The following is a 57,671-nucleotide window of genomic DNA, read 5'->3' on the forward strand; positions in this document are numbered from 1 at the left end:
CCGCCGCTGCTGGTGGCCACGGGGGTGTCATTGACGGCAATAACATTGACGGTGGATGAGGTTGACAATGGCGTGGTGTCGACGCCGCTGTTAGCCGTTCCGCCGCTATCTTGAATACTTATAAGGGTGACGATGCGGTTGGCTGCAGTGGGCGCTTCGCTGTCATTGCGATAGCTCAGGCCGTCCACCAGTGTTTGCGCCGCCGCACTGCTGATGCCTGCGACCTTGCTAATGCTCACCGTTGCGGTACTGGCGGTAACCGATACCGTAACGGACATGCCATTGGCGGCTGTAGTCTCAGAGTTACCGTTGGTTAGCGCAATATCGGTGCCGTCTATTCGTAGTATTTCGCCGGCGCCCTCGGTCACGTTGGTGATGGTCAACGAGAGTTGCGTGATTGTTTGCCCTGACTCTATGGTGCTAATAGTTGTGCCTGAGAATAGCGTTACCGCTGAACCGTTTTCTGTGTAACTTGGCGAGGATCCTGTCGCTGTAAGTGTAGGTGCATCGTTAACCGTATCGACTAACACGCCTGTGGTGGAGCCAACGCTATTTAATGTCAGGTTTGCATTATTGGCTGCGGCATCTTGCAGGGTTCCGCCATTGAGGACGATGGCAGAACCGACAGTTACCCCATCGCTATCCACATCGCCGCCTGACACGGTGTAACTGAACACCAGATTTGTGCTTCCGCTGCCGCTCACATAGGCCGCCGCAACTGTTCCCCCGGTATCCAGCGTTAGGTTGATATAAGGCGTCCCACCACCGGTGTTCACCGTCACGGCTTCATCGAAATTAACCGTAAAGTCGAGGTTTTGGCCTTGGGTATAGGTTCCATTGGAAGGAACCGAGACCGAGCTTACCGAGGGCGGAGTGGTATCGGCCGCTGTGAAGGTGAAGTCGTTCCCTGTGCCACCCACATAGCTTGCGGTGAAGCTATTCCCGCCGACCGCAAGGGAGCCGCCCTCGGAGAGGGAAGAGAATATTCCGGTAATAGCATCACTGCCGTCGTTCGAAATGACGGTGTAAGTATCGCCGTTGGTAGGTGTATAGCCTAGATTTATGGAAGTAGTGGCTGAGCTGACATCCACCGCACCATTAACAATGAGTTGATCGTGCTGTACGCCCGCCGTAGTACCATTGATGTCAATACTCAGGGTGCTGCCCGAGTTCATGGTCAGGTTGCCGTTAATGGTCAGGGTGCCTGGGTTATTGCCCGGTGAAAGTGTGCCGCCGCTTTGCACGGTCACTCCATTGAGGGAACCTGTTCCGCCCAGCGTTGCGCCCGAGGCAACGGTCGCACCTGAAGTGGCGCTTAAGGTGCCGCTTACCAATAAGACGCCAGTGTTGATATTGGTGGCACCTGTGTAGTCATCGGTACCACTCAGGGTCAGGGTAGCGGCCCCCGTCTTGGTTAGGCCTCCTGCACCGGTGATATTCCCCGAGATAATGGTATTGGCGGAGGTGCTGATAGTAGCGTTACCGCTGAGTGCAACTGCGTTATCGATAGTTGTGGCGCCGGTTACCGCCAGGGTAGTGCCAGCAGCCAGTGTTACCGTGCCGCTGCCCAAGTTGCTGTCGCTAGATATGCTTAAAGTGCCGGCACTGATACTGGTGGTTCCAGAGTAGGTATTGGTGCCGGAAAGCGTCAGCGTTGAGGCGCCAGACTTGCTGAGGTTATTGGCTCCGCTGATAACGCCGGACAAGGTGGCGTTGGCGGAGGTGCTGATGGTGGCATCGCCACTGAGTGCTACATCGTTGTCAATGGTTGTTGCGCCGGTTACTGCCAAGGTGGTGCCCGCTGCCAGGGTCAGTGAACCAGCGCCCAGATTGCTGTCGCTTGCCACACTCAATGCACCGGCACTCACGGTTGTGGTGCCTGTATAACTATTGGTGCCTGACAGCGTCAGCGTTGAGGCGCCAGACTTGCTGAGGTTATTGGCTCCGCCGATAACACCGGACAAGGTGGCGTTGGCGGAGGTGCTGATGGTGGCATCGCCACTGAGGGCTACATCGTTATCAATGGTTGTTGCGCCGGTTACTGCCAAGGTGGTGCCCGCGGCCAGGGACAGGGAGCCGGTGCCCAAATTGCCGTCGCTTGCCACACTCAATGCGCCGGCACTCACGGTTGTGGTGCCTGTATAACTATTGGTGCCTGACAGTGTCAGTGTTGAGGCGCCAGACTTGCTGAGGTTATTGGCTCCGCTGATAACGCCGGACAAGGTGACGTTGGCGGAGGTGCTGATGATGGCATCGCCACTGAGTGCCATCGCGTTGTCAATGGTTGTAGCGCCCGTTATATCCAATGTGGTGCCAGCGGCCAAAGTCAGGGAGCCGCTGCCCAGGTTGCTGTCGCTGCTGAGCGATAGGGTGCCTGCCGATACTGTGGTATTCCCGGAATAGCTATTGGTGCCAGACAAGGTCATGGTGCCGCTGCCTTGTTTGATCAAAGCACCGCTGCCGGAAATGACCCCAGAGACATTTGTGCTGCTATTGTCGCTGCCAGCGGTCAGGGTGAAACTGCCCAAATCGATACTGGCGTTGGCATTGTTGCTGAACAAGCTGCCGACCGTTTGATCTGACAACAGAGTTATTATGCTGTTGCCGTTGGCTTTCAGAGTGCTGCTGCTAGAAACAGAAGCGTCGCCGTTCAACCTGATCCAGCCGTAGTTAATTGCTGTCGTCGCACCTGTATAGGTATTGCTACCGGAAAGGGTCAGCGCGAAGGTGGCCGCTGGCGATTGGTGAACTGTGAGCCCACCGGTGCCACTGATATCACCAGAGAAGGTGGTGTCGGCAGTGAGTGAAGTGGTCAGTGTGCTACTGCCCAGGCTAATCGATCCTGCACCGGACAGATTGCCAATGGATTCGTTTGACGAGAGCGACAGGGTCGCGCCGCTGGCGACAGTGACGTCGCTATTGTTGGCGATGGCGGAGCCGCCACTGACGACTAACGTACCGGCAGCCACAGTGGTGGCTCCGGTATAGGTGTTGCTGCCGGAGAATGTCAGTGTGCCCGCGCCGGTTTTGGTTAGGGTTCCACTGCCCGCTAAGGCGCTGGAGATGGTGGCCGTATCGCTGCTGCCATTGTTAAGGCTCAGCGTGCCGCTGCCAATGGTAATGGTACCCGTTGTCAGTGACAGGCCACTGGCCAAATCCATGTCAAAGGTCAGGCTCTCGTTCAGCGTTACGTTATTAATCGTCAATAAAGTGCTGGCGAGTGTGCCGTCGAAGACAATGGTCTGGCTACCGGTGGCATCGGCAGCAGCAATGGCTACGGCCTCGCTGAAGCTGACTCCGTTGCTCTCATCAATGGTGGCAGTATCGGTGGAATTGGTGACGTAGATAATGTCGGAGGCTACGGTCACATTCGCGGTGGTGCTGTTAGTGCCATCACTTAAGGTGAAGCGGACGGTAGCATCACCCGCCGGGGTGTCATTGCGGTAGGTGATGTGCTGGGCGACATCGTTTACCAAGGCTGTCGTTGCAGCGGTGCCACTGCTGGTGAAGGTAATGGTTAATACACCTCCGGTATTGGTGAAAGTGGCAAAGGTCTGGCCACCCGATTGCAGGTTGCTGCCACTGACGGTAAAGAGGGCGCCGGAGGTGTTGAAACCTAACGTATCTGCGCTGAGCGCCGTACCTGAACGTTGCACTGTCAGGCTGGCGCCGGACCAGTTGCCGTTACCGCTATTGAGCGCACCAAGCTCGGCATCCGTCAGCGCGGCGTTGGCCCCGGCATCCAGTACCACTGTGTTGCCGACGCCGGCCCAGTCGACACTCTCACCGTTGAGATTGCTGATGACGGGTGCGGCATTGAGGTTGTAGTCGGTGACGGTGGTTCCGCCGTCGGTCGTCAGAATTTGCGAGATCGCGGTACCGACTATGCCATTGGAACTGCCGCCTTTTGTCGCGATGCCTACCCCGCCAGCGCCGCCGGTGTTGCCAGTTGCCAGCGAGGTGTTGGTTGCTGAATCGATCTGCACCGTGCCACCTGCGTTCCAGATCGCGCCAGTGCCGGAGCCTGCATTGCCACCATTGCCGCTGTTGTAGCTACCTGTTGCTGCGCCGCCGGCCCCGCCGCCGCCCGCGCCGATGTTGTTGGTGATCGAGCTGCTGAGAATGGTCAGGGTGCCGGTGTTGTAAATAGCCCCCACGGCGTTGCCGCCATGGCCACCTGCGCGGTCATAACCCGCGCCGCCGCCGCCGCCGCCAATCGAGATCGAGCCATTGTTTGCGCTCCCGCCGTTGCCGCCGTTGGTATAGCCACCACCGTAGGTGGAGCCGGCTCCACCTACGGTGGTGCCGCCGCCGCCGCCCATTGAGCCGTAGCCGGCGCCTCTTCCGCCGGAGCCGGCCGAGGCCGAGCCTGCTAGGTGGGGCGGGTTTGCCCCGCCGGCCCCGCCAAAGGTGCTGCCAAAACCGCCGCCGCCGCCGCCTGCGCCACCGCCGCCACCTAGCGCACTGCCACCGCCGCCACCGCCTGCCGCCTTGTTGCCGGTAATCGTACTGTTGGTAATGGTCAGAATCCCGGCGTTACGGATAGCCGCGCCCAGAGCGTCGCCGCCCGTTGCGCCCACCGCACCGTCGCCGATATCGCCGCCTGCACCGCTCAGAAAACCATTGCTTACAGTAAGGTTGCTGATGGCAACTGCGGAGCCGCCCCCGGAGGTAAACACGTCCAATACGCGGGTGAGGTTGTTGCCGCTTAAGGTGAAACCACCGCCCACGATGGACATCGTCTGCCCATCGGTAACATTGATGGTGATCGCATCGACGGCCGAGGCAAAGGTGATATTGCCGGTTAGGGTGATGACATCGGCCGCACCGTCGGTATTGCCTATGGCAATAGCGGCTTTAAGCCCGGCAACAGTATTGACGTTGGCGGTTTCCAGGAGGTGGTCGTAGGAACTCAGTAGCGATGTGTTCAACGCAGCCGTGTAACTTACCTCGCCCGTGGTAGTTTCCAGCGTCCAGTTGCCGCCCTTGCTGGCGGTACCGGTGTTGTCGGTGGAGGCGGCTATGTCGGCGCCGGTCGCAGCGGCTAATTGGGTCATAAAGTTTTGACCTGCGCTGCCTGCACCTACCTCGCAACCGTAAAGCAGTATGTCTCCGTCTGCGCTTAGAGAATCGCCAATGGTTTGTAGTTGAGCGGCGTAAGCATCGATGTTGCCATCGAATAGCGGGGCATTGCCCAGCAGTAAAAGGCCCGCATCGCCATGGGAGATAATATGAATGGCGTCGATGTCGCTGCGTCCTGCGAGTGCGTCGGCAATTTGCTGGACACCATTTTGCTCGGTATTCAAGAAAACGATTTCGGTGTTCGGCGATACGGCATCCAGCAAAGCCTGATAATCCGGCACGCGGGTATCAACAAACACAATTTCGTTGCGATTCTCAACCGGTGAATTGGCGCTAATCGCGAGAGGTTGTTCGTTAGCGTTATCTTGCTGCGCGGCGTTGTCGCCGGTGGCCGAGGTCGAGCTTTCCTGGCTATTGGTGGCCTGGGCAGCATCGATGCCGGTGGCGGCGATGGCGCCGTCAAACATCATGCGCGCTTCGAGTGATTGGATCAGTAGCGGCCGTTTTTGCGACGTGATCTGCTCTGCCTGCTTGCGGGAATGCTTACCGCTTTTGTTCCACCACATGATTGCCTCCTTGCCTGTGCTCTAGTGCGTTGCAACGATTGTTCTTGTGGTATCAGCGCATTGCGCCGAGTTCTCGGGCATGGCCCGGATGACATTGGCGGCGCTGCCGACGCCGTCTTTCCAGAACGATAAAGCCGAGTATTGCTCGAACAAATCAGGTGGCAGGATCGTCCGCCTGGTTTGTGCGGCGACCTGGGGGCGAACCCGGTGCAGACCGGAAAGGCCCAGGGCTTGATCGAATTCTGGGGCGTCGTAGTGCACATTGACGAAGTCGTGCGGGTGCCAGGGGGCTTCGATAAAGTCGTAAACCAAGCGCAAGACTTTTTCCGGGGACTGGGTCAGCAGGTCGTAGTCGACGATCAGCACAGAGCTGGCGTGTTCGCCGTAATAGGCTTCTTTCAGCGCCGCCCAGGCGAAGCCGACCAGACGGTTGCGTTGCGCCAGGGTGTCGACACGACTGTAGACAGTATTGCGTTCGGCATCGTCGGCGAACAGCTTGGTGTTCTCGTAGGGGTTGGCCCGGTACCGGCGCTCCAGACTATCCATCACCCAGGCAACGTTGCGCACGCAGGCTATGACTTTGCTGGAGGGGAACAGGTCGAGCAGGGCAGGCAGCTTGGCGGACCACAGTCGATTGGTGTCGAATACCACCGACTTGTCACTCTGGTCGGCATAGTAGTTGTCGAACAGGCCGCGCAGCAGGCGGCGCCGTACTGCCTGCTCGATCACCGGGCCGAACTCGCTACCGGCGCTGAATTGGCCGAGCAGGCTGGAGAACAGGCTGCCGACGGGGCTGGTCATGCCGGCGTGAAAGCGCGGATTTTGCAGCAGCAGTGCCGATAGCAGCGTGGATCCGGAGCGGGGTAGGCCGGAGATGAAATGATAGGACGACAATGCGGACTCCTTTCCATTTGCTGCTGGCAGCATATTCCGATTTAAGGGCGGCCTCATGGGCAACAATCAGTCGAGGTCAATTAAGCCCCTAAAACTGCGGTTAGCATAGCCATCTAATGGAGAATACTGCCAGCAACCGAGAAATTATTACCGCTCCTCTGACTGCAGGGGTACCGTTCGGGTTTACTTCGCCGAAGTTTGGGCTACAACCATTGAGGTGTTGCGCCGCTACGTCTGGGCGCAATTCTTCCTGTCCCGGGGTGTCTGTTTCGCTTACGCGAGCCGCGCAGTCAGGCGTCTGGGGCAGGTTGTGTTGCTAATAACCCTGAGGAGCTAATCCATGGAATCCTTTATCGGCACTATCCAGTCTTTTGCGTTTAACTTTCCCCCACGCGGCTGGTCCCTGTGCGAGGGCCAGTTGATGGCGATCTCGCAAAATACGGCGCTGTTTTCCCTGCTCGGAATCACTTATGGCGGTAATGGGCAGGTGACCTTTGGCTTGCCCAATTTGCAAGGGCGGATGCCGATCGGCATGGGCCGAGGGCCCGGTTTGCCGGATTACGATTGGGGCGAGGTAGGCGGTACTCCCTTGGTCACGCTGACGTCCAGCGAGATGCCCATGCACACCCATGCGATACAGGTGCAGGTGGCTGGTACGCCTTCTGCGCCGGCGACTGCGCCGAGCACTACCAATCAATACCTGGGAGCCTCCGGAGGAGGGCCGGGCTCTGCCTCGATCTGGTCGGATGCGCTCACCGAGTCAGTCCCTTTGGGTGGGGCTCAGGCGGGCATGGCCGGAGGAAGCCGGCCTATCGATATCATGAATCCGTTCCTGGCGATCAACTTCAGCATTGCCATGCTCGGAATCTTCCCGTCACGTAACTGAGCCCGTTGTCGCAGCCCCTTTGCCTGGCAAAGGGGCTGCGTGTGCAGCTTGCATTTCTCATACTGGATTACAGGACTCACCAATATGCTTGATCTCATCGATGCCGATCATTTTCGCCAATTGCAAGGTCAGGTCTGCCGGTTTGATATCCATGACGGTGAAACCCTGCATCTGCGGGTCGACTCGGTCAGCCTCAAGCCGCAAGCACGAATGCCTGAGGCCGACGAGGAGAGGCGTCTGCCGTTCGCGGTGGGCCTGACGGCCGTTCAGCCCACCAGCTTCGTGCATGGTTTATGCTCGCTGGAGTTGCCGCAGCTAGGCCGCGTAGCCAACATGATGGTGGCGCGGGAGGCGGCGCTCGGCCGGGATCCCGGCCAGAGCTATTTCCAGATACTGTTCAGCTAAGCCGATCCGTGCGGGGCGGCGCCTGGTCTGGATACCAGGCCAGGCGCTCCGCCATCGGGTGGGACTCCTCGACCCTGAAACCCATCTGCAGGTACAGCTGCTTGGCCTGTGGGTTGTTGCGCCAGACCACCACCGCAACCGGGCTGAATACTTTCCGCGCGGCCTGCTGCACCCCTTGCAGCACGGCCTTGCCGTAGCCGCGCCCGCGGGCGAGGGGGGTGAAGGCCAGGTAGATCAGGCGTACTTCGTTGTGGCCGAAATCGGCGATCATCGCGCCTATCGAGTCACTGGTCTTTTCGATGACAAAGTGCATGGCATTCGGGTAGTTGGCCCCGCTACCTTCCTGTTGCACGCGGTACTGTAAGGCAATCACATGATCGATCAGTTCGTGCTCGCCATCGATCCACTGCAAGTCTGGCCGCGCCGAGTGGTAGAGCCCCTGCAGGAATGGTTCGTCACTGGGCCGTGCGGGCCTTACGGTGAGCCCTTCAGGCATGGATGAGGTGTTCAACATGCGCTTCTCCTTGGCTGTTTCCTAAAATCCGCTTTCCCGCACGCCCAACGCGACCAAGCGATGCCAGGTCGCGCCGAGCAGCGACTCGCGTCGCCCTTGCAACATCACCACACCGCGCAGCGGCTGTGCAGGCAGGGTCAGTTCATCGACCAGGGCAAGGCGTACCGCATATTGCGCCTGCACTGGCTGGGCGCGACGTTGTGAGTCGCGGCGCACGGCGATTGGCCCGCTATGATCCGAGGCCAGCGCCTCAATATCCAGGTAGGGTGCGCCGGTGGCGCTGATTTCGACGAGGCTCACCGACAAGGCCGGGCGCAGTGGATCATCGGCGATGAAACGCCCGTCGGCGCCGGCTTCGACACGCCAGAGCGCCTCCTCGGGCAGATAGCCGCGAAGCCGCACCTGTTCTTCCACCACCCGCGCCAGAGGCGCCTGTGGCTGCAGCCAGCGACCTGGACTGAGTCCCGGCAGCAGGTCGCGCACCACACCCGCATGCGGCGCACGCAACAGCAAGCGCGCACGCTGGGCGGCCAGGCCACGGTATTCGGCCAGCGATTCGGCCAGTTGTTGCTCGAGCACGCTCACATCGGCCACGGTCTCGCTGCGACCCGCCTGGCGCCGTAACTGGAGTTGGAGTATGCGGATCTGGCTGCGCACGATGGATTGACGCGCATCCAAATCCGGCGATTCAAGTTCCAGCAGCAGGTCGCCTGCCTGCACTTGCTGGCCATCGCGCACTTCCATACGCTTCAAGCGCGACGGTAGCGGTGCATACAAGGCGCTGGCCCGTGCGGCTTCAAGCAGCGCCGGTACTTCGACCCCGCTGCGCCAGGGCATCACCAACAGGAGCAAACCGCCGAGCAAAGCGCCGGCCACCAGTAGCAGTCGGCTCGGGCTGGCCTGGTTCCTGCGTTGCCACCAGATACGGGTTTCCCGCCAGATCGGCAGGCCGATGAACCAGACCAGCTCCACTAGCATCAGGAAGCTGCCGAGCAGTTTGAAGAACAGGTGATAGACCAACAGCGCGATGGCGAAGAATAACACCGCCCGCCACAGCCAGGCGCTGTAGCCCCAGGCCAGCAGGCGTCGATAGAGGGTCGGCGACCAAGGCTCGGGCATCGGCTCAGCATAGCCGAACAGGGCTTCGCGCAGGCGCCAGCGGCATAGGGCAAAGGCGCGTTCTTGGAGGTTCTCCACCCGCCATAGGTCGCTAAGCAGAAAATACCCATCGAAGCGCATGAACGGATTGAGGTTGACCGCCAGGGTGGTCAGCCAAGTGGCGCTCGCGAGCATGAAGGCTGTTGTGCGCATAGGGCCATCCGCCAAAAACGACCATGCCAGCAACGCAATGGCCGCCAGCAACAGTTCGGCGAGCATGCCGCCGGCGCCGATCAGTAGGCGCGAGCGGCGGTCATTGACCCGCCAGGCATCGCTGACATCGGTATAGAACAGCGGAAACAGCACCATAAAGGCCAAACCCATGCTCTGCACCCGACACCCGGCGCGCTTGGCCATGTAGGCGTGACCGAGTTCATGGCACAACTTGGCGAATACCAACGCTACGCCGAAGGCCAGTGCGCCACCGAGACTGAACAGGTGCGGGAAGGTGGCGACAAAGCGCTCCCAGTCGCGCGCCACCAGGAACAGGCCGAGGCCCAGTGTCAATGGCAGGCCGATGCGCAGCAGCTTGGCGCCGTGACGCTCCAGCCAGGGCCAGGTGCGGTTGAGGAAGGCATCCGGTCGCCACAGTGGAATACGGAAGAACAGGTACTGGTGCAGCGCGAGTTGCCACAGGCTCTGGCGTTGTGCCGCGGATTTGATGGCATAGCTGGCGCGCTGCTCGGCATCCGCGGCGGCGATCAGGTCGTGACCGCGCAAAAAACGCAGCAGTTCTTGTAGTTCCGTCTCGCCCAAGGGGGCTCCCGGCTGTGCGTTGGCGGCGGCCAGCACATGCTGTGCATCGCCTAACGACCAATGCCGTAGCAGCCTCAGGGCGGCGGCACCAAGCTTGAAATAGCGCCCGCGCAGGGGATCGGCCAGGATCCATTGCGGCGATCCATCCAGCGCCGCTGCGGCTGGGGAGAGTTGCAAGTCGGGGCGTAGCGTCGGCAGCCGCATTTACAGGCCCAGACGCTGGCGCAACGCGGCCAGCGGGCGGCGAAGCAGGTACAGGGCCAGCGGCACGCGATGGCCGAACAGTTTGGCGGTGCCGCGCAGGCCGATGCGTGGTGGTGTGGCGGAGAAACCGGCGTCGAGGCGGTAGGCCAGTTGTCCGGTGGCACTCGTTTGTGCCTCGTAGGCGAGGCGTCGGAGCTGGGCGGAGTAACGGTTGAGCGGATCGCTGTCGAGAAACAGCACCACTTCGGCACCAGAGGCAAGATCGATAGCATCGCCCACCGCCAGTTCGATGCGTAGCTCGGCTTGCTGTGGGTCGGCGATTTCCATCAGCCGTTCGCCAGTCTGCACCGGTCTGCCGGTCCAGTATTCGGCGTCGGCAAACACCGCGATGCCAGTGCGCTCGGCGCGTACTTCGCTACGATCCAGCAGTTCGCGGGCGTAATCGCGCTCGGCGCGTTTCTGTTCGACTCGCGCGGCCAGCAGATCCAGTCGTGCTTTGGCTTCGGTATCGGTGAAGGCACGTTGGGCGTTGCTCTTCAGCTCAGCCTCGGCGACATCCAGGCTGCGTTCGGCGACATCTGCCTGGGCTTTGAGCGAGGTGGCGTCGAAGCTCACCAGTAGGTCGCCCGGCGCCACGGCCTGATTAGGCTTGACCTTGATCTCGCCAATCACGCCATCCAGTGGCGCCACCACTACTCGGCCGTTGAGCGGTACGACCTCGGCGGGAGCCAGCACCGATTGACGCACCGGCAGCAGGAGTAGCAACGAGGCGGCTGCCGCCACGGCGAGAATCTTCTTGCGCGGCCAGCGCAGGCGCCAGGGCTTGCGTGGCTGCAACGCCAGCCAGGCATGGCTGTAGCAGTCGCCGAGCTGGAGCAGCAGGGCCTGTTCGGCCTGGCTCCAGGGTTGCTCGCGGGCGATCCATAGACCACCGAACAAAGCGTTGTCACGATCCAGTAATGGCAGCCAGAACACTGAGCCGGCCGACAGGCTTTGCCAATCGGCGCGGGTTTGCTCATCCAGCACCGCAGCGTCCACTACCTGCGCCTTGCTCGATGTGCCTTGGGCTAGCAACTGAGAGGCCGCGCTCTCGACGAAGGCGACGAAGGGGGCATGCGGCTCGACCCTGCTGATAGCGGTCACCGCATTCACGCGGCCGGCGATCAGCAGGGCGGCGTGACGATAGCCGAACAGGGGTTGGGTGTCGTTGACCAGCACATAGGCCAGGCTGTCGACGTCTGCGGCGGCGCGCGCCTGACTCTGCAGCGCGAGGAGCTGGGCGAACAGGCGCTCGGCTGGGCCTTGTACCTGGGCCGTCATTGGGCCTCCAGGAAGCGGGCGCTACCGCTCATGCCGGCCAGCAGTCCGGGTGCGTCTTGGGGCAGGGCGCCGATCAGCAGCAGGGTCTGGCTACCTTCATCGATGCGTGCCCCCAGACGTTTGAGTTCCACCTGCAAAGGCTGACCGGTTTCATCCGGGACGAACTCGAAGCGCTGGCCCGGTTTGAGCCAGGCCAGCCAGCTGGAGGGCACCAGCAACTGCAGCTCCAGGGTGCGGTTGTCGACGATTTCCAGCAGCGGGGTGCCGCTGGCCACGCTCTCGTGGGGCTGTACCTGGCGTTGCACCACCCGGCCATTGAATGGGGCGACAACCGAGCAATGTTTGACCTGAACCTGATAAACCTGGGCTTCCGCCTGGGCTTGGGCCTGGCGTGCCTCGGCCAGCGCTACCTCGAAGCGTCCGACCGAGTTGAGTGCGGCCAGTTGCTTGTTGTGGCTCAGCTCTTCGCGGGCTGCACGTGCAGATGCCTGCGCTGCATTCAGCTGAGCCTGGTAAGCACTGCAGTCGAACCGTACCAGGACGTCGCCTTTGCTGAAGTCCTGACCGTCACTGAAGGGCATCTCGATGATTCGGCCGGCTAATTCGCTGGACAGTACGGCCTGGTCGCGGGCGCGGAGTACGCCGCGCGCCTTGCGTTCAGCCATGCTGCCGAGGTTTGCCGGCTCGTCGAGCAGAGGGTCGGTTTCCAGCGCTGCCGCTTGGATGCAGTTTGCGCATAGCAGTAAGACTGCCGCTCCGGCCCGGCCAATGGTTCGTTGCATCGTTGCACTCCCTGCATTTTTTATGTTGGCAGTGTACGGGAGAAGGCGGATTGCGCAAATCGCCGGACACAAACGTTGTTGAGTGTAGCGGCGACGGGATGGCTGGCAGCTTGGTGGGCCGCTTTGGCAGGAAAACGTTACGCATTGGCGGCGGCCAGGGGTGTGGTTACTGCCAAGGCGTAAGGTGTAAGCAAAACTTGCCGGCTGCAGCCGGTCGGCGTCGCGGCGCGGCGCTAAGGTGCGCTTGCCCGGCGTCAGTGCAGAGGTTGTGATGGGGTAAGTCGAGCCGCTCTGGCGCCAGGGTGAGCGGTTGTCTACAACAATAACGAGGAGGCGTAATGACCGCCGTGAACAAGATCGAACAGCACAACCCCATCGGTACCGACGGCTTCGAATTTGTCGAGTACACCGCGCCGACCCCCGAAGGCATTCAGCAGTTGCGTGAACTGTTCACTGCCATGGGCTTTACCGAAACCGCCAAGCACCGCTCCAAGGAAGTCTGGCTGTTCCAGCAGAACGACATCAATTTCGTGCTCAACGGCAGTCCCACCGGCCACGTTCGCGAGTTCGGCCTCAAGCACGGGCCCAGCGCCTGCGCCATGGCCTTTCGAGTACAGAACGCGGCGCAGGCGGCGGCCTATGTCGAGGCCCAGGGCGCCACGCTGGTCGGCAGTCATGCCAACTTCGGCGAGCTGAACATTCCCTGCGTCGAAGGCATCGGCGGTTCCTTGCTGTACCTGGTCGACCGCTACGGCGACAAGAGCATCTACGACGTCGATTTCGAGTACATCGAAGGCCGTACGCCACAGGACAACTCGGTCGGCCTGAAAGAACTGGATCACCTGACTCACAACGTCAAGCGTGGGCAGATGGATGTCTGGTCGGGTTTCTACGAGCGGATTGCCAACTTCCGCGAGATCCGCTATTTCGACATCGAAGGCAAACTCACCGGTCTGGTGTCACGGGCCATGACCTCGCCGTGCGGCAAGATCCGCATCCCGATCAACGAGTCGGCCGACGACAAGTCGCAGATCGAGGAATTCATCCGCGAGTACCACGGCGAAGGCATTCAGCACATTGCCCTGAGCACCGACGACATCTACGCCACCGTGCGCCAGCTGCGCGCCAGCGGCGTGGACTTCATGCAGACCCCGGGCACCTACTATGACAAGGTGGACAGCCGCGTGCCCGGCCACGGCGAGCCGAGCGAGCTGCTGCGCGAGCTGAATATCTTGATCGACGGCGCGCCGGGAGATGACGGCATCCTGTTGCAGATTTTCACCAATACGGTGATCGGCCCGATCTTCTTCGAGATCATCCAGCGCAAGGGCAACCAGGGCTTCGGCGAGGGCAACTTCAAGGCGCTGTTCGAGTCGATCGAGGAAGACCAGATCAAGCGCGGCGTGCTCAAGGGCGAATGATCCGCAAATCGGAGGGTGGGTTAGGCGCAGAGGGATGCGCCGTGTGCCGGCAGGTGCTGGCCGCGCCTAACCCAGCCTACAAAAGCCTTGCATCGAGGAGATACCGGCCATGAGCCGTAACTGGATCAGCTTCCCCCCGCGCGAAGGCGAGTGTTCGCGCCAGGCGCACTGCGACTTTCCCGAGGGTACTTACGAGCGCGAGATGGGCCGCGAAGGCTTCTTCGGCCCCACCGCGCACCTGCACCACAAGCATCCACCGACTGCCTGGATCGACTGGCAGGGGCCGTTACGCCCGCACGCCTTCAACTTCAACGATATTTCCAGCGAGCGCGACTGCCCGCTGGAGGCGCCGCTGACCCTGCACAACGCCGATATGAAGCTGCGCCTGTGGAAGACCCATGGCGCCATGCGCCACCTGGTGCGCAATGCCGATGGCGACGACCTGTTGTTTATCCATGGGGGCGCGGGGCACTTCTATTGCGACTTCGGTCACCTGGAGTACCGCGACGGCGACTACCTGGTGATCCCGCGCGGCACCGCCTGGCGCATCGAAACCAGCGAGCCGACCTTCATGTTGCTGATCGAAAGCAGCGATGGCGCCTACCAGCTGCCGGACAAGGGCCTGCTCGGGCCCCAGGCGATCTTCGATCCGGCGGTGCTCGATCATCCGCGTTTGGACGAGGCGTTCAAGGCCCAGCAGGATGAGAACACCTGGCAGCTGCGGATCAAGCGGCGCAACCAGGTCAGCACCGTGACTTACCCCTACAACCCGCTGGACGTGGTTGGCTGGCATGGCGACAACACCGTGGTGCGCCTCAACTGGCGCGATATCCGTCCGCTGATGAGTCACCGTTACCATCTGCCGCCGTCGGCGCACACCACCTTCGTCGCCAATGGTTTCGTGGTCTGCACCTTCACCCCGCGGCCGGTGGAAAGCGATCCGGGTGCGTTGAAAGTGCCGTTCTACCACAACAACGACGACTACGACGAAGTGCTGTTCTACCACCGCGGCAACTTCTTCAGCCGCGACAACATCGAGGCCGGCATGGTCACGTTGCACCCCTGCGGCTTCCCCCACGGCCCGCACCCCAAAGCCCTGCAGAAAAGCCAGGAAAGCCCGGCGACCTTCGTCGACGAGGTGGCGGTGATGATCGATACCCGTCGCGCGCTGGAGATTGACCCGGCCGCCGCGCAGGTCGATGTGCCCGAATACGTCAACTCCTGGCGCGCGCCTGGCTTGAAGTAGGCTGTTTCGCACGCACCGCTACCCGACGAATATCTGTGGTGCGCAGGGCGCACCCTACGAGGTTAGAGCATGAAACTCGCATCATTGAATCAAGGCCGTGACGGTGTACTGGTCGTGGTCTCCCGCGACCTGACCCGTGCGCTAAAAGTTCCGGCCATCGCCGCCACCTTGCAGGCCGCGCTGGACGACTGGGCCGTCTGCAAGCCCAAGCTGGACGCGGTCTACCAGCGTCTCAACGACGGCCTGTGCAGCGACGCCTTCGCCTTCGCGCAAGGTGCCTGCCACAGCCCCCTGCCGCGGGCCTACCATTGGGCCGACGGCAGCGCCTACGTCAATCACGTCGAACTGGTGCGCAAGGCGCGGGGCGCCGAGATACCGGAGAGCTTCTGGCACGATCCGTTGATGTACCAGGGGGGCGCCGACTGCTTCATCCCGCCGCAGGCGCCGATCAGGATGGCCGACGAGGCCTGGGGCATCGACCTGGAGGCCGAGATCGCGGTGATCACCGACGACGTGCCGATGGGCGTCACGGCCGCCGAGGCCGCGCAGCACATCCAGTTGCTGATGCTGGTCAACGACGTGTCGCTGCGCAACCTGATCCCCGGCGAACTGGCCAAGGGCTTCGGTTTCTACCAGAGCAAGCCCTCGTCGAGCTTCTCGCCGGTGGCCATTACCCCGGACGAGTTGGGCGACTGTTGGAAAGACGGCAAGGTGCATCGGCCGTTGGTCTCGCACATCAACGAGGTGTTGTTCGGCCAGCCGGATGCCGGCACCGACATGACCTTCAATTTTCCGAGCCTGCTGGCCCATGCGGCTAAGAGCCGACCACTGGGCGCGGGCAGTATTATCGGTTCGGGCACGGTGTCGAACTACGACCGCAGCGCCGGCTCGTCCTGCCTGGCGGAAAAACGCATGCTGGAGATTATCGAGCAGGGCGAGGCCAGGACGCCGTTTCTCAAATTCGGCGACCGGGTGCGCATCGAGATGTTCGATGCCGCCGGCCACAGCATCTTCGGCGCCATCGACCAGGTGCTGGAAAAGTATGAGCCGTAGGATGAATATCGCTGCGCTCAACCCATCCTAGGCTGGAGGGATGTCCATGCTCACGCTTTATAGCTACTGGCGCTCCAGCGCCGCCTACCGGGTGCGGATCGCCTTGAACCTCAAGGGGCTGGCCTATCGGCAGGTGCCGGTGCATCTGGTCAAGGACGGCGGCCAGCAGCACTCGGCCGAGTACCGGGCGCTCAACCCGCAGCAGCTAGTGCCGCTGCTGGTGGACGAGGGCAATGACGGGGTGCGCATCGCCCAGTCCCTGGCCACTCTCGAATACCTGGATGAGGTCTACCCGTTGCCGGCGTTGTTGCCGGCCGATCCGGTTCAGCGTGCCCGGGTGCGCGCGCTGGCTCTGCATATCGCCTGCGACCTGCATCCGCTGAACAACCTGCGTGTGCTGCAGTACCTGTCCTCCGAGCTGGGCGTCGGCGACGCGGCGAAGGACGCCTGGTACCGGCACTGGGTGGCGACCGGGCTGGCTGCGGTGGAGCAGGGGCTGAAGGACTTCGATGGGCGCCTGTCCCTGGGGGATCGGCCGGGCTATCTGGAGGCCTGCCTGATCCCCCAGCTGTATAACGCCCGGCGTTTCAACTGCGATCTAGACGGCTACCCGCGCATCCTCGCGCTGGCCGCGCGTTGCGAAGCCCTTGAGGCTTTTAAACAGGCGGCCCCAGAGGTGCAGCCCGACGCGCAGTGATCCTGGCCCGACTAGCTGACCTCGCATGGGATGATGCGACCCGCCGGGTGATGAGCCCGCTCGTGCTTGTCAGGAACGCAACAGGAGGCGCTCGACCTTGTGTCGTGCGCCTTTTTTTACGTGGGCGTGATTAGCCCCGCCGGGAAGTTGGCGTCGGTAGAGTGGCGAATAGTCGCCACTTGCAGAGGTTGATCGGCGGTTAGTCGCCGACAACGGCCCGGGCAAGCAGCCGGGCGCCGCCACGATCCGGTTGCCCGTGCCTCCTTGTACGCCTCTGCCCTGATGCTTTGCGGCGAGTTGTCGGCTTTAAACAGAGTCAACGGCTAAAGCTGGCACAGGGGTTGCGATGCTCCATACTCGCCAAATCGATGTTGTGTCCCTGCAAGCCAGCCACACCGCTCCCAGAAGGCGGGTCGGCGGGTCGAATAACAATAATGGAGTTGTGCTTATGTTGCCGTCTGCCGCCCGCCTGTTCACCAACCTTGCCGTAAGCAAGAAGCTGCTCTGCGGTTTCGCCTTGGTGTTACTGCTGACCATTGCGGTGACCGCCAGCGGTTTCATCGCACTACAAACCATTGTGCAAGGGCATAACCTGACCGGACAACTGACGGCCGTGAATATGGAAGTTCTCCAGGCCCGTCGGCTTGAGCGTACGTTTGCCATCGGCCAAAGCACCGAGAGTGCCGAGCGGGTACGCGAGAGCCTGGCGAGCGTGCAAGCGTTGCTGTTGCAGCTGGAGCAGGGCGCCTCGGCGGCGCAAGCCAAGCACTTTCAGACCATGCAGCAAGCGGTTGCCGATTACCTGAGCCAATTCGACAGCTATGTCGACTTGCAGGGCAGGGCGCGTCAGGCGCGCCAGGACATGGGTGCTGCTGCAGTCGAGACGCGCGGCCAATTCGAGTCGATCGAGCTGGACATGTACGACGCCGTGCGCGAGTTGCGTCTGCAAGGCGACAAACTCCGCGGTAGCGATCCGCTGACGCTGGCGGAAACCGCATCCGGCCTGAGCAAGCGCATGCTCAATCTGCGCGGTTACGAGAGTCTGTACATCATCGACGGTGCGGCCGAGGCGCTGGAGGAGTGGGCTTATATCAGCGAAGATCTGCAAAGCGCCGCCCGCAACCTGACCGTGTGGTTGAACGACGAGCAGCAGGCGGCAATCGAAACGGCCTTGCAGGCGTTGACCGCCTACCAGCGCTCTTTCGGCTATTACCAGCAGATCCGCGAGCAGAGCCGCACCACCGAAGCCGCGATGATCGAACGGGCGCGGGCGGTGCTCAGCCTGGCCGAAGCGGCGAAAGCCCGTGAGCAGCAGCGCATGGATGTTGGCAGTCGCCAAGCCATGCTGCTGCTTGCGGCCATGGGCGTGGCGGCGGTGGCTCTCGGTTTGCTGGCCGCCTGGTCGATCTCCCGTTCGATCGTCATCCCCTTGCGCCAGAGTGTGGCTTTTGCCCAGCGCATTGCCCAGGGCGACCTGACTCAGGACTTGCCGCTCGATCGCCACGACGAACTCGGCCAGTTGCTGGCGGCCATGCAGGGCATGACCGACAGCCTGCGCAATCTGCTCGGGCGGATTGGCGGGGGCGTCAGCCAGATCGCCGCCGCGGCCGAACAACTCTCGACGATCACCGCGCAAACCAGCGCCGGGGTGCACAACCAGCGCCAGGAGACCGAGCAGACCGCTACCGCCATGCATCAGATGGCCGCCACCGTGCAGGAAGTGGCGCAGAACGCCGAGCAGGCGTCCAGCGCGGCCCGCGCTGCCGACCACGAGGCGCAGCAGGGCAATCAGGTGGTGCAACAGGTGGTGACGCAAATCGACAGCCTGGCGCTGGAGGTCGATCACTCGGCCGCTGCGATCCAGGCGCTGAACCAGGAAAGCGCCCGTATCGGCGGGGTCTTGGAGGTTATCCGTGCGGTTGCCGAGCAGACCAACCTGCTGGCGCTGAATGCGGCCATCGAGGCCGCCCGGGCGGGCGATCAAGGCCGCGGTTTTGCCGTGGTCGCCGACGAGGTGCGAGCGCTGGCGCGGCGTACTCACGATTCCACGGCAGAAATCGAAGGTCTGATCGCCAGCCTGCAGCGGATGGCGGGCGGCGCGGTGGAGCAGATGGAAAGCAGCCGCACGCTGACCCGGCACGCCGTCACCCTGGTCGGTCAGGCGGGCGACGCGCTGGGCCGCATCACCCAGGCGGTGAGCACCATCGAGCAGATGAACCAGCAGATCGCCGCCGCCGCCGAAGAGCAGAGCGCCGTGGCGGATAGCATCAGCGAAAGCGTCACCCGGGTGCGCGATATCGGCGAGCAGAGCGCCAGGGCCAGCGAGCAAACCGCCGTTTCCAGCGCCGAGTTGGCGCGCCTGGGGGGCGAGTTGCAAGGCCTGGTCGCGCAGTTCCGCACCTGAGGTAAACCAAGGGCTTGGCGCGATGCTATGGCAGGCGACGAACTTCCCGGATTGGATCCGGGCTATGGTGGCTGAGTAGGTGGACGTCGCAGACCTTGCCTATAAATATGGTTCTTCGCGTAGTTTGGGGAAAGTGCCGGTTGACACCGGACTGGCAAATAAGTGTGCGTTGCTGACGACCTGGCTCTATCCGTTACCGCGCCGTCTGGCCTGATGGGTTTCGCCCCTTACGGGCGAGTCACTTTCTCTTGCTTGCCCAAGAGAAAGTAACCAAAGAGAAGGGCACCCCACCATCCGGCCCCGGCTGCGCCGGGGTTCCCTCCTTCCATCACCGCTTCAGGGGCACGCCGCGAAGGGCCATCCATGGCCCATCGCGGCTCTCGCGGCATCCATGCCGCGGGGCCCCTTACGCGGCGATTCCACTCGGCCTCCTGAAGGGGACTTGGGCGGTGTCTGCACGAGCGCAGTTCAAGAACAAAAGCTCAGACGCTACCCATCCAGTTCTTGCGCAAATCCTGCAAGCTCGCGTCCCAGTCCCGCCATGAGGCCGAGTGCAGGTGTTGCGCAGGGGCGCAACCCAAACGTCCAGCACACGCGTTAACGGGCCATGCCAAGCCTTCGGCCGATGCGCACAAACTTGCCCGTCCGGTGTCAAGCTCAACGTCCCCACAGAAATGCGAAGAACCAGAAAAAAGCCCGGCGCAGGCCGGGCAAGAACAACTCCGCAGGAGCGAAGTGGTCAGGCAATCGAGGCCATGGCTTGTGCTTGATGTGTGGCTGCGACTTCGCCGATCACCAGGATGGCCGGGCTTTTCAGCTGGAACGCCAGGGCATCTTGGTGCATCGCCGCCAGCGAGCTGCGGCATTCGCGCTGGTGCGGCAGCGAGGCGTTTTCGATCAGCGCCACCGGCATGTCGGCGCACATGCCGCCGGCCAGCAAGCTATCGCGGATGTCCGCCAGCTTGGCCACGCCCATATACACCACCAGGGTGGTGCCACCTTGGGCCAGGGCTTGCCAGTTCAGGCTGCTGTCGTCCTGGGTGTGGGCGGTGACCAGGGTCACGCCGCGGGCAACGCCGCGCAGGGTCAGGGGGATGCCGCAGTTGCTGGCACCGGCCAGGCCAGCGGTGATGCCATTGACCATCTCCACTGCGATACCGTGCTGCTGCAACCAGTCGGCCTCTTCGCTGCCGCGGCCGAAGATGCACGGGTCACCGCCCTTCAGGCGTACCACGCACTTGCCTTGACGCGCATAGCGCAACATCAGGCGATGGATAAAGGTCTGCGGTGTCGAGCGGCAGCCGCCGCGTTTGCCCACCGGGACTATGCGTGCGGTTGGGCAGTGTTCCAGCACCGCCGGGTTGACCAGGTCGTCGATCATCACGATCTCGGCCTGCCGCAACGCTTTCACTGCCTTGAGCGTCAACAGCTCCGGGTCACCCGGGCCTGCACCTACCAGCCAGACTTTTGCGCTCATATCAAAATCCTCGTCGTAGGGTGGCTAACCGCGAAGCGTTACCCATCCTGGTCGTTGCCTTGGTAGTAAACACTTCGCGGATTTCCACGGGGTGGCCATCCACCCTGCGGTTATGCATGCAGCGCTACAGGCTGGGTGGCCAATAGCCGTTTGATTTCCGCTACGCAGGAGCCGCAACTGGTTCCGCATTTCAGTTCTTGCTTGAGCCCATCCAGGTCAAGGCCGCGGGCAATGCCGCTGCACACGACGGCTTCGCTGACGTTCAGGCAGCTGCACAGGGTCTTGCCGGCTTTCATGCCACTGGCGGCACCGGGTGGGGTGGACAGTGGCGCCAGTAGCCAGCGGCGCAGCTCGGCATCGGCCTGACCTTCGCTCCACAGGCTCTTCAACCAGTCGCGGGCCGCGGTTTCGCCAGCCAGGCGGATGGCCTTGATGCGGCCGTCCTCGATGCGTACGCGTTTGCCCACGGCTCGACGTGGGTCGTCGTAGGCCAGCACCGGCCCTTCGTGCAGTCCCAGCAAGCGGTCGATTTGCGCCAGCAGTTCAGGCTCGGGTGCCACCGCGTTGGCCGCCCGGATGACCAGGGCCGGGCGCTCGCGACCCGTGAGGCTGAGGTTGGCGTAGGCAAAGGACTCGAATAGCGGACGCAATGCCTCGAAGCGCTTCTGTACGTCGGCCTCGACCAGGGCGAATAACTGCCAAGGCAGCTCGACCTTCGCCACCTGGATCCCGGCATGCTTGAGTTCGGGCTGCTTGGACAGCGGGTCGAAGGCCGGCAGGGTCAGTACGTTGGTGCCCAGGCCCTTGAGAAAACGGTTGCCCCAGTGCATGGGCAGATAGGCCTGGCCGGAACGAATCGCCTCGTCGGCCTGTACCGGCACGATCAGGCTGCCACGGCGGCTGCGGATCTTGACCAGGTCGCCGGCTTGCAGGCGCAGGCGGCGCAGCTCGTCCGGGTGCAGGCTGAGCGCGGCCTCCTCGACATGACCGAACAGGCGCGCGGCGGTGCCGGTGCGGCTCATGCCGTGCCACTGGTCGCGCAGGCGGCCGGTATTGAGGGTCAGGGGGAAGCGCGCGTCGCGTTGTTCCTTGGGCGCGCGGTAGGGGTCGGCATGAAACTGCGCGCGGCCGTTTGCGGTTGGGTAGCGACCGTCGCCATACAGGCGCGCAGTACCCTGGGTTGCGCCGGCCGGGAACGGCCATTGCTGGGGGCCTTGGTTGTCCAAAATCGTGTAACTGAGCCCCGAGAGGTCGAGGTCACGGTTCGCGGTCAGGTGTTTGTATTCTTCGAACACGCTTTGCGGGCTGTCGAAGTCGAATAGGCTGGGCAGGCCGGGGCGCAGCAGTTTTTCTAAGCGACGGGCGAAGTCCGTGGCGATCGCCCAGTCCGGCCGCGCATCGAAGGGCGCGGCTACGGCGCGGCGCACATGGCTGATGCGGCGCTCGGAGTTGGTCACGCTGCCTTCCTTCTCGCCCCAGCTGGCGGCGGGCAGCAGCAGGTCGGCGTAATGGCAGGTCTCGGTGGTGAAGAAGGCTTCCTGAACCACCACGAACGGGCAGCCGGCGAGGGCTTCATGCACCTTGTTCTGATCCGGCATGGATTGCGCCGGGTTGGTACAGGCGATCCACAGGGCCTTGATCTTGCCGATGCGCACTGCTTCGAATAGCTCGATGGCGGTCAGCCCGGTGTTTTTCGGCAAGCTGTCGATGCCCCAGTAGCCGGCGACCTCGGCGCGGTGCTTGGCGTTGGCGGCATCGCGATGTCCCGGCAGCAGGTTGGCCAGGCTACCGGTTTCGCGGCCGCCCATGGCATTCGGTTGGCCGGTGAGGGAGAAAGGGCCGGCGCCGGGTTTGCCGATCTGGCCGGTGGCCAGGTGCAGGTTGATCAACGCGCTGTTCTTCGCGCTGCCGCTGCTCGACTGGTTAAGGCCCATGCACCAGAGCGAGAGAAAGCTCGGTGCGCTGCCGATCATCCGCGCGCACTGTTGCAGGCTGTCCTGGCTGATGCCGCACAGCTCGCTGACCATCTGCGGGCTGTAGTCACGCACCAGGGTTTTCAGTGCGTCGAAGCCCTGGGTGTGGGCATCGATATAGGCGCGATCGATCCAGCCTTCCCACATGAGAATATGCAGAATGCCGTGGAACAGCGCGACATCGCTGCCCGGCAGGATCGCCAGGTGCAGGTCGGCCAGCTCGCTGGTGTCGGTGCGCCGCGGGTCGATGACGATGACGCGCATGTCCGGGCGCTTGGCCTTGGCTTCTTCCAGGCGGCGGAACAGCACCGGGTGGGCGTAGGCCATGTTGCTGCCGGCGATCAGCAGGCAGTCGCTTTGCTCGATGTCCTCATAGCTGCACGGCGGGGCGTCGGCACCGAGGCTGCGCTTGTAGCCGGCCACCGCCGAAGACATGCACAGGCGCGAGTTGCTGTCGATATTGTTGGTGCCGACCAGGGCCCGCGCCAGCTTGTTGAAGGCGTAGTAATCCTCGCTCAGTAACTGGCCGGAGATGTAGAAGGCCACGCTGTCCGGGCCGTGTTCGCGGATGGTCTCGGCGAACTGGTTGGCGGCGTGATCCAGGGCGCTGTCCCAGTCCGTGCGCGAGCGGGCCAGGCTTTTGCCCAGGCGCAGTTCGGGGTAGAGGCCACGGGCGTCGAGGTCGCCGGTCAGGTGCAGGGTCGAGCCCTTGCTGCAGAGTTTGCCGAAGTTGGCTGGGTGATCCGGATCGCCTTGGACGCCGAGAATCCTCTCGCCGTCGTGTTCGATCAGCACACCACAGCCCACGCCGCAGTAGCAGCAGGTGGAGGCGGTGATCTGATGGGGGTGGGTCATGGCGTCATCTCTCTGCGCTAATCCCGTAGGCCGGGCCGAATACGGCGCGGCCTACAAATGGCCTGTCAGGCACATTCGGTCGCTGTGTTCAGCATCAGCAATACGCGGCCGTTTTCGACTTTTGCTTGATGCCGGTGGGCACAGCCGACATCCGGCGCTACCGCCTCGCCCGACTCCAGCTCGATTTGCCAGTTATGCAGCGGGCAGGCCACCCGCTTGCCGTAGATCAGCCCTTGGGACAGCGGGCCGCCCTTGTGCGGGCAGCGGTCGTCGAGGGCGAATACCTCGTCGCCCGCGGTGCGGAAGATGGCGATGTCGCCCTTGGGGCCGGCGACGACGCGCGAGCCCAATACGTTGATTTCTTCCAGGGTGCAGATATCCAGCCAGCTCATACGCTTGCCTCCTCGATTTGGGTGACGACGATACGATCGAACTCTTTCTTCAGTTGCGGTTGTTCGATCCGCTCCTTCCATGGGTCCTGCTCGAAGGACAGGGCGAACTGCAGGCGCGCGTTCAGTGCCTGGCGGTTTGCCTCGTCTTCCAACACGGCCTTCTTGATGTGATCCATGCCTACGCGCTGCATGTAGTGCACGGTGCGCTCCAGGTAGAAGGCCTCCTCGCGATACAGCTGGAGGAAGGCGCCGTTGTACTCGCGCACCTCCTCGGCGGTCTTGAGTTTGACGAAGAACTCGGCGACCTCGGTCTTGATCCCGCCGTTGCCGCCGATGTAGATCTCCCAGCCGGAGTCCACGCCGATGATGCCGACGTCCTTGATGCCGGCTTCGGCGCAGTTGCGCGGGCAACCGGAGACGGCCAGCTTGACCTTGTGCGGCGACCACATGTTGAACAGGTCGTGCTCCAGGTCGATGCCCAGTTGGGTCGAGTTCTGCGTGCCGAAGCGGCAGAACTCGCTGCCGACGCAGGTCTTCACGGTGCGGATGGACTTGCCGTAGGCGTGCCCGGAGGGCATGTCGAGGTCTTTCCACACGCCCGGCAGGTCGTCCTTCTTGATCCCCAGCAGGTCGATGCGCTGACCGCCGGTGACCTTGACCATGGGCACCTGGTATTTGTCGGCCACATCGGCGATGCGGCGCAACTCGGCGGGGGTGGTCACGCCGCCCCACATGCGTGGCACCACCGAGTAGGTGCCGTCTTTCTGGATGTTGGCGTGGGCGCGCTCGTTGATCAGGCGCGACTGCGGGTCGTCCTTGGCCTCGCCCGGCCAGGTGGATATCAGGTAGTAGTTCAGTGCCGGGCGGCAGGTGGCGCAACCGTTCGGGGTGTTCCAGTTGAGATAGGTCATGGCCTGCGCCATGCTGGTCAGGTGCTCCTCGCGGATCGCCTTGCGCACCTGCCCGTGGTTGAGGTCGCTGCAGCCGCAGATGGCTTTCTCGCTCTTCGGCTTGACGTCGGCCGCGCCACCCACGGTGCTGATCAGGATCTGCTCGACCAGGCCGGTGCAGGAACCGCAGGAGCTGGCGGCCTTGGTGTGCTTTTTGATCTCGTCCACCGAGAACAGGCCGTTTTCCTGGATCGCCTTGACGATGGTGCCTTTGCACACGCCGTTGCAACCGCACACTTCGGCGCTGTCGGGCATGCTCGCGGCACTGTTCTGACCCTGGTGGCCGGCGTCGCCGGTGGTGCTCTCGCCGAACATCAGATGGTCGCGGATCTGGCCGATGTTGTGGTTCTCGCGGATCTGCCGGAAGTACCAGCCGCCGTCGGCGGTGTCGCCGTACAGGCAGGCGCCGACCAGCACGTCGTCCTTGATCACCAGCTTCTTGTACACGCCGCCGATGGGGTCGGACAGGGTGATGGTCTCGCTGCCTTCGACGCCCATGAATTCGCCGGCGGAGAACAGGTCGATGCCGGTGACCTTGAGCTTGGTCGAGGTCACCGAACCCTGATAGCGGGCGAAACCAAGCTGGGCCAAGTGGTTGGCGCAGACCTTGGCCTGCTCGAACAGCGGGGCGACCAGGCCGTAGGCGATGCCGCGGTGGCTGGCGCATTCGCCGATGGCGTAGACCCGCGGGTCATAGGTCTGCATGGTGTCGTTGACCAGGATGCCGCGGTTGCAGGCGATCCCGGATTGTTCGGCCAGCTCGCTGTTGGGGCGGATACCGGCCGCCATCACCACAAGGTCGGCGGGGATGACTTCGCCGTCCTTGAACTTGACCGCGCAGACCCGACCTTCGCCGTTGTCCAACAGTTCGGCGGTGTGCTTGGGCAGGAGAAACTTGAGGCCACGGTCTTCCAGGGATTGCTGCAGCAGGCGGCCGGCGGTGCTGTCGAGTTGCCGCTCCAGCAGCCAGTCGCCGAGATGCACCACGGTGACGTCCATACCGCGCAGCTTGAGGCCGTTGGCCGCTTCCAGGCCGAGCAGGCCGCCGCCGATGACCACCGCATGCTTGTGGGTCTTGGCGGTGTCCATCATTACCTGGGTGTCGGCGATATCGCGATAGCCGATTACGCCCTGCAGGTTGTTGCCCGGGATCGGCAGGATAAACGGGTTGGAGCCGGTGGCGATAAGCAGGCGGTCGTATTCGGCTTCGCTGCCGTCATCGGCCACTACCACACGCGCCTTGCGGTCGATCTTCACCACTTTGCGCCCGAGCAGTAGCTTGATGCCGTTGTCGCTGTACCAGTTGAGGTCGTTGAGGACGATCTCCTCGAAGGTCTGCTCGCCGGCCAGCACCGGCGAGAGCAGGATGCGGTTGTAGTTCGGGTGCGGCTCGGCGCCAAATACGCTGATGTCGTACAGGTCCGGGGCGAGCTTGATCAGCTCTTCAAGAGTACGCACTCCGGCCATGCCATTACCGATCATTACCAGCTTGAGTTTTTTCATGGTTCCTCACCGTCACGCATAACCGGAAAACAAAAAAGGCGTCCCGCTGGTCACCCAGCGAGGACGCCTTTGTCCAAGTCCCGTTCTCTCGGGAAGTGCGGCCCTCATCGTTGAAGGTCGCGCTTTATTCAAATTTGCCAATACCAATGCAGGGCTTGTGCCAACTTCATAGATGCTTGGGAATTAGCGGGTTTGCGTGGCGTTTTAGGTCGGTGTCGATGCTTCGCTGCACCTGGATAAGGCGTGTTGCGCCGTTCTGGTGCATTTGCAGGGCTACTTCAGCAGCACCAGCAGGGCCAGATTCAAGAGCAGGGACAGCAGGGCCACTGTGCGCCAGACTTGCAGCGGCTCACGCTCGAGCAATGGGCGCGGCCGGCTACTCAGTGACTGGCGCTCGCCCTGTTCCAGGGCCAGCAACCATTCCTCGGCGGTCTCGTAGCGCTGCTTGGGGTCGGCGCTGACCGCGCGGTTGAGGCTCTCGTCGATCCAGCTTGGCAAGTCGGGGCGGTAGCGGCTGGCCGGCGTTGCGCTGGCGAAACGTGGATGCTGGAACGCCTCGATCTCGCCATAGGGATAGTGGCCGGTGAGCAGCTGGTAGAGGGTCACGCCGGCGGCGTAAAGATCTTGCTGGGCGCTGGGGGCGGCACCGGCAAACGCCTCCGGGGCAATGTAGCTGGGGGTGCCAGGCAGGTCGTGAGCCTCATCGCGCGACAGGCCGGGGCAGTAGGCCAAGCCGAAATCCAGCACGCGCAGTTCGCCGTCGTCGCCCCACAGCAGGTTTTCCGGCTTGATGTCGCGGTGCAGGATATTGCGTCGATGCAACATGCCCAGGGCTTTGACCAGGCGCGGGGCGAGATCCAGCCAGTCGGGCAGGCCGAGGGGGCCGGACAGGCGCTGTTGTTCGGCCAGGGTCTGGCCGGCGTATTCGCGCTGCAGGTAGTACAGGTGCTGGCGTTGCGGCAGTGGATGAACTTCGGCGAAGAAGCGTCCGGCCACTCGGCGCAAGAACCATTCCTCGAGCAGCAGGGCCGGGCCGGCCTGCGGCTCGTCGGCGCGATTGGCGGGCAGGGTCTTGAGCAGCCAGCGGCGCGCCTGGCCGTCGCGTACGCGGTAGATCAGCGACTGGCGCGACTCGGCCAGCAAGCGCTCGACCTGCCAGCCTTCGAAGTCCTGGCCTTCGCGCAGTTTTGGCGGCAACGGCCAATGCTTGAGTTGCGCCAGGGTGTCGGCCAGGGCGTTTTCCGGCAGGCCTTCGACCCGCACCAGCAAGGCGCTGGCATTGTCCTGGCTGCCGGCCAGGTGGGCGGCGCTGACCAGCGCGCGGGTCGCGGCGTGTGCATCCTGCTCGTCGTGCAGGATGCGCTGGATGCCGGCGTCGCCGAGTGTCGCCCAGACGCCGTCGCTGACCAGCAGGAAGCTCTCGCCTTCGCGCAATTCGCCGTCCAGGTAGTCGACCACCAGGTGTTGATCCAGGCCCAGGGCGCGCTTGAGCACATGCTGCATGCCCGGTTGTTCCCAGACATGGTCTGCGCTGATGCGCTCGAGTTGGCCGCTGTGCCAGCGATAGGCGCGGCAGTCGCCGACATGTGCCAGGGTGAAACGTCGGCCGCGCAGCACCAGGGCGGTGAGGGTGGTCAGCAGCGGCTGGCCGCCACCATTGGCTTGCAGCCAACGGTTGTGGGCGATCAGCAGGCGATCCAGCGATTGTGCCACCGCCCAGGTTTCCGGGGTGGCGTAGTAGTCCAGCGCCAGCGCTTGCAAGGTCGCTCGCGCGGCCAGACCGCCGTCGGCGCATTGGCTGACGCCGTCGGCCAAGGCGAACAGATAACCCTTGCTCGCCGCCAGGGCCGGAGCCGGCGTCACCACGCGGATGGCATCCTGATTCTCCGGTCGCGGGCCGGTCGCGCTGGCTTCGCCGAAAGTGAGTTGCAGGGCCATGGCGGCATCCCTGAAAGGGAAGGGTTGCGGCAAAGGCGGGGCCGGAGCATGGCTGCCGGGTTGACCGTTGCCGGCTTCACCCATCGTTCCTGACCAGTGCGATACAACTCTGCCGGTCAGCCCCGCCTTTGCCGCAACCCTCCGATAGGCGGAGGGGGTGTGCAGGAGCCAGCAAGCTGGCTCCTGCGGGACGTTCATCATACCCGGGCGGCAGTGACCGCAGCCGAACCCCAGGTAGTGCGCCAGCGGCGTTTGACGCCATACAGGCCGAACCAGGCCAGTACGCCGAGGCTGGCAAAAAACCACAGCGCCAGTTGGTAGTCGCCGGTTTGTTGCTTGATCGCACCCAGGCCGGCGGCCAGGAGGAAGCCGCCGATACCGCCGGCCATGCCGATCAACCCGGTCATGACGCCAATTTCCCTGCGAAAGCGCTGCGGCACCAACTGAAACACCGCGCCATTACCCGCACCCAGGCCGAGCATGGCGGTGACGAACAAGGCCAGCGCCGCCGTTGAACTGGACAGGTTGAAACCGACGGCGGCAATGCTCAGCGAGGCAATGGTGTACATCACCAGCAAGGCGCGGATGCCGCCAATGCGGTCGGCCAGGGCACCGCCAAGCGGGCGCATCAGGCTGCCGGCGCAGACGCAGGCGGCGGTGTAGTAGCCGGCGGTCACCGGGTTGAGGCCGTACTGGTCATTGAAGTAGCCGGGCAGCGCGCTGGCCAGGCCAATGAAGCCGCCGAAGGTGACGCTGTAGAAGAGCATGAACCACCAGCTGTCGCGGTCACCCAGGGCTTTCAGGTAGTCGGCCAGAGCTTTCGGCTTGGGCCGCTCGGGGGCGTTCTTCGCCAGCAGGGCGAAGATTACCAGGGTGATCAGCAACGGAATCAGCGCCCAGCCGAACACATTCTGCCAGCCGAACAGGGCGGCCAGGCTCGGAGCAAATACGGCCGCCAGCACTGTGCCGGAGTTGCCCGCACCGGCAATGCCCATGGCTTTGCCCTGGTGCTGTGGCGGGTACCACTGCGAGGCCAGCGGCAGGGCGACGGCAAAGGCGGCGCCGGCAAAGCCGAGGAACAGGCCGAGCAGCAAGGCTTGCTCGTAACTGCCGATGCCGATCTGCCAGGCGCAGAACAGAGCGCTTATCACCACTACCTGGCCCATCAGGCCGGCGGTCTTGGGCGACAGCCGATCGGCCAGCAAGCCCATGAAAAAGCGCAGCACGGCACCGGCCAGGATTGGCGTGGCCACCATCAGGCCGCGTTGTTGTGCGGTCAGTTCCAGGTCGGTGGCGATCTGCACCGCCAGCGGGCCAAGTATGTACCAGACCATGAAGCTCAAGTCGAAATAGAGGAAGGCGGCAAACAGCGTCGGAGTGTGGCCGGCGTTCCAGAAACTTTTATTCATCGAATACCTCGTCAGCAAGAAGGATCCCGGTGGGATGCGGCGCGCCGTGGTCGTGGACACGCCGTCCGCACCCGCCGGGGAGGCTCTGCACTTGTGGTGCAAGGCCCTGCGGCCGAGGCCACAGCGGGGTTGAGAGAAGTGCAAGCGAGACCTCTGGATCGCAGAGGAACCACCAGCCCCGGGCGTTGGGGCAGAAACTAAAAACGCCGCATCACCGTTCGCACTGGGGCGAGGGTGAGGCGACGTCTTTGTCGTTCATGAGGGCAGCCGCCATTGGCCACCTGTGACAAGGCTTTAGCAAGAGCCAAGCCAACACCGGGACTCAGCGACTTTCTGGGGCTGTGCAGCTGGCGCGCTGGGCTTTTTGTGGTGCAAAAAAGAGCGCGGTTGCTTATTTGTGCGCCGAGATGGGGCGAGGTCGTGGCTCGCCGCGTGGCGGCCGGGAGCCTGGCCATAAATCCGCTGGTCAGAAAGTCCGCGTGCTTGCGTGATGCTCGGAATCGATGCGGCAGGCTCTACACGGAGTGCTCGTGGTTAATCTTGGTGCTGGGTCTTGACTTTTGTGAAATTATGATTTTTGCGTGGTGCTATACTTGGAGTCGATCAAACAGAAAGGCCGAGGCCGTTCACCGAGACAGGGTGGCGGCTGTAACTGTCGGGTAGCGGGGCAGTGGCGGCGCGGTTGATGTGAGGCGAATTGGGAGGTAGGTCATGAATCGGCACTATTACACCAGTGACAACCTCGACGATCTTGAAACCGTTGAGCAGGAGTTGGAGGCCAAGGGCATCAGTACCGAGCAGATTCATGTGCTCAGCGAGAAGGATGCCGATGTTGAGCGACACCACCTGCACGATGTGCCCTCGTTCATGAAGCAGGATGTTGTCCACTCAGGCGAGCTTGGCGCGGCCGTTGGTGTGGTGCTGGTCATCCTGGTTCTCGGTGGCGCCTATCTGCTGGGCTGGACCGCCACCGCTGCGGGATGGATGCCCTTTATCTTCCTGGCGATCGTGCTGCTGGGTTTCTGCACCTGGGAAGGTGGCTTTTTGGGTATCCAGCTGCCGAATACCCACTTCCGCCGCTTCAGGAGCAACCTAGAAGAAGGCAAGCACATCTTTTTCGTCGATGTCGAGCCGGAACAGGAAACGCTGCTTGAGCAGGTCATCACCCATCACCCGCAGTTGAGGGTCGCCGGAACGGGATCGGCAGCCCCGCACTGGATCGTGGCCTGGTTGCACAGATGGCATCAGTTCAAGCGCACGATCTAACGACGCTTGCAATGACCGCAACCGCGGGATCATCAAGGATCAAGGTGATGGCGCGGTTATGCCTTGGCCAAAGAAAAGCACCCGGCTGAGGAAAACATAGTCCGCCTCAGTGGCCATGAGTCCCACCAGCACCAGCAGGCACAGGGGCGGCACCAGAATGGCGTAGACCATGGCCAGGCGCTCCCAGGCCATGTGCATGAAGATGGAAACGATCAAGCCGGCCTTCAACAGCATGAAGGTGACGATCAGCGACCAGCGCAGATAGCCGGCGAAGTGGAAGTAGTCGACCAGGTAGGACAGGGTGCTGAGGACGAACAGCAGCCCCCAGATCTTCAGGTACAGGCTGATCGGATGCTGTTGTCCTGTTTGCGTCATGGCCAGTGCTCCTCTGCCGCGCTACCACAAATAAAAGAAAGCGAAGATAAACACCCACACCAGGTCGACGAAGTGCCAGTACAGCCCGGCTATCTCGACGTTCTGATAGTTGCCGGAGCGCTCGTAGTCGCCGCGCAACACCTTGCCCGCGACGATGCACAGGTAGAGCACGCCGATCGACACGTGCAGGCCGTGGAACCCGGTGATCATGAAAAAGCTCGCGCCAAACTGCGCCGCGCCCATGGGGTTGCCCCAGGGGCGTACGCCTTCCTCGATCAGCTTGCTCCATTCGAACGCCTGCATGCCGACGAAGGCCGCGCCGCAGCAGGCGGTGGCCAGCATCAGGGCGGCAGTCTTGCCGCGGTTGCGGCGGTAGGCGTAGTTGACCGCCATGGCCATGGTGCCGCTGCTGCTGATCAGCACGAAGGTCATGATGGCGATCAGGATCAGCGGGATGTGCTGGCCGGCGATGGTCAGGGCGAAGACTTCGCTGGCGTTCGGCCAGGGCTCGGTGGTGCTGATGCGCACCGCCATATAGCCGGTCAGGAAGCAGGTGAAGATAAAGGTGTCGCTGAGCAGGAAGATCCACATCATCGCCTTGCCCCAGGGCACCTGCTTGAACGCATCCTTATCCGACGACCAGTCGCCGGCGATGCCTTGCCAGCCCGCGGCAGCTGTATCGGGCGTAAGCGCTGGGCGATCTGCGGGTGTTGCTGAGTGCGCTGCCATGGCTTCACCTCAGGCCGCAGAATGCGGCGATGGCTTCATAGGTTGCCGGTGTACTGGTCAGCAGGGCGAAGAGCAGCAGCCAAAGCCCCAGCAGGTAATGCCAGTAGATGGCGCAGAGTTCGACGCTGCTGGCGAGCCGTACCAGGGGCACGTGGCGCAGGAATTTGCCCAGGGTTCTGCCCCAGGCCACCAGGCCGCCCAGCAGGTGCAGGCCGTGCAGACCGGTGAGCAGGTAGAAGAAGCTGTTGGCCGGGTTGCTGGCGACGAAATAACCCCAGGCGGCGAACCGTTGCCAGACCCAGAGTTGCCCGAGCAGAAAGGCGAGCGCCAGCACGCCGCCCAGGGCGAAGCCGGCCAGCGTCGCCTGTGCGTGACCCCGGCGGGCGGCCACGCGCGCCCATTGCAGGGCGATGCTGGCGCCGGCCAGCGCGGCGCTATTCAGCCAGAGCGCGCCGGTGTCGACCAGCGGTGCCAACGGTGCGGTCAGCGGCTGCCAGTCGGGCACTTGCGCACGGATGATGAAGGCGATCAGGAACAGCAGGAAGAGCGAACTGACCACCGCCAGCAACAGGCGCAGGCCGACTCTTGCGGTGCGGGCGCTAGCCAGCGCGGCGGGGCTGGGGATACCCGCGTCGGGACTCCAGCCGCCACTGGGCTCGATGCTGTCGGTGTTCCTCAACAGTAGTCGGTTCATGGTCGTTTATCCGTTGGCGCGGTCTCGGCGCCGCGCTGGCGCATCCGTTGCAACTCCTCGGCGGACACCGTCTGCGGGACGAAATCCTGCTCGATCCCGGGCACGCTGTAGTCATAGGCCCAGCGGTGCACCACCGGCAGCTTGGCGCCCCAATTGCCGTGTACCGGCGGGGTCTGCGGCGTTTGCCATTCCAGGCTGGTGGCCTGCCAGGGGTTGCCGCCGGCGGGTTTGCCGTTGAAGGCACTCCAGAACAGGTTGAACAGGAACAGCAGCTGGGTCACCCCGACGGTCAGGGCCGCCACCGTGATGAAGGCATTCAGATCCTGCGCCGACTGCGGAATGAACGCGTAGTCCTCGTAGGCGTAGTAGCGCCGCGGCATGCCGAGGAAGCCCAGGTAGTGCATGGGGAAGTAGATGGCATAGGTGCCGAGGAAGGTGATCCAGAAGTGCAGCTTGCCCAGGCGCTCGTTCATCATCCGCCCGGTGATTTTCGGGTACCAGTGGTAGATGGCGCCGAACACCACCAGGATCGGCGCGACGCCCATGACCATGTGGAAGTGGGCGACGACGAAATAGGTGTCCGACAGCGGGATGTCGACGATTACATTGCCGAGGAACAGTCCGGTCAGGCCGCCGACCAGGAAGGTGAGGATAAAGGCCAGGGCGAACAGCATGGGCACGGTCAGGTGGATGTCGCCCTGCCACAGGGTCAGCACCCAGTTGTAGACCTTTAGCGCGGTCGGCACGGCGATGATCAGAGTGGTGGTGGCGAAGAAGAAGCCGAAGTAGGGGTTCATGCCGCTGACATACATGTGGTGCGCCCAGACCACGAAGCTGAGCACGCCGATGGCGACTATGGCCCAGACCATCATGCGGTAGCCGAAGATGTTCTTGCGCGCATGGGTGCTGATCAGATCGGAGACCAGGCCGAAGGCGGGCAGGGCGACGATGTAGACCTCCGGGTGGCCGAAGAACCAGAACAGGTGCTGGAACAGGATCGGGCTGCCGCCCTGGTGCTCCAGGGGCTGGCCCAGGGAGATGATCGCCGGCATGAAGAAGCTGGTGCCGAGCAATTTGTCGAACAGCATCATCACCGCGCTGACGAACAACGCCGGGAAGGCCAGCAGAGCCAGAATCGAGGCCATGAAGATGCCCCAGACCGACAGCGGCATGCGCATCAGGGTCATGCCATGGGTGCGCGCCTGCAGCACCGTGGTCACGTAATTCAAACCGCCCATGGTGGCGGCGACGATGAAAATCGCCAGGGATACCAGCATCAGCACGATGCCCCATTCGGTACCCGGGGTGCCCGGGGTGATCGACTGCGGCGGGTAGAGCGTCCAGCCCGCGCCGGTGGGGCCGCCGGGGGCGAAGAAACTGGCGAGCAAGACCAGCACCGAGAGCAGGTAGAACCAGTAACTGAGCATGTTGACGTAGGGGAAGACCATGTCGCGCGACCCCACCATCAGCGGAATCAGGTAGTTGCCGAAGCCGCCGAGGAACAGGGCGGTGAGCAGGTAGATGACCATGATCATGCCGTGCATGGTCATCGCCTGGTAATAGGCGCCGGCGTCCATAAACGCGATACTGCCGGGGAAGCCCAGTTGCATGCGCATCAGGCCGGACAACACCAGGGCGATCAGGCCGACGAAAATAGCCGTCAAGGAATATTGGATGGCTATGACCTTGTGGTCCTGACTCCAGATATAGCGGGTCAGGAAACTCTTGGGTTCGTGCTGTGCTTCTGTTTCCATCTGCTCCGCGTAGGCCATCACGTCATCCTCCGGGTGAGGGGCGAGTGCATGTTGGCGGTTGGCAGGCTGTCGGACTTGACCATCCGTAGCCAGGGAAAGTCCGACAGCTTGCTAGGGCGCTGCTCCCGCTGTGTTGTCACTGTTTCCGGCGATGGACTTGATGAACGCGATCAAGGCGTTCAGCTCGTCATCCGCCAACTCGAAGGTCGGCATAAGCGGGGCAAAGCCCTTGGCGATCACCGCGCCGGGATCGCGAATCGCTGCTTGCAGATAGGCCTCGTCGACCCGTACTGGCGTGCCGTCGGCCAGGTTCTGCGTCTTGCCGTACAGACCCCGCCACGTCGGCCCGACGCCTGGCTTGCCATCGACGCTGTGGCAGGCCAGGCAACCGTGGCTCTCGGCCAGGCGTTGGCCCTGCAGCGCCAGGTCGGCGTCGGTCACAGGGGGTTCATCTGGCGGCACGCCACTCAAGGATTTGATCAGGGCGAGTAGCGCATCCAGCTCATCCTGATTGAAAGTGTAGGGCACCATGACCGGAGGGTAGCCCTGAACCAGCTTGGCTTTGGGGGTGAGGATCGACTCGATCAGGTAAGCCTCGTCGACTTGCACGCTACTGCCGTCGGCCAACTGTTCGGTGCGGCCGTACAGACCCTTCCAGCTCGGGCCGAGGCTGGCGCTGCCATCCAGGCTATGGCAGGCCTGGCAGCCATGGCTTTGCGCCAGCTGCCGGCCCGCCTCCAGCAGCGTTTCCCGGCTGGGTTTGGCGGCGGTACGCAGGGTCTGGGCAAAGGTCGGCTGGTTGTTCAGCCACTGCTCGAAGGCTGCGGGTTCCTCGACGATCATATGGCCGCGCATGTTGTAATGGGCCAGGCCGCAATACTCGGCGCACAACACCTCATAGTTGCCGAGCTTGGTCGGGGTGAACCAGAAGTAGGACACCATGCCGGGCACCATGTCCATCTTGCTGCGGATCTGTGGAATATAGAAGTTGTGCAGCACGTCCTTGGAACGCAGCAGTACCTTCACCGGTTGATCGAGCGGCAGGCGCACTTGATTGTTGCGGATCAGCACATCGTCCTGGCCGGCGGGGTCGTTGGGGTCGAGGCCGAAGGGGTTGGCGCTGCCGATCCATTTGACATCCGACTTGCCCAGCTGGCGATCCTGGCCGGGGAAGCGGAAAGACCATTGCCACTGTTGGGCGACCACTTCCATTTCCTGGGCGTTATCCGGAACCCGCACGAAGTCGTGGTAAACCACCAGGCCAGGGGCCAGCAGGCCGATGATACCCACGCTGGTGATGCCGATTAACCACCACTCCAGCTTCTTGTTTTCGGGCTGATAAGCCGCCCTGCGCCCTGCTTTATGCCGGTAACGAATGATCGCAACGGCCATGAACAGGGTGACGGCGATGAAGAAGATGCCGGTGATGAGCAGGGTGATAAACAGGGCGGCGTCTATCGAACCCCAGTTGGAGGCCGCCGCCGTTGCCTGCCAAGGGCTCAGCACATGGAACAGTACCGATGCCACAACGATTAGCACCAAGACAATTGCAAATACCATGTGTTTTGCATCCTGTTCCTGTCGCGCATATGGCTACACAAACATCCTGCTAAACAGCAAGGTCGAATACAGGCTTAATTCGGCCAGCGCCTTGTCCATCACCGCGGCGGGCCTGTCTGCCCGGCCGACGAGAAACGCTGGAAGGAGTATAGGGGAGGAAAAGAGCCGCCGCCCAAATCGACACTGGGCGCCTCTGGCGATGGTTCGTCGGTCGGCTGGAGTGGCCCTCTGCTGGTGCAACGCCTATAAAGTTAAGGCATAACCCTAGGGTCTGTTGCCGTTTCAGCGCAAGCCGCGTTGCCGCGAAAAATCTCGCCAGGCTAGGCGTAGGACGCCGGTAATGGTTGTTCCCTTGCCAAGTTCTACAACAACGCATGGCGAGATTTTCCGCGCAACCCGCAGGGCCGGGCCTGTTTTAGCGCGATGCTGCGTTTCTCGACGCTCATTTGGAACAACCAAACTTCGCGTCTCGTGCCTTGCCTCGCGCTAAAACAGGCTCCGGCGCGGTCGCGATGAAACGGTAACAGACCCTAGCTCGGCCGTGCGATCGACTGGGTCGCGGAGGGCCAAACCGATGTCCGCCAATCCCTTGCTCGACATGATCGGCAACACGCCGATTCTGCCGTTGACCCATCTCGACACGGGCTCGTGCCAGCTATTCGTCAAGCTGGAAAACCAGAACCCCGGCGGTTCGATCAAGGATCGCATTGCCCTGAGCATGATCGAGGCCGCCGAGAGCAGCGGCCAGTTGCAGCCCGGCGGCACCATCATCGAAGCCACCGCCGGCAATACCGGCCTGGGTCTGGCCCTGGTCGCCGCGCAGAAGGGCTACCGCATGCTGTTGGTGGTGCCGGACAAGATGAGCCGCGAGAAGATCTTCCACCTCAAGGCGCTCGGCGCCGAGGTGCGCCTGACCCGCTCCGATGTCGGCAAGGGCCACCCCGACTACTACCAGGACCTGGCCCGCAGCATCGCCGCGCAGATGCCGGGCGCCTTCTACATCGACCAATTCAACAACCCGGCCAACGCCTGGGCCCACGAGAGCGGCACCGGCCCGGAAATCTGGGCGCAGATGGAGCAGCGCCTCGATGCCGTGGTGGTCGGCGTCGGCTCCGGCGGCACCCTCGGCGGCCTGACCCATTTCTTTCAAAAGGTGGCGCCGCAGCTCGAGATGGTGCTGGCCGACCCCGCCGGCTCGGTGCTGGCCGACTTCGTCGAGACCGGCCACTTCGGCGCGGCCGGCAGCTGGCTGGTGGAGGGCATCGGCGAGGACTTCGTCCCGGCCATCGCCGACTTCGCCCTGGTCAAGCGCGCCTACCGCATCGGCGACGCCGAGAGCCTGCACACCGCGCGCCTGTTGCTGCAGCAGGAGGGCGTGCTGGCCGGCTCCTCCTCCGGCACCCTGCTGGCCGCGGCGCTGCGCTACTGCCGCGAGCAGACCACGCCCAAGCGGGTGCTGACCTTCGTCTGCGACAGCGGCAACAAGTACCTGTCGAAGATGTTCAACGACTACTGGATGCTCGACCAGGGCCTGATCGAACGGCCCAGGCAAGGCAACCTGCGCGACCTGATCGCGCGGCGCTACGAGGAAGGCAGCACGGTCACCTGCAAGCCCGAGGAAACCCTGGCGGCGGTGTACGGGCGCATGCGCTTTCACGACATCGACCAGGTGCCGGTGATGGACGGCGACCGGGTGGTCGGCCTGATCGACGAATGGGATCTGCTGCGCGCGGTGAAGGATGCTCCGGCGCATTTCCAACTGCCGGTGCGCGAGGCGATGGTCGGCAAGCTGCAGACCCTGGATCCGGACGTGCCGCTGGAACGCCTGCTGCAGACCTTCGACGAAGGCCACGTGGCGTTGATCGTCGACAACGGCCGCTTCCTCGGCCTGATCACCAAGAGCGATGTGCTCAATCTCTGGCGCCGCACCCTGCGCTAGCGCCCTGAGCGGTAGAAGGGGTGTTCCGGGGGCTTGAGCCAGTCCCGCTCCTGTAGGAGGCGCGCCCCGCGGCGAATGCAGTCCGCAGGACTGCCAGGCTCTTGGGCCGCTGCCGAGCCGAGATCTGACCAGCCATGCACAGAGTTTTAGCTGGCGGGGACACCTGGCGGCCTCGACCAATGATCCACCCGTCATCGCGCGCGACGTTCCCCAACAGCCAGCGAAGGCGTTGTCGACGGGCAGAGCGCATACAGGAGTCCAGCATGAACGAGTTCGAAACCCTGAGCGTACACGCCGGCTACGAGCCGGACTGGACCGGCGCGGTGATGCCGCCGATCTACGCCACCTCGACCTTCCGCCAGCAGTCGCCGGGGGTGCACGCCGGCTACGAATACGGGCGCAGCCAGAACCCCACGCGCCAGGCGCTGGAACGGGCCATCGCCGAACTGGAGGGCGGCGCCCACGGCTATGCCTTTTCATCCGGCCTGGCGGCCTGCGCCACGGTGCTGGAACTGCTGCCGGCGAACAGCCACCTGGTCGCGGTGGACGACCTCTACGGCGGCACCTACCGGTTGTTCGAGCGGGTGCGCAAAGCCAGCGCCGGGTTGCAGGTCAGCTACGTGCCGGCCGACGCCGATGCCGCCACCCTGGCCGGCGCACTGCGGCCGGAGACGCGGATGATCTGGGTCGAGACGCCGACCAACCCGACCCTGAAACTCTGCGACCTGGCCCAGATTGGCCAATTGGGCCGCGCCCGCGGCATCCTCACCGTGGCCGACAACACCTTCGCCTCGCCCTACCTGCAGCGGCCGCTGGAACACGGTTTCGACCTGGTCGTGCATTCGGCGACCAAGTACCTCAACGGCCATTGCGATGTGATCGCCGGGCTGGTGGTGACCGACCGCGCGGAACTGGCCGAGCAACTGGCGTTCCTGCAGAACTCGGTGGGCAGCATTCTCGATCCGTTCTCCAGCTTCCTCTGCCTGCGCGGCATGCGCACCCTGGCGCTACGTCTGCAGCGCCAGGTCGACAACGCCGGCGCACTGGCCGCCTGGCTGGAGCAACAGCCGCAGGTGGCGGCGGTACTCTATCCCGGCCTGCCCAGCCACCCGCAGCACGAGCTGGCGGCCCGGCAGATGCGCGGTGCGGGCGGTCTGGTCAGCCTCTACCTGGCCACTGACGGCGACGGCACCCGGCGCTTCCTTGAGGCCACCCGCCTGTTCACCCTGGCCGAGAGCCTGGGCGGGGTGGAAAGCCTGATCAGCCTGCCGGCGAAGATGACCCACGCCTCGATCCCCGCCGCACGCCGCGCGCAGATCGGCATCAGCGACAATCTGGTGCGCCTGTCGGTCGGCATCGAACATGTCGAGGATCTGCGCCGCGATCTGCAACAGGCGTTGGCGGCCATCGCGGCTTGCTCATAACAGCCCGAGTTGCAGGCGCGCCGCCTCGGACATGCGGCTCTGATCCCAGGGCGGATCCCAGACCAGTTCGACCTCGACCTCGGCGACCCCGGGCAAGGCCGCGACCTTGGCCCGTGCTTCCGCCTGCAAGACGTCGCCCATGCCGCAACCGGGGGCGGTCATCGACATCTTGATCGCCACCCGCTGGCCGCCGCCTTCCAGCAGCTGGGCCTGGCACTGGTAGATCAGACCGAGGTCGACCACATTGACCGGGATCTCCGGGTCGTAGACGGTCTTCAGCGTCTCCAGCACCTGCTGGATGTCGAAGGCGCCGCTGGCCGGCGGCGGCGCGCTGGTCGGGGGCGCCTGGCGCCCGAGGGCATCGGCCTCGCTGGCGGCGATCCGCGCCAGCCGCCCGCCGGCGATCTGCACCGTGAAGCTGCCTCCCAGCGCCTGGGTCACCAGCACCCGCTCGCCCTGCTTCAGCAGCAGCGGCTCGCCGTGGGGAATCAGGGTGGCCGGGCAGTCGCGCCTGAGTGCCTGCGGCAGGGTCTGGGCTGGCCGGTTGGGATTGGCGAAGTACAGGCCGGTGCCCTGCAGGTCTTCCCGGTAGTCGATGGACAGGCCATGGGCGCGTTGCGCGCTGAGCGGATCGAGCAGCAGGCAGATGCCGTTGGCGTCCACCAGGGTGTCGCCCTCGACGCCGGGCTCGAACAGCAGCTCGTGGGCGAAATGCTCGTCGATCCGCAGGCGCAGCCAGCTGCCGCCGCCCTCGGCCAGGGCCTCGCGCAGGATGCGCCGCGCCGCGCCGCGTCGCTGAGGCGGATATCGGGAGCGGGGTTAGCTTCTGTCATGCGCTACTCCGTCGAGACCGGCGCAGCGCCGCCTTGCAGGGCGCTGCGCAGGGTGTGCCAGGCCAGGGTGGCGCACTTGACCCGCAGCGGGAACTCCCAGACCCCCGCGAGTACCGCCAGTTTTCCGAGCGCCTCCGGCGGTGTCTGACTGCTCGGCCCCTCGGTGAGCAATGCATGCACGCGGGTGAACAGTTCCAGCGCCTGCTCCTGGCGCATGCCCTTGATCGCCTGGGTCAGCAGGGAGGCCGAGGCCTGGGAAATGGCGCAGCCTTCGCCCTGGAAGGCGATGTCCTCGATCACCCCGTCGGCGAGCCTCAGCTCTATCCTCAGCTGGTCGCCGCACAGTGGGTTGAAGCCCTGCGCCGAGCGGTTGGAATCCTCGATGCGGCGGAAATTGCGCGGCCGCCTGCCGTGGTCGACGATCACCTCCTGATACAGCTCGCGCAGTGGGTCGTTCATCGAAACACCTCCCGCACCTTGACCAGGCCGGCCAGCAGCGCATCGATGTCCTGCTCGCTGCTGTAGCAGCCGAGCGAGGCGCGGGCGGTGGCGGCCAGGCCGTAGCGTTGCATCAACGGTTGGGCGCAATGATGGCCGGTGCGGATGGCGATGCCTTCGCGGTCGAGAATGGTGCCGATATCGTGGGGGTGTACGCCGTCGAGGACGAAGGAGAGCACGCCGACCTTGTCCGCCGCGGTGCCGATCAGGCGCAAGCCCGGCAGCGCCGCCAGCGCCTGTTGCGCGTAGGCCAGTACGGCCTGCTCGTGGGCGGCCAGGGCGCCTGCGTCGAGTCCGGCGAGGAAGTCGACCGCCGCGCCCAGGCCGATCGCGCCGACCATGTTCGGCGTGCCGGCCTCGAAGCGCTGCGGCGGCTTGGCGTAGAGGGTCTCGTCGAAGCTGACCGAGAGGATCATGTCGCCGCCGCCCTGGTAGGGCGGCATCGCCTCGAGCAGCTCGCGGCGGCCGTAGAGCGCGCCGATGCCGGTGGGGCCGTACATCTTGTGCCCCGACAGGGCATAGAAGTCGCAGCCCAGGGCGCGCACGTCGAGCTTCAGGTGCGGGGCGGCCTGGGCGCCGTCGACCAGCACCGCCGCGCCCCGGGCATGGGCCAGCTCGACGATACGGCGGATCGGGTTGACGGTGCCGAGCACGTTGGAGACATGGGTGACGGCCAGCAGCCGGGTTTTGGGCCCGATCAGCCGTTCCAGCTCGTCGAGCAGCAGCTCGCCGGCGTCGTCGATCGGCGCCACCCGCAGCCGGGCGCCGGTCTGTTCGCAGAGCATCTGCCAGGGCACGATGTTGGAGTGATGCTCCATGGCGCTGATCAGCACTTCGTCGCCCGCGCGGACATGGGTTTTGCCATAGGTCTGCGCCACCAGATTGACCGCCTCGGTGGTGCCGCGGACGAAGACGATCTCCTCGGCGTGCCCGGCGTTGAGGAAGCGCTGAACCTTGATCCGCGCCTGCTCGTAGGCCTCGGTGGCGCGCAGCGAGAGGTAGTGTACGCCACGGTGGACGTTGGCGTTCTCTTCCAGGAAGAAGCGCGACATCGCCTCGATCACCGCCTGCGGCTTCTGGCTGGTGGCGGCGCTGTCGAGGTAGACCAGCGGTTTGCCGTAGATCCGTTGGGCGAGGATCGGAAACGCCTGGCGCAAGCGCTCGACCTGGTACGGTTCGAAGCGCTGCGCCCGGGGCGGCAGGTTGCTTGCGCGCTGGTTCATGGCGCCACCTCCAGACTGTGCAACTGCGCGGCGACCAGGCGCTCCACCTGGGGTCGCAGCGGCTCAAGGCGAATCGCCTCGAGCATCTCGCTGACGAAGGCGTAGGTCAGCAGCGCCTGCGCCGCCGGCCCGTCCAGCCCGCGCGAGCGCAGGTAGAAGAGTGCCTGTCGATCCAGCTGGCCGACGGCGGCGCCATGGGCGCACTGGACGTCGTCGGCGAAGATCTCCAGGCGCGGCTGGGCGTTGGCCCGGGCCGACGCCGACAGCAGCAGGTTCTTGACGGTCTGGCTGGCATCGGTCTTGATCGCACCCGGACGCACGATGATCCGCCCGTCGAAGACGCCGTGGGCCCGCCCGCCGAGCACGCCCTTGTAGCGCTCGCGGCTGGTGCAGTGGGGGGCCAGGTGCTCGATGCAGGTCTGGTTATCCAGGTGCTGCTCGCCGCCGAGCAGGTACAGACCATCGAGGGTCACCTGCGCGCCGGGGCCCTCGAGTACGACCCGCACCTCGTGGCGGGCGATGGCTCCGCCGCAGGCCGTCAGGTGGGCGTTGAAACGGCTGTCCCGCGCCTGCCGCACGTCCAGGCGGGCGAGATGGTAGGCGCTGCGGCTGGCGTCCTGCAGGCTGTAGTGCTCGAGTTCCGCACCGGCCTCGAGCACGATCTGGCTCAGCGCATTGCTCAGGTAAACCCCGCTCCCGCAGGCGACATGGCTTTCCACCAGGATCGCGCGGCTGCCGGAGCCGACCCGCACCAGCGTACGTGGCTGCGTCGCCAGCGGCGCGTCTGCCGGATCGGTGAGGAACACCAGGTGGATCGGTTGCTCGAGCCTGGTGTGGGCGGGGATCTGCAGCACGGCACCGTCCTCGCCGAGCGCCACGTTGAGCGCGCTGAAGGCATGCGGCGCCTCCTGCAGCGCCTGTGCCAGCAAGGGTTCCAGGACGGCGCGCTGTGCCTCCGGCAACGCCGCCAGGTTGCTCAGTTGCACACCCGCTGGCAGCCCTGCCAGCGCTGAGAGCGCTGCGACGAAATGACCATTGACGAACACCAGCCGCGGGCCAGCGTAGTCGCCGAGCCACTGGGCGAGGCGGGCGGCGGCCAAGCGCCGGATCGGCTGCGCCGCGGCCGGCTGGAACGGCAGCGCGAGGATGGGCGCGACCCGGGTGTACTTCCAGGCCTCGTCCTTGGCCGCGGGGAAGCCGTGTGCGGCCAGCCATTGCCAGGCCGCGTCGCGCACCTGTTGGCGCCAGGCGGGTTGGCGGCCCTGCTCGGTGGCGTGCAGGCCCGCCAGCAGAGGCACCTGGGCGGCACTGTTCATGGCCGTTGCCCGGGCGCCGCCGCGGTTTCGAAATGGGCGTAGCCGCGCCGCTCCAGTTCGACCGCCAGGGTCTTGTCGCCGGACTGGACGATCCGCCCGCTGGCCATGACGTGGACATAGTCGGGCACTATGTAGTCGAGCAGGCGCTGGTAGTGGGTGATCAGCAGCAGCGCGCGGTCGGCCCGGCGCAGCGCGTTGACCCCGGCCGCGACGCTGCGCAGGGCATCGATGTCCAGGCCCGAATCGGTCTCGTCGAGGATCGCCAACTGCGGCTCCAACATCGCCATCTGGAAGATCTCGTTGCGTTTCTTCTCGCCGCCGGAGAAACCTTCGTTGACCGCGCGGTTGATCAGGCCCGGATCCATCTCCACCAGCGCCATGCGCTCCTTGGCCAGGGCGAGGAAGTCCATGGCGTCCAGCTCCTCCAGCCCGCGTTGCTTGCGCACGGCGTTCAGCGCGGTGCGCAGGAAGTACAGGTTGCCGACCCCGGGGATCTCCACCGGGTACTGGAAGGCGAGGAAGATGCCGGCGACCGCACGTGCTTCCGCCGGCATGGCCAGCAGATCCTCGCCCTGGTAGCGCACCGCGCCGCTGACCGCGTAGCTCTGGTCGCCGGCCAGCACCCGGGCCAGGGTACTCTTGCCCGAGCCGTTCGGCCCCATGACCGCGTGCACCTCGCCGGCCCCGATGCGCAGGCTGATGCCGCGCAGGATCTCGCGGCCCTCGACGCTGGCGTGCAGGTCTTCGATCTCCAGCATGGGCCACCTCCGGTCTCAGCCGACGCAGCCTTCCAGGCTGACGCCGAGCAGTTTCTGCGCCTCCACCGCGAACTCCATCGGCAGTTCCTTGAACACCTCGCGGCAGAAGCCATTGACGATCATCGGCACCGCGTCCTCCTCGGCGATGCCGCGCTGACGGCAGTAGAACAGCTGTTCGTCGCCGATCTTCGAGGTCGAGGCCTCGTGTTCGACCCGGGCGCTGGGGTTCTTCACCTCGACATAGGGGAAGGTGTGCGCGCCGCACTGGCTGCCCAGCAGCAGGGAGTCGCACTGGCTGTGGTTGCGCGCGCCGGCCGCGCCCTTCTGCATCTTCACCAGGCCGCGGTAGGTGTTCTGCCCGTGGCCGGCGGAGATGCCCTTGGACAGGATGGTGCTGCGGGTGTTACGGCCGATGTGGATCATCTTGGTGCCGGTGTCGGCCTGTTGGTGGTTGGCGGTGAGGGCCACCGAATAGAACTCGCCGACCGAGTCGTCGCCCTGCAGGATCACCCCCGGGTACTTCCAGGTGATGGCCGAGCCGGTCTCGACCTGGGTCCAGGAGATCTTCGAGCGCGCGCCCAGGCATTTGCCGCGCTTGGTGACGAAGTTGTAGATGCCGCCGCGGCCCTCGGCATCGCCCGGGTACCAGTTCTGCACGGTGGCGTACTTGATCTGCGCGTCGTCCAGGGCGATCAGCTCGACCACCGCCGCGTGCAGCTGGTTGGTGTCGCGCATCGGCGCGGTGCAGCCCTCCAGGTAGCTGACGTAGGCGCCTTGCTCGGCGACGATCAGGGTGCGTTCGAACTGGCCGGTGTCGGCGGCGTTGATGCGGAAGTAGGTCGACAGCTCCATCGGGCAGCGCACGCCCTTGGGCACGTAGCAGAAGGAGCCGTCGGAGAACACCGCCGAGTTCAGGGTGGCGAAGAAGTTGTCGCTGTAGGGCACCACCGAACCGAGGTACTGGCGCACCAGCTCGGGATGCTGTTGCACCGCCTCGGCGAAGGAGCAGAAGATCACCCCGGCCTCGGCCAGCTTGCGCTTGAAGGTGGTCGCCACCGACACCGAGTCGACCACCGCGTCCACCGCGACGCCGCTCAGGTGCTCCTGCTCGGCCAGGGAGATGCCGAGCTTGGCGAACATCGCGCGCAGCTCGGGGTCGACCTCGTCGAGGCTGGCAGGCCCCGGGGTCTTCGGCTTGGGCGCCGAGTAATAGACGATGTTCTGGTAGTCGATGGGCGGGTAGTGGACGTTCTGCCAGCTCGGCTCGGTCATGCCCAGCCAGTGGCGGTAGGCTTTCAGGCGCCAGTCGAGCAGCCATTTCGGCTCGCCCTTCTTCGCCGAGATCAGGCGGACGACCTCCTCGTTGAGCCCGCGTGGGATGGCGTCGCTCGCCAGGTCGCTGACGAAGCCGTACTTGTAGGCGCGGCTGCTGAGTTCGCGGATCTTGGCATTGTCGGTACTCATCGTCGCCTCCTCGTGCGGTTGGCAACTGCCTTCAACTATACCCCTTCGGCCCATACTCCTTAGATCGGTTTGGCCAGAATGTTCTTCACCAAGTATAGATACCCTGTTTTGCCTGAGCCGGCGGCGCGGCCATCAAGGGGCGGGCCGGCGCAGCAGGATGTCGTCACCGTCCACGCGCACCTCGAAGCGCTCGACGCAATAGGCCGAATCGGTGAGGCATTCGCCGCTGCAGACGTCGAACTCGTAGGCGTGCACCGGGCAGGTCACCACGCTGCCGCACAGGCTGCCTTCGCCCAGGGGGCCGTCCTCGTGCGGGCAGTCGTTGTGGATGGCGTAGTACTGGCCGTCGACGTTGAACAGGGCGACCGGTGTCGCTCCCAGGTACAGGGTCGTGCCGGTGCCGGGGGCGATGTCGCCCACCCGGGCGACCTTGACGAATTCACTCATGGCGCTCCTCCGCATCGCACCCGCCCGGCGCACGCCGGCCAGGTGCGAGCGCTGGCTAGACGAGCAAGTTTAGATTGCCAATAATTTACTGTACAAAGTTTGCACATTTGCCAAAAGGACGGGCGATGGCCGTTGCCAACAGCAAGCCTGAACTGTCCGCTTGCGCACGGGACAGAGTCCTGTTTCTGCTCCAGCGGGAGGGTTGCCAAGCCGCCGCGCGGCTCGCCCAGCAGTTGGCCGCGCTCAACGCCGAGGGTTTGCTCGAGTTCAGCGCCGAACCGCGCAAGATCGGCCGGCACGGGGCTGGCGGCTGACGCCCATGCAGCCCGCAGGGCTGCCAGGTTGTGGGGGCGCGGTGCAGGACAACGGCTTCGCCCCGAGGTCGGGCCGCCCACAGATAAGACTCAAACCGGCGAGTTTGAGCTAATCAACTAGCCAAACAGTCCACTAGAACCTGATATTGCAGCCAGCGGGTCAGTGAGTTCAATCAACCGGAGAGGCGGAGCATGCGGCGTTGAACCGCCGCATGGCCTGCTGCGGTTCACCCCGTCTGGCCTTATGCCGCCGGGCGTTGCTGGCGCTGGTACAGGAACTCCAGCACCGCGGCGCGGTAGGCGTGGTACTGCGGATCGTTGGCCAGGGCCAGACGCTCGCGCGGGCGCGCCAAGTCGACCTGAAGAATATCGCCGACGCTGGCCGCCGGGCCGTTGCTCATCATGACGATGCGGTCGGAGAGCAGCACGGCCTCGTCGACATCGTGGGTGATCATGATCACGGTGTTGCCCAGCTCGGCGTGGATCTCCATCAGCGAGTCCTGCAGGTGGGCGCGGGTCAGGGCGTCCAGGGCGCCGAAAGGTTCGTCCATCAGCAACACCTTGGGTTGCATGGCCAGGGCGCGGGCGATGCCGATGCGCTGTTTCATGCCGCCGGAGATCTCGCCGGGGCGCTTGTCCTTGGCCTGGGTCATGTGCACCAGCGCCAGGTTGTGCTCGATCCAGTCGCGCATTTCGCCGCGCGATTTCTTGCCCTGGAACACCTGGCGCACCGCCAACTCGACGTTCTGGTAGCAGTTCAGCCAGGGCAGCAGGCTGTGGTTCTGGAACACCACGGCGCGTTCGGGGCCGGGCTCGTCGACCTCGCGGCCGTCGAGAATCACCCCGCCGCTGGTGGCCTTGTACAGGCCGGCGACTATGTTCAGCACGGTGGATTTGCCGCAGCCGGAGTGGCCGATCAAGGAAACGAACTCGCCCTTATCGATGCGCAGGTTGACGTTCTGCAGGGCGCGGTACAGGCCCTTGTCGGTGGGGAAGTCGATGCCGACGCCGCTGAGTTCGAGGTGTGAATGGCTCATGGGAAGTCTCCTGATTAGCGCAGTACGGCATGCTTGTCCCAGCTGAACTGGCGTTGCAGCAGGAGCATGAGGCGGTCGAGAGCGAAGCCGATCAAACCGATGACGATGACCGCCACCATGATCCGGCCGAGGGAGCTTGCGCTGCCGTTCTGGAACTCGTCCCAGATGAATTTGCCCAGGCCCGGGTTCTGCGCCAGCATTTCGGCGGCGATCAGCACCATCCAGCCGGTACCGAGCGACATGCGCAGGCCGGTGAAGATCATCGGCACGGCGGCGGGCAGGACGATGCGCCGCACATGCGCCAGCGGCGACAGGCTGAGCACCTTGCTGACGTTGTTCAGATCCTGCTCGATGCTGGCCACGCCCACCGTGGTGTTGATCACCGTCGGCCACAGGCAGCACAGCGCCACGGTGATGGCCGAGGTGAGGAAGGATTTGGCCAACAGCGGGTCGTCGCTGACGTACAGGGCGCTGACCAGCATGGTCACCAGCGGCAGCCAGGCCAGCGGCGACACCGGCTTGAACACCTGGATCAAGGGGTTGATGGCGGTGTAGATGCCCTTGCTCAGGCCGCAGACGATACCCAGCGGAATGGCGATCAGCGAGGCGATGGCAAAACCGGCCATCACGGTGTAGAGGCTGGTGAAGATCTGCTGGATAAAGGTCGGCTTGCCGGTATAGGGGCGCACCTTGATGGCGGCGTCGGGGTTTTTCTCCAGCAAGGCGGCGTTGCGCGCGTCCTGGCGCTCGTAGAAGTTCCGGGCCTTGTCGCGCTCCTTGAGGTGGGCGCTGACCAGGCCGGAAAACTGTTCGGCAACCTGCACCGGGCCGGGGAACTGGCCGAGGCTGGTCTGGATATTATTGGCCAGCAGTTGCCAGCACAGCAGGAAGCCGATGATGCCCAGCAGGGGCAGAATCAAGGGCGGTGCCCAGCGCTTGATGAGCGCATTGCTGCGGGCCGTCTGCAGTGTTGCGGTTATCGGGGTGGCGACGCTCGGATTGCTCATCGTCCTGTCCTCTTGATTAGAAGGGAGCCGGCGTACCGGCTCCGGGAGTGCCTATCAGATCTTGCTGTCGCCCTTCAGGCCGATCTCGAACTGCTCGAGATAGGCATTGGGTTTGCGACCGTCGTAAGGCACGCCGTCGATGGTGTCGGTCAGCGGCGCACGGAAGCCATCGTCATCCGCCGGGGGAATGTCGCTGGCCGCAAGCTTGCCTTCTGCCACCAGTTCGGCGGCGGCCTCGCGGTAGATCGCCGGCAGATAGACCTGCTTGGCCATCTCCAGGTACCAGCTGTCCGGCTTGGCTTCGCTGATCTGGCCCCAGCGGCGCATTTGCGTCAGGTACCAGATGGCATCGGAGTAGTAGGGGTAGGTGGCGTGGTAGCGGAAGAACACGTTGAAATCCGGAACCTCGCGCTTGTCGCCCTTCTCGAACTCGAAGGTGCCGGTCATCGAGTTGGCGATCACCTGGGCATCGGCGCCGACGTACTCGGGCCGGGAGAGAATCGCCACGGCTTCCTTGCGGTTGGCGTTGTTGTCGGCGTCCAGCCACTGGCCGGCGCGAATCAGCGCCTTGACCACGCGTTTGTGGGTTTCCGGGTTGGCTTCGGCCCAACTCTTGGACACGCCGAAGACCTTCTCCGACATGTTCTTGCGGATGGCGTAATCGGCGATTACCGGCACGCCGATGCCCTTGAACACGGCGGCCTGGTTCCAGGGTTCGCCCACGCTGTAGCCGTGGATGGTGCCGGCTTCCAGGGTGGCCGGCATCTGCGGTGGCGGGGTTACCGAGAGCAGGACCTGGGCGTCGATCTGACCGCCGGTGTCGCCCTTGTGCGGGGCGTAGTAGCCCGGGTGGATGCCGCCCGCGGCGAGCCAGTAACGCAGCTCGTAGTTATGGGTGGAGACCGGGAACACCATGCCCAGGTTGAAGGACTTGCCCGCGGCGTTGAGCTTGTCGATCGCCGGTTTCAGGCTATCGGCCTTGATCGGATGCAGCGGCTTGCCACCTTCCATGGGCACCTGTTTTTTCATCTCCTCCCAGACCGCATTGGAGACGGTGATGGCGTTGCCGTTGAGATCCATGGTGAAGGCGGTGACCACCTCGGCCTTGGTGCCGAAGCCTATGGTGGCGCCGATCGGCTGGCCGGAAAGCATGTGCGCGCCGTCCAGTTCGCCGTCGATCACCCGATCCAGCAGCACCTTCCAGTTGGCCTGGGCTTCCAGGGTGACGTAGAGGCCTTCATCCTCGAAGAAGCCCTTCTCATAGGCGATGGCCAGCGGCGCCATATCGGTCAGCTTGATAAAGCCGAATTTCAGCTCGTCCTTCTCCGCCTCGGCGGCGAGGGCGATTGGCAGGCTCAGCGGTGACAGCAGCATGACCGCGGCACAGCCGAGGCCAGTCAGGGTTTTCTTCAGTAGTGCACGGCGGGTGGTGGAGTTACGCATAGTGGTTCCTCAAGTCCCAGAAACGAAAAAAGACGTCGCGGACAGCCCTGCCAACAGTTGGCCGAGTGTCGTTGGCGTCTTTGTCAATTCGTCCCGATCACCGCCGTTGGCGACCCGAAGACGTGTGTAAGTGTCTTGAGGAGGTATACGCAAAGGGCTTGCCAGCTTTGCGCAGGGTTCAGCACTGCGGCTGTTTCGGATGCGCTGCTGGCTTTTCAATCAGCCTGGAGCAAGAGCGATTATTGTTTAAAAACATACAGTTGCAGGCTGGATATTAGCGGTTTTATTTTTCTTGGCCCGTTCCCCGGCCAGGCTAGCGGCGGCTTGCAGTCCTGAATGTTGAGGTTTTTTGAGCCATTGGCGTGCATGCTCAGGCCGTCTTGAGCGCTTTTGGTTCGGTTTCCCCATGCGTGCGTACGGCGGATTCAGTCCGTCAGACAGTGTGGCCGCGGCGTCGAGCGACAGGTTGTGCCTGGGCCTCCTCGACAAACTCCTTGAGCCACTTCAGCACATCGACCGCGTCCCAGCGCGCGGGGTCGAACATGGCGTAGGCCAGGCCTTGATAGCCCACCACGTCCAGTTGCTTGTGATAGCCGGCGCGTTGTAACAGGGCTTCGATTTCGGCGAAGCAGGTATTGAAGTGCACGCGGGTGAACGGGGTTCGGCCCTCGGTGACAATACCCTCCAGGTGCAGTTCGGCGACCGTTGCGCGAACGTTATCCAGTGGCATTCGGTTCACGCTATGTTTCAGTTGCAAGACGTTCAGCATCGCTGTGCTCCCGATTGACGCTGTGGTTTGGTCAGGTGTTGTTGCCCGGCAGACCTGACGAGATAGCTGAGGTAAGGGTAGTCGAAAAGCGCTGTACAAATAAACAGTATTCGGCAATAGTAAAGCCAGACCCATCCAGCGATTCACTCGATCACCCTCGCCAACCGCTTGCACAGCCGCTGGCCGTGGGGCTGCAGAGGAGCAACCAGTAATGCAACAGATGCTGATGACAATTGTGCTGTTGGGGTTGCTGGCAGGCTGCGCTCAGCCTCAGGTCGAGCAACCCAAGGCCAATGGCACTTATTTGGTGATTGAGAACAGTCAGGCTTGGGCGGTGTTGGTGTCGGACGGCAAGCGGGTGGAGGAGCGCGGCACTGTGGTGGATGTGATCAAGCTGCCTAGCCAGCATGCGGCCGTCGCCGCCAGCTACGTGATCGAAACGGCCAATTGCGGCCGGGTGCAGTGGCTGACCGAGCGTGCGGATGACGCGGACGGTGTCACCACCCTGATGTCACTGCATAACAACCAGCGGCTCGGCGAGGCTGGCTGTGTGATTGGCAATGGGCTGACCCGGGTGTGGACGGTACTGGATTACTCGGGGTAGTGCAGGCGGTGAATGCCGGGTTCCATGCCCGCAACCAAGTGTTTCGCGGGCATGTTCCCAAGCTGACAGGGCTTAGCTGGCCGGAGCCTTGCGAGGCTTGCCTGGCACTGGGGCTTGAAGCAAGCCATCGGCCCGGAACATCGCCTTGATGCCGCGCACGGCCTGGCGAATGCGATCCTGGTTTTCGATCAGGGCAAAGCGCACATGGTCATCGCCATAGTCGCCGAAGCCAATGCCGGGCGAGACGCAGACCTTGGCTTCCAGTAGCAGCTTCTTGGCGAATTCCAATGAGCCCAGGTGGGCGTAGGGCTCGGGAATCTTGGCCCAGACATACATCGAGGCTTTCGGGTTCTGCGCCATCCAGCCGATCTCATGCAACCCTTTGACCAGCACATTGCGGCGCTGGCGATATTGCTCGGCGATATCCAGCACGCACTGCTGATCGCCTTCCAGTGCGGCGATGGCGGCGACTTGTAGTGGGGTGAAGGTGCCGTAGTCGTGGTAGCTCTTGATCCGCGCCAGGGCATTGACCAGCTCCTTGTTGCCGACCATGAAACCGATACGCCAACCGGCCATGTTGTAGCTCTTGGACAGGGTGAAGAACTCCACGGCAATATCCTTGGCCCCCGGCACCTGCATGATCGACGGCGCCTTCCAGCCGTCATAGACGATGTCGGCGTAAGCCAGGTCGTGAACCACCAGCACGTCGTACTGCTTGGCCAGAGCCACCACCCGTTCGAAGAAGTCCAGCTCCACGCACTGGGCCGTGGGGTTGGAGGGGAAACCGAGGATCATCATCTTCGGCTTGGGGATCGACTCGCGGATCGCCCGTTCCAGTTCGGCGAAAAAATCCACCCCGGGCACCAGCGGCACCGAACGCACCTGGGCGCCGGCTATCACCGCGCCATAGATGTGAATCGGATAGCTGGGGTTGGGCACCAACACAGTGTCGCCGTGATCCAGGGTGGCCAGCATCAGGTGCGCGAGGCCCTCTTTGGAACCGATGGTGACTATGGCTTCGCTTTCCGGGTCGATTTCGACTGCGTAGCGATCCTGGTACCAGCGCGCGATGGCGCGGCGCAGACGCGGGATGCCGCGGGAGGTGGAGTAGCCGTGGGTGTCGTCGCGCTGGGCGACCTGCACCATTTTTTCGACTATATGCGCTGGCGTGGCGCCATCCGGATTGCCCATGCTGAAATCGATGATGTCCTCGCCACGGCGGCGCGCGGCCATCTTCAGTTCGGCGGTGATATTGAACACGTAGGGGGGGAGTCGATCGATGCGCGCAAAGCGGCGCGAAGCTTGGTCAGCCATGCTTTCCTCGGAAACGTAAGCGCCCGGAACCGTCCGAGCGACGTTGGCCAGTGCGCTGGCCAGGCGACGAAGATAAGCGGGAAAGGGGGCGTCTGTCGAGAGGGGAGGCTGGGCAAACGTAACTTGTCCAGCCTTAGTGCTTTTATTGGCAGCTTATGGCTTATGGCTTGTCGCTGGCCGTTTCAGCCGCCCAGCATGTCGTGCATGGCGATAATCTGTTCGGCGACCTGCAACAGCTTCTGCTGCCGGCTCATGGCCTGGCGGCGCATCAGGGTGTAGGCCTCTTCTTCGTTGCAGTTTTTCATTTTCATCAGCAGGCCTTTGGCCAATTCGATGCGTTTGCGCTCGGCCAACTGGGCGTCGCGGGCTTGCAGCTGGGCGCGCAAGGCCTGATCGCTCTCGAAACGAACCATGGCCACATCGAGTATCGGTTGCAGGCGTTGGGCGTGGATGCCTTCGACGATATAGGCACTGACCCCGGACTGAATGGCCTGGCGCATCACGCTTGGGTCGTGTTCGTCGGTGAACATGACGATGGGGCGCGGTTGGTTGCGGCTGACCAGCACCACTTGCTCCATCACGTCGCGGCTGGGGGATTCGGTGTCGATCAGGATCACGTCGGGGCGTACGGCCTCGACGCGTTCGGGTAGGTCGATGGTCAGCCCGGATTCGTCTATCACCTCGAAACCGGCTTCGATCAGCGCGGCTTTCAGGCGGCCGACCTTCTTCGGGGTGTCGTTGATTAACAGGATGCGCAGCATGGGGTGGTTCTCCGGGCAATTACAGGGCGACAGCGGCGCTGTCGGCCAAGGCGTGGAGGGTGAAGCTGCGGGCATAGCCTGCCGGATCTGAGCCATCCCAGGTCTTGCCGTCGAGCAGCGTGGCGCTGCGTTGTTCGGTCGGTACCCTGATACTCAAAGCCTCCGCCGCTTGGCGGTAGAGGTCAAGCTGCTGCACCTGGCGGGCAATCCCGAGGTAATCGGGGTCGTCGCGCAGCAGGCCCCAGCGGCGGAACTGGGTCATGAACCACATGCCGTCGGAGAGGTAGGGCATGTTGACCGCGCCGTCAGCGTGAAAGCGCAGCGGGTGCATATCCAGCCAGGCATGGCCAAGGCCGTCCTGGTACTGGCCGAGGAAGCGTGGCTGAATGGCGCTCAATGGCGCGTCCAGATAATCGCTGGCGCTGAGCAGTTGCGCGGTGCTGCGCTTGTTTTCTTCGTTTTCGTCGATGAAGCGGCTGGCCTCCAGCACGGCCATCACCAGGGCGCGCGCGGTATTGGGATAGTGCTCGACAAAGGCGCGGGTACAGCCAAGCACCTTCTCCGGATGATCCGGCCAGATCGACTGGCTAGTGGCGAGGGTGACGCAGAGGTTTTCATCGACCGCTTGGGCACACCAAGGTTCGCCCGCGCAGAAACCGTCGATGCGTCTGGCCTTGAGGTGAGCGATCATTTGCGGCGGAGGCACCACCACGCTGTCGACATCGTTGAGTGGATGAATGCCCTGGCTGGCCAGCCAGTAATACAGCCACATGGCGTGGGTGCCGGTGGGCAGGGTCTGGGCGAAGGTCAGTCTTGCGCCTTTTTGGTGCGTGCGCAGATTTAGTGCGTCGCTTGTGGTCACGCCAGCGAATTGCAGGGCGTGCGACAGGTTGATGCTCTGGCCGTTCTGGTTCAGGCCCATCAATACCGCCATGTCGGTGGCCGGCGCACCGCCAAGGCCGAGCTGTACGCCATAGATCAGGCCATAGAGGCTGTGCGCCGCATCGAGCTCGCCACTGAGCAGTTTGTCGCGCAGGCTGGCCCAGGACGCTTGGCGCTGCAGGTTGATGGTTAAGCCATATTTCTCGGCGAAGCCCTGAGTGGCGGCGACAATCACCGATGCGGCATCGCTCAGGGCCATAAAGCCCAGGTTAAGCACGCGCTTTTCCGGTGTATCGCTGCCGGCTGCCCACGCCTGTGTATCGATACGGCTGATTTTATGCTCGCTCATGGCGCTTTTCCCAGATCAACACAAAAATGTGCCGCTCCAATGGCTGAGTGACCCGGCAATTGGAGCGGCAGCATTGTCTATCAAGCCGATTCCGCCGTTGGAAGGGCTCTGTTGTCTGGAGTTAAGCAAGTGACATGCCAGCCCGTGTTATGGGTTGGCGGGATCATGCTTGGCGCCCGGCAAGGGCCGCGCGGGTGTGGCCAGGCGCTGGCTCAGCGTTCAAGCATCTGCCTGATGTCGCTTTGCGGAATCTGTTGCTTGCGGCCCTCGCTGTCGGTGAATTCGATCATGCCGGTGTCTTTATCCAGGCGCGGCTTGTCATCGCTCGTCAGCATCTGGCCATCGGTGGTGGTGATGATGTATTCGCTGCTGCAGCCCGCCAAGGTAAGAACGCACAGTGCCGCGATAAGCCAACTGTTCATGATTTCTCCTGAAACCGGAAATGAAGCCGCGATAGCCCTCTTGGAAAAGGTAGCTGCTGGGCATTCGCCTGCAAGAACTGCAGGCAAGAAAAAGCCCCGCACGAGGGCGGGGCTTTCTTGTCGCGTTGTCGCGTTAGGCTTGAACGACCGGGATGTTGGCGTTCGCGGCCGCTTCACGGAACTCGGCGATCTGGTCGAAACTCAGGTAGCGATAGACATCGGCTGCCATGGTGTCGATTTCCTTCGCGTAGACCATGTATTCCTCAACGCTCGGCAGGCGAGCCAGGATCGAAGCGACTGCGGCCAGCTCGGCCGAAGCCAGGTAGACGTTGGCACCATCGCCCAGACGGTTGGGGAAGTTACGGGTCGAAGTCGACACCACGGTGGCGTTCGGCTCAACCCGTGCCTGGTTACCCATGCACAGCGAGCAGCCTGGCATTTCCAGACGGGCACCGGCTTTGCCGTAGATGCCGTAGTAGCCTTCTTCGGTGAGCTGGTGCTGATCCATCTTGGTCGGCGGCGACAGCCACAGACGGGTCGGCAGGGTGCCTTCGACTTTTTCCAGCAACTTGCCGGCCGCGCGGAAGTGACCGATGTTGGTCATGCACGAACCGATGAACACCTCGTCGATCTTTTCGCCTTGCACGCTGGACAGCAGACGGGCGTCGTCCGGGTCGTTCGGCGCGCAGAGAATCGGCTCGTTGATCTCGGCCAGATCGATTTCGATGATTTCGGCGTACTCGGCGTCGGCGTCGGCAGACATCAACTCCGGGTTGGCCAGCCAGGCTTCCATCGCCTGGGCGCGGCGTTCGATGGTGCGGGTATCGCCGTAGCCTTCGCTGATCATCCAGCGCAGCAGGGTGATGTTCGACTGCAGGTACTCGGCGATGGCCTTCTCCGGCAGCTTGATGGTGCAGCCAGCGGCGGAGCGCTCGGCCGAGGCGTCGGACAGCTCGAAGGCTTGCTCGACCGTCAGCTCGTCCAGGCCTTCGATCTCGAGGATGCGGCCAGAGAAGGCATTGATCTTGCCTTTCTTCTCGACGGTCAGCAGGCCTTTCTGGATCGCGTAGTAAGGGATGGCATGCACCAGGTCACGCAGGGTGATGCCCGGTTGCAGTTTGCCCTTGAAGCGCACCAGTACCGACTCCGGCATGTCCAGCGGCATGACGCCGGTGGCAGCGGCGAAGGCCACCAGACCGGAACCGGCCGGGAAGGAGATGCCCATCGGGAAGCGGGTGTGCGAGTCGCCACCGGTACCGACGGTGTCCGGCAGCAGCATGCGGTTCAACCAGCTGTGGATGATGCCGTCGCCCGGACGCAGGGACACGCCGCCACGGGTGCGGATGAAATCCGGCAGGGTGTGGTGGGTGGTCACGTCGATCGGCTTCGGGTAGGCCGCGGTGTGGCAGAACGACTGCATCACCAGGTCGGCGGAGAAGCCCAGGCAAGCCAGGTCTTTCAGTTCGTCGCGGGTCATCGGGCCCGTGGTGTCCTGGGAGCCGACGGTGGTCATTTTCGGCTCGCAGTAGGTGCCGGGACGTACGCCCGCGACGCCGCAAGCCTTGCCGACCATCTTCTGCGCCAGGGTGAAACCCTTGCTGCTGGCAGCCGGTTGTTCTGGCAGCTTGAACAGGTCGGTAGTGCCCAGACCCAGCTCGGCGCGTGCTTTCTCGGTCAGGCCGCGGCCGATGATCAGCGGGATACGGCCGCCAGCGCGGACTTCGTCGAGCAGTACCGGGGTCTTCATTTCGAAGGTCGCCAGGACTTCGTCGGTGCCGTGCTTGCAGACTTTACCGGCATGCGGGTACAGGTCGATCACGTCGCCCATGTTCATCTGCGAGACGTCGAATTCGATCGGCAGGGCGCCGGCGTCTTCCATGGTGTTGTAGAAGATCGGGGCGATCTTGTTGCCGAAACAGAAGCCGCCGGCACGCTTGTTCGGCACATTCGGCACATCATCGCCGAAGAACCACAGCACCGAGTTGGTGGCGGATTTACGCGAGGAGCCGGTGCCGACCACGTCACCCACATAAGCGATAGGGAAGCCTTCGCCACGCATGGTTTCGATCTGCTTCATCGGGCCGGTGACGCCTTGCTCGTCCGGTACTATGCCGTCACGGGCCATTTTCAGCATGGCCAGGGCGTGCAGCGGGATATCCGGGCGCGACCAGGCATCTGGAGCAGGGGACAGGTCGTCGGTGTTGGTTTCGCCGGTGACCTTGAACACGCGCAGGCTGATCTTGTCGGCCAGGGTGGGACGGTTCTTGAACCACTCGCCATCGGCCCAGGATTGCAGCACGGCTTTCGCATGAACGTTGCCGTTCTTGGCTTTTTCGGCGACGTCGTGGAAGGCGTCGAACATCAGCAGGGTGTGCTTCAGTTGCTCGGCCGTTACGCCAGCCAGTTCGCTGTCGTCGAGCAGCTCGACCAGCGTGGCGATGTTGTAGCCGCCCTGCATGGTGCCCAGCAGTTCGACCGCGTGTTGTTTGCTGATCAGCGGGGAAGTGGTTTCGCCTTTGGCGATGGCGGAGAGGAAACCGGCCTTGACGTAGGCGGCTTCATCGACGCCTGGCGGCACACGGTTGCTGATCAGGTCGAGGAGAA

45 protein-coding genes and 1 pseudogene (1 of these 46 running past the window's edge) are annotated in these 57,671 nt (G+C 63.6%); 13 read left to right on the forward strand and 33 right to left on the reverse strand.

Annotation, left to right across the window (positions count from 1 at the left end; all coding sequences use genetic code 11):
• Both P8H27_RS17575 and P8H27_RS17580 read right to left on the reverse strand, forming a co-directional pair.
• Positions 1 to 5,648 (reverse strand): DUF4347 domain-containing protein (locus P8H27_RS17575; protein WP_289638957.1); only part of this gene is annotated, 5,648 nt, incomplete at its 3' end.
• A gap of 21 nt (positions 5,649 to 5,669) precedes the next feature.
• Positions 5,670 to 6,542, reverse strand: coding sequence for a sulfotransferase (locus P8H27_RS17580; protein ID WP_289638958.1), 873 nt, complete (start codon positions 6,540 to 6,542; stop codon positions 5,670 to 5,672).
• 340 nt (positions 6,543 to 6,882) lie between these two features.
• Here P8H27_RS17580 and P8H27_RS17585 point away from each other — a divergent pair, with 340 nt between their 5' ends.
• Together P8H27_RS17585 and P8H27_RS17590 are read left to right on the forward strand one after the other, a co-directional pair.
• A complete protein-coding gene (locus tag P8H27_RS17585) occupies positions 6,883 to 7,428 on the forward strand; it encodes a phage tail protein (protein WP_289638959.1) in 546 nt (181 codons plus the stop codon).
• Between the two features lie 84 nt (positions 7,429 to 7,512).
• Positions 7,513 to 7,833, forward strand: a complete 321-nt coding sequence (locus P8H27_RS17590; protein WP_289638960.1) for a DUF6916 family protein — start codon at positions 7,513 to 7,515, stop codon at positions 7,831 to 7,833.
• Here the strand turns inward: P8H27_RS17590 and P8H27_RS17595 are convergent.
• Genes P8H27_RS17595 through P8H27_RS17610 form a run of 4 tightly spaced genes read right to left on the reverse strand, consistent with a single transcriptional unit; the run spans position 7,826 to position 12,567 of the window.
• Complete coding sequence (locus P8H27_RS17595) at positions 7,826 to 8,347, reverse strand: GNAT family N-acetyltransferase (RefSeq protein WP_289638961.1); 522 nt, start codon at positions 8,345 to 8,347, stop codon at positions 7,826 to 7,828. The genes P8H27_RS17590 and P8H27_RS17595 overlap by 8 nt on opposite strands.
• Positions 8,348 to 8,368: 21 nt before the next feature.
• Positions 8,369 to 10,465: an HlyD family efflux transporter periplasmic adaptor subunit gene (locus tag P8H27_RS17600; RefSeq protein ID WP_289638963.1), complete on the reverse strand. Its 2,097-nt coding sequence runs from the start codon at positions 10,463 to 10,465 to the stop codon at positions 8,369 to 8,371.
• Positions 10,466 to 11,785, reverse strand: coding sequence for an efflux RND transporter periplasmic adaptor subunit (locus P8H27_RS17605; protein ID WP_289638964.1), 1,320 nt, complete (start codon positions 11,783 to 11,785; stop codon positions 10,466 to 10,468). It abuts the gene before it with no gap.
• On the reverse strand, positions 11,782 to 12,567 hold the full coding sequence (locus tag P8H27_RS17610; RefSeq protein ID WP_289638965.1) for an efflux RND transporter periplasmic adaptor subunit: 786 nt from the start codon (positions 12,565 to 12,567) through the stop codon (positions 11,782 to 11,784). The genes P8H27_RS17605 and P8H27_RS17610 overlap by 4 nt, the downstream gene beginning before the upstream one ends.
• Before the next feature lie 338 nt (positions 12,568 to 12,905).
• On the opposite strand from P8H27_RS17610, the gene hppD reads away from it, so the two are divergent.
• The 6 genes and pseudogenes from hppD (at position 12,906) to P8H27_RS20790 (ending at position 19,388) form a co-directional block, all read left to right on the forward strand.
• Entirely contained in the window at positions 12,906 to 13,988 is a 1,083-nt protein-coding gene (hppD, locus tag P8H27_RS17615) for a 4-hydroxyphenylpyruvate dioxygenase (protein ID WP_289638966.1), read from the forward strand.
• Positions 13,989 to 14,097: 109 nt separating this feature from the next.
• Entirely contained in the window at positions 14,098 to 15,234 is a 1,137-nt protein-coding gene (locus P8H27_RS17620; protein ID WP_289638969.1) for a homogentisate 1,2-dioxygenase, read from the forward strand.
• Positions 15,235 to 15,303: 69 nt separating this feature from the next.
• Positions 15,304 to 16,287, forward strand: coding sequence for a fumarylacetoacetate hydrolase family protein (locus P8H27_RS17625; RefSeq protein WP_289638970.1), 984 nt, complete (start codon positions 15,304 to 15,306; stop codon positions 16,285 to 16,287).
• A gap of 46 nt (positions 16,288 to 16,333) precedes the next feature.
• Positions 16,334 to 16,984 (forward strand): maleylacetoacetate isomerase, encoded by a 651-nt coding sequence (maiA, locus tag P8H27_RS17630; RefSeq protein ID WP_374761370.1) that lies wholly within the window; start codon positions 16,334 to 16,336, stop codon positions 16,982 to 16,984.
• Between the two features lie 1,360 nt (positions 16,985 to 18,344).
• Positions 18,345 to 18,530 (forward strand): annotated as a pseudogene (locus P8H27_RS20785) (HAMP domain-containing protein); the annotation flags it as partial.
• 144 nt (positions 18,531 to 18,674) lie between these two features.
• Positions 18,675 to 19,388 carry a methyl-accepting chemotaxis protein gene (locus P8H27_RS20790; protein WP_374761371.1) on the forward strand — a complete coding sequence of 238 codons (714 nt, stop codon included), beginning with the start codon at positions 18,675 to 18,677 and terminating at the stop codon, positions 19,386 to 19,388.
• 739 nt (positions 19,389 to 20,127) lie between these two features.
• Here P8H27_RS20790 and cobA read toward each other — a convergent pair.
• The 6 genes from cobA to P8H27_RS17665 all read right to left on the reverse strand — a co-directional run bounded on the left by cobA (position 20,128) and on the right by P8H27_RS17665 (position 29,885).
• A complete protein-coding gene (gene cobA, locus P8H27_RS17640) occupies positions 20,128 to 20,865 on the reverse strand; it encodes a uroporphyrinogen-III C-methyltransferase (RefSeq protein ID WP_289638973.1) in 738 nt (245 codons plus the stop codon).
• Between the two features lie 110 nt (positions 20,866 to 20,975).
• Positions 20,976 to 23,693: a nitrate reductase gene (locus P8H27_RS17645; protein WP_289638974.1), complete on the reverse strand. Its 2,718-nt coding sequence runs from the start codon at positions 23,691 to 23,693 to the stop codon at positions 20,976 to 20,978.
• Between the two features lie 65 nt (positions 23,694 to 23,758).
• Positions 23,759 to 24,085, reverse strand: a complete 327-nt coding sequence (gene nirD / locus P8H27_RS17650) for a nitrite reductase small subunit NirD (RefSeq protein ID WP_289638975.1) — start codon at positions 24,083 to 24,085, stop codon at positions 23,759 to 23,761.
• The gene (gene nirB, locus P8H27_RS17655) at positions 24,082 to 26,538 is read right to left on the reverse strand and encodes a nitrite reductase large subunit NirB (RefSeq protein WP_289638976.1); all 2,457 of its coding nucleotides are present in this window, start codon (positions 26,536 to 26,538) and stop codon (positions 24,082 to 24,084) included. The genes nirD and nirB overlap by 4 nt, the downstream gene beginning before the upstream one ends.
• Positions 26,539 to 26,811: 273 nt before the next feature.
• Positions 26,812 to 28,476 carry a bifunctional protein-serine/threonine kinase/phosphatase gene (locus P8H27_RS17660; RefSeq protein ID WP_289638977.1) on the reverse strand — a complete coding sequence of 555 codons (1,665 nt, stop codon included), beginning with the start codon at positions 28,474 to 28,476 and terminating at the stop codon, positions 26,812 to 26,814.
• Between the two features lie 197 nt (positions 28,477 to 28,673).
• Entirely contained in the window at positions 28,674 to 29,885 is a 1,212-nt protein-coding gene (locus P8H27_RS17665) for a NarK/NasA family nitrate transporter (protein WP_289638979.1), read from the reverse strand.
• A gap of 711 nt (positions 29,886 to 30,596) precedes the next feature.
• On the opposite strand from P8H27_RS17665, the gene P8H27_RS17670 reads away from it, so the two are divergent.
• The gene (locus P8H27_RS17670) at positions 30,597 to 31,151 is read left to right on the forward strand and encodes a magnesium transporter (protein WP_289638981.1); all 555 of its coding nucleotides are present in this window, start codon (positions 30,597 to 30,599) and stop codon (positions 31,149 to 31,151) included.
• 39 nt (positions 31,152 to 31,190) lie between these two features.
• Here P8H27_RS17670 and P8H27_RS17675 read toward each other — a convergent pair whose 3' ends face one another.
• The 5 genes from P8H27_RS17675 to P8H27_RS17695 all read right to left on the reverse strand — a co-directional run bounded on the left by P8H27_RS17675 (position 31,191) and on the right by P8H27_RS17695 (position 36,263).
• Positions 31,191 to 31,532 (reverse strand): cytochrome C oxidase subunit IV family protein, encoded by a 342-nt coding sequence (locus tag P8H27_RS17675; RefSeq protein ID WP_289639037.1) that lies wholly within the window; start codon positions 31,530 to 31,532, stop codon positions 31,191 to 31,193.
• Between the two features lie 15 nt (positions 31,533 to 31,547).
• Positions 31,548 to 32,255 (reverse strand): heme-copper oxidase subunit III family protein, encoded by a 708-nt coding sequence (locus tag P8H27_RS17680; RefSeq protein ID WP_289638982.1) that lies wholly within the window; start codon positions 32,253 to 32,255, stop codon positions 31,548 to 31,550.
• Positions 32,256 to 32,259: 4 nt separating this feature from the next.
• Positions 32,260 to 32,949 (reverse strand): cytochrome c oxidase subunit 3, encoded by a 690-nt coding sequence (locus tag P8H27_RS17685; protein WP_289638983.1) that lies wholly within the window; start codon positions 32,947 to 32,949, stop codon positions 32,260 to 32,262.
• Complete coding sequence (gene ctaD, locus P8H27_RS17690) at positions 32,946 to 34,721, reverse strand: cytochrome c oxidase subunit I (protein WP_289638984.1); 1,776 nt, start codon at positions 34,719 to 34,721, stop codon at positions 32,946 to 32,948. Before ctaD ends, P8H27_RS17685 begins: the two co-directional genes overlap by 4 nt.
• Positions 34,722 to 34,814: 93 nt before the next feature.
• The gene (locus tag P8H27_RS17695; RefSeq protein ID WP_289638985.1) at positions 34,815 to 36,263 is read right to left on the reverse strand and encodes a cytochrome c oxidase subunit II; all 1,449 of its coding nucleotides are present in this window, start codon (positions 36,261 to 36,263) and stop codon (positions 34,815 to 34,817) included.
• 574 nt (positions 36,264 to 36,837) lie between these two features.
• On the opposite strand from P8H27_RS17695, the gene P8H27_RS17700 reads away from it, so the two are divergent.
• Positions 36,838 to 38,202 carry a pyridoxal-phosphate dependent enzyme gene (locus P8H27_RS17700; protein WP_289638986.1) on the forward strand — a complete coding sequence of 455 codons (1,365 nt, stop codon included), beginning with the start codon at positions 36,838 to 36,840 and terminating at the stop codon, positions 38,200 to 38,202.
• Positions 38,203 to 38,465: 263 nt separating this feature from the next.
• Positions 38,466 to 39,626: a PLP-dependent aspartate aminotransferase family protein gene (locus tag P8H27_RS17705; protein WP_289638987.1), complete on the forward strand. Its 1,161-nt coding sequence runs from the start codon at positions 38,466 to 38,468 to the stop codon at positions 39,624 to 39,626.
• Here P8H27_RS17705 and sufT read toward each other — a convergent pair.
• The 7 genes from sufT to P8H27_RS17740 form a co-directional block, all read right to left on the reverse strand.
• On the reverse strand, positions 39,621 to 40,289 hold the full coding sequence (gene sufT / locus P8H27_RS17710) for a putative Fe-S cluster assembly protein SufT (protein ID WP_289638988.1): 669 nt from the start codon (positions 40,287 to 40,289) through the stop codon (positions 39,621 to 39,623). The two genes, P8H27_RS17705 and sufT, sit on opposite strands and share 6 nt — an antisense overlap.
• Positions 40,290 to 40,462: 173 nt before the next feature.
• Positions 40,463 to 40,918 carry a Fe-S cluster assembly sulfur transfer protein SufU gene (sufU, locus tag P8H27_RS17715; protein ID WP_289638990.1) on the reverse strand — a complete coding sequence of 152 codons (456 nt, stop codon included), beginning with the start codon at positions 40,916 to 40,918 and terminating at the stop codon, positions 40,463 to 40,465.
• Positions 40,915 to 42,180 carry a cysteine desulfurase gene (locus P8H27_RS17720; RefSeq protein WP_289638991.1) on the reverse strand — a complete coding sequence of 422 codons (1,266 nt, stop codon included), beginning with the start codon at positions 42,178 to 42,180 and terminating at the stop codon, positions 40,915 to 40,917. Before P8H27_RS17720 ends, sufU begins: the two co-directional genes overlap by 4 nt.
• Positions 42,177 to 43,496, reverse strand: coding sequence for a Fe-S cluster assembly protein SufD (gene sufD / locus P8H27_RS17725; RefSeq protein ID WP_289638992.1), 1,320 nt, complete (start codon positions 43,494 to 43,496; stop codon positions 42,177 to 42,179). Before sufD ends, P8H27_RS17720 begins: the two co-directional genes overlap by 4 nt.
• A complete protein-coding gene (gene sufC / locus P8H27_RS17730) occupies positions 43,493 to 44,254 on the reverse strand; it encodes a Fe-S cluster assembly ATPase SufC (RefSeq protein ID WP_289638993.1) in 762 nt (253 codons plus the stop codon). The genes sufD and sufC overlap by 4 nt, the downstream gene beginning before the upstream one ends.
• Before the next feature lie 15 nt (positions 44,255 to 44,269).
• Positions 44,270 to 45,718: a Fe-S cluster assembly protein SufB gene (gene sufB / locus P8H27_RS17735; RefSeq protein ID WP_289638994.1), complete on the reverse strand. Its 1,449-nt coding sequence runs from the start codon at positions 45,716 to 45,718 to the stop codon at positions 44,270 to 44,272.
• 132 nt (positions 45,719 to 45,850) lie between these two features.
• Positions 45,851 to 46,165: a Rieske 2Fe-2S domain-containing protein gene (locus P8H27_RS17740; protein ID WP_289638995.1), complete on the reverse strand. Its 315-nt coding sequence runs from the start codon at positions 46,163 to 46,165 to the stop codon at positions 45,851 to 45,853.
• Positions 46,166 to 46,290: 125 nt separating this feature from the next.
• Here P8H27_RS17740 and P8H27_RS17745 point away from each other — a divergent pair, with 125 nt between their 5' ends.
• On the forward strand, positions 46,291 to 46,479 hold the full coding sequence (locus P8H27_RS17745) for a hypothetical protein (RefSeq protein ID WP_289638996.1): 189 nt from the start codon (positions 46,291 to 46,293) through the stop codon (positions 46,477 to 46,479).
• A gap of 242 nt (positions 46,480 to 46,721) precedes the next feature.
• Here P8H27_RS17745 and P8H27_RS17750 read toward each other — a convergent pair whose 3' ends face one another.
• The 4 genes from P8H27_RS17750 to P8H27_RS17765 form a co-directional block, all read right to left on the reverse strand.
• Positions 46,722 to 47,516, reverse strand: coding sequence for an ABC transporter ATP-binding protein (locus tag P8H27_RS17750; protein ID WP_289638997.1), 795 nt, complete (start codon positions 47,514 to 47,516; stop codon positions 46,722 to 46,724).
• A 14-nt stretch (positions 47,517 to 47,530) separates the two neighbouring features.
• The gene (locus P8H27_RS17755; protein ID WP_289638999.1) at positions 47,531 to 48,523 is read right to left on the reverse strand and encodes an ABC transporter permease; all 993 of its coding nucleotides are present in this window, start codon (positions 48,521 to 48,523) and stop codon (positions 47,531 to 47,533) included.
• Between the two features lie 54 nt (positions 48,524 to 48,577).
• Entirely contained in the window at positions 48,578 to 49,966 is a 1,389-nt protein-coding gene (locus tag P8H27_RS17760) for a CmpA/NrtA family ABC transporter substrate-binding protein (protein ID WP_289639000.1), read from the reverse strand.
• Positions 49,967 to 50,399: 433 nt separating this feature from the next.
• Positions 50,400 to 50,735: a transcriptional regulator gene (locus P8H27_RS17765; protein ID WP_289639001.1), complete on the reverse strand. Its 336-nt coding sequence runs from the start codon at positions 50,733 to 50,735 to the stop codon at positions 50,400 to 50,402.
• A gap of 211 nt (positions 50,736 to 50,946) precedes the next feature.
• On the opposite strand from P8H27_RS17765, the gene P8H27_RS17770 reads away from it, so the two are divergent.
• On the forward strand, positions 50,947 to 51,339 hold the full coding sequence (locus P8H27_RS17770; RefSeq protein WP_289639002.1) for a hypothetical protein: 393 nt from the start codon (positions 50,947 to 50,949) through the stop codon (positions 51,337 to 51,339).
• A 72-nt stretch (positions 51,340 to 51,411) separates the two neighbouring features.
• Here the strand turns inward: P8H27_RS17770 and alaC are convergent, their stop codons facing one another.
• The 5 genes from alaC to acnB all read right to left on the reverse strand — a co-directional run.
• Entirely contained in the window at positions 51,412 to 52,653 is a 1,242-nt protein-coding gene (gene alaC, locus P8H27_RS17775; protein WP_289639003.1) for an alanine transaminase, read from the reverse strand.
• 182 nt (positions 52,654 to 52,835) lie between these two features.
• Positions 52,836 to 53,414, reverse strand: coding sequence for an ANTAR domain-containing response regulator (locus P8H27_RS17780; RefSeq protein WP_289639004.1), 579 nt, complete (start codon positions 53,412 to 53,414; stop codon positions 52,836 to 52,838).
• Between the two features lie 19 nt (positions 53,415 to 53,433).
• Entirely contained in the window at positions 53,434 to 54,645 is a 1,212-nt protein-coding gene (locus P8H27_RS17785; RefSeq protein ID WP_289639005.1) for a CmpA/NrtA family ABC transporter substrate-binding protein, read from the reverse strand.
• A 212-nt stretch (positions 54,646 to 54,857) separates the two neighbouring features.
• Entirely contained in the window at positions 54,858 to 55,067 is a 210-nt protein-coding gene (locus tag P8H27_RS17790; protein ID WP_289639006.1) for a YgdI/YgdR family lipoprotein, read from the reverse strand.
• A gap of 133 nt (positions 55,068 to 55,200) precedes the next feature.
• Positions 55,201 to 57,671, reverse strand: the 3' portion of a protein-coding gene (gene acnB, locus P8H27_RS17795) for a bifunctional aconitate hydratase 2/2-methylisocitrate dehydratase (protein WP_289639038.1). The gene runs 130 nt beyond the window's last position; only the last 2,471 of its 2,601 coding nucleotides appear in the window; its start codon lies off the right edge, out of view; it ends in the stop codon at positions 55,201 to 55,203.

This window comes from Pseudomonas sp. sp1636, from assembly GCF_030376615.1.
Classification (GTDB): Bacteria; Pseudomonadota; Gammaproteobacteria; order Pseudomonadales; family Pseudomonadaceae; genus Aquipseudomonas.

Coding starts and splice junctions, on each gene's coding strand:
- sufB (WP_289638994.1), bottom strand. CDS start 45,718: ATGAGTACCGACAATGCCAAGATCCGCGAACTCAGCAGCCGCGCCTAC.
- P8H27_RS17670 (WP_289638981.1), top strand. CDS start 30,597: ATGAATCGGCACTATTACACCAGTGACAACCTCGACGATCTTGAAACC.
- P8H27_RS17755 (WP_289638999.1), bottom strand. CDS start 48,523: ATGAGCAATCCGAGCGTCGCCACCCCGATAACCGCAACACTGCAGACG.
- P8H27_RS17680 (WP_289638982.1), bottom strand. CDS start 32,255: ATGGCAGCGCACTCAGCAACACCCGCAGATCGCCCAGCGCTTACGCCC.
- ctaD (WP_289638984.1), bottom strand. CDS start 34,721: ATGGCCTACGCGGAGCAGATGGAAACAGAAGCACAGCACGAACCCAAG.
- P8H27_RS17720 (WP_289638991.1), bottom strand. CDS start 42,180: ATGAACCAGCGCGCAAGCAACCTGCCGCCCCGGGCGCAGCGCTTCGAA.
- sufC (WP_289638993.1), bottom strand. CDS start 44,254: ATGCTGGAGATCGAAGACCTGCACGCCAGCGTCGAGGGCCGCGAGATC.
- P8H27_RS17610 (WP_289638965.1), bottom strand. CDS start 12,567: ATGCAACGAACCATTGGCCGGGCCGGAGCGGCAGTCTTACTGCTATGC.
- nirD (WP_289638975.1), bottom strand. CDS start 24,085: ATGAGCTGGCTGGATATCTGCACCCTGGAAGAAATCAACGTATTGGGC.
- P8H27_RS17600 (WP_289638963.1), bottom strand. CDS start 10,465: ATGCGGCTGCCGACGCTACGCCCCGACTTGCAACTCTCCCCAGCCGCA.
- P8H27_RS17590 (WP_289638960.1), top strand. CDS start 7,513: ATGCTTGATCTCATCGATGCCGATCATTTTCGCCAATTGCAAGGTCAG.
- P8H27_RS17745 (WP_289638996.1), top strand. CDS start 46,291: ATGGCCGTTGCCAACAGCAAGCCTGAACTGTCCGCTTGCGCACGGGAC.
- P8H27_RS17790 (WP_289639006.1), bottom strand. CDS start 55,067: ATGAACAGTTGGCTTATCGCGGCACTGTGCGTTCTTACCTTGGCGGGC.
- nirB (WP_289638976.1), bottom strand. CDS start 26,538: ATGAAAAAACTCAAGCTGGTAATGATCGGTAATGGCATGGCCGGAGTG.
- maiA (WP_374761370.1), top strand. CDS start 16,334: ATGCTCACGCTTTATAGCTACTGGCGCTCCAGCGCCGCCTACCGGGTG.
- P8H27_RS17760 (WP_289639000.1), bottom strand. CDS start 49,966: ATGCGTAACTCCACCACCCGCCGTGCACTACTGAAGAAAACCCTGACT.
- P8H27_RS17665 (WP_289638979.1), bottom strand. CDS start 29,885: ATGAATAAAAGTTTCTGGAACGCCGGCCACACTCCGACGCTGTTTGCC.
- sufD (WP_289638992.1), bottom strand. CDS start 43,496: ATGAACAGTGCCGCCCAGGTGCCTCTGCTGGCGGGCCTGCACGCCACC.
- hppD (WP_289638966.1), top strand. CDS start 12,906: ATGACCGCCGTGAACAAGATCGAACAGCACAACCCCATCGGTACCGAC.
- P8H27_RS17605 (WP_289638964.1), bottom strand. CDS start 11,785: ATGACGGCCCAGGTACAAGGCCCAGCCGAGCGCCTGTTCGCCCAGCTC.
- sufU (WP_289638990.1), bottom strand. CDS start 40,918: ATGAACGACCCACTGCGCGAGCTGTATCAGGAGGTGATCGTCGACCAC.
- P8H27_RS17740 (WP_289638995.1), bottom strand. CDS start 46,165: ATGAGTGAATTCGTCAAGGTCGCCCGGGTGGGCGACATCGCCCCCGGC.
- cobA (WP_289638973.1), bottom strand. CDS start 20,865: ATGAGCGCAAAAGTCTGGCTGGTAGGTGCAGGCCCGGGTGACCCGGAG.
- P8H27_RS17785 (WP_289639005.1), bottom strand. CDS start 54,645: ATGAGCGAGCATAAAATCAGCCGTATCGATACACAGGCGTGGGCAGCC.
- P8H27_RS17695 (WP_289638985.1), bottom strand. CDS start 36,263: ATGGTATTTGCAATTGTCTTGGTGCTAATCGTTGTGGCATCGGTACTG.
- P8H27_RS17765 (WP_289639001.1), bottom strand. CDS start 50,735: ATGCTGAACGTCTTGCAACTGAAACATAGCGTGAACCGAATGCCACTG.
- P8H27_RS17705 (WP_289638987.1), top strand. CDS start 38,466: ATGAACGAGTTCGAAACCCTGAGCGTACACGCCGGCTACGAGCCGGAC.
- P8H27_RS17700 (WP_289638986.1), top strand. CDS start 36,838: ATGTCCGCCAATCCCTTGCTCGACATGATCGGCAACACGCCGATTCTG.
- P8H27_RS20790 (WP_374761371.1), top strand. CDS start 18,675: ATGCATCAGATGGCCGCCACCGTGCAGGAAGTGGCGCAGAACGCCGAG.
- P8H27_RS17780 (WP_289639004.1), bottom strand. CDS start 53,414: ATGCTGCGCATCCTGTTAATCAACGACACCCCGAAGAAGGTCGGCCGC.
- P8H27_RS17625 (WP_289638970.1), top strand. CDS start 15,304: ATGAAACTCGCATCATTGAATCAAGGCCGTGACGGTGTACTGGTCGTG.
- P8H27_RS17770 (WP_289639002.1), top strand. CDS start 50,947: ATGCAACAGATGCTGATGACAATTGTGCTGTTGGGGTTGCTGGCAGGC.
- P8H27_RS17660 (WP_289638977.1), bottom strand. CDS start 28,476: ATGGCCCTGCAACTCACTTTCGGCGAAGCCAGCGCGACCGGCCCGCGA.
- P8H27_RS17620 (WP_289638969.1), top strand. CDS start 14,098: ATGAGCCGTAACTGGATCAGCTTCCCCCCGCGCGAAGGCGAGTGTTCG.
- P8H27_RS17595 (WP_289638961.1), bottom strand. CDS start 8,347: ATGTTGAACACCTCATCCATGCCTGAAGGGCTCACCGTAAGGCCCGCA.
- P8H27_RS17750 (WP_289638997.1), bottom strand. CDS start 47,516: ATGAGCCATTCACACCTCGAACTCAGCGGCGTCGGCATCGACTTCCCC.
- P8H27_RS17685 (WP_289638983.1), bottom strand. CDS start 32,949: ATGAACCGACTACTGTTGAGGAACACCGACAGCATCGAGCCCAGTGGC.
- alaC (WP_289639003.1), bottom strand. CDS start 52,653: ATGGCTGACCAAGCTTCGCGCCGCTTTGCGCGCATCGATCGACTCCCC.
- P8H27_RS17585 (WP_289638959.1), top strand. CDS start 6,883: ATGGAATCCTTTATCGGCACTATCCAGTCTTTTGCGTTTAACTTTCCC.
- P8H27_RS17645 (WP_289638974.1), bottom strand. CDS start 23,693: ATGACCCACCCCCATCAGATCACCGCCTCCACCTGCTGCTACTGCGGC.